The sequence below is a fragment of the Megamonas sp. Calf98-2 genome, assembly GCF_900110235.1.
GTDB lineage: Bacteria > Bacillota > Negativicutes > Selenomonadales > Selenomonadaceae > Megamonas > Megamonas funiformis.
In genome coordinates this window covers 1-57,671 of the sequence record NZ_FOCY01000004.1, presented here as the reverse complement: position 1 = coordinate 57,671, position 57,671 = coordinate 1, and the positions used below count along the sequence as shown (strand labels likewise).

Genomic DNA, 57,671 nt, shown 5'->3' with positions numbered 1-57,671 from the left:
TGGTCTATGTATATATCATCAACAATTTTTATTTAAACACTCCTATCGGTATTTGGCCTGTAGTTTTATATTGTTTCTTATTAGCTGTTCCTGGCGATATAGTTCTTTGCATTCTCGCTGCCATATTAGGTAAAAAATTAATACCTAATTTAAAACATTATAAATAAATTATTTAGAAAAGAGATGTCTTATGAGTAAAGGTATTTTTATTACTGCAACTGGTACTGATATCGGCAAAACTTATGTTACTGCCTTATTAGTAAAAAAACTTCGCGAAGCTAATTTCAATGCTGGATATTATAAAGCAGCTTTAAGTGGTGCTGATAATATCGCTGAAAGTGATGCTGGCTTTGTCAATCGCATTGCCAATATCCATCAAGATGAGCAAACTTTATTATCTTATCTATATAAAAATGCTGTATCTCCTCATCTAGCTGCTAAAATCGAAGGCAATCCTGTAGAAAAAGATACTGTAATTTCTGATTATGCTACTGTACAAAAAAATTATGATTATGTAACAGTTGAAGGCAGTGGTGGTATAATCTGCCCTATTCGCTATGATGATAAAGCTAAATATTTTCTCACAGATATCATAAAATGGCTACATCTTCCAACATTGATTATCGCTGATGCTGGTCTTGGTACGATAAATTCTGTAGTGTTAACAGTGGAATATTTAAAACATCAAAATATTAAAGTACAGGGAATTATTTTAAATAATTACACTGGTGGTATTATGCAAGAAGATAATATCAAAATGATTGAAGATTTAACTGATATTCCTGTCATAGCTTTAGTAAAACCAAATGATAAAGATATCGATATTGACGCTAAATTTTTAGCAAGTTTATATTTATAATTAAAAACTAACTACAATTGAATATTAAATTCAAAAGAAATGGATTGATTTTATGTGTAATATTAATTGGATAGATGAAGATTTAAAATATATCTGGCACCCTTGCTCACAGATGAAAGATTATGAAGAATTAAAACCTATCGTTATCGACCATGGAAAAGGTTCTTATCTTTATGATATCAATGGTAAAGAATATATCGACATCATCAGCTCATGGTGGTGCAATCTCTTAGGACATGCCAATCCTAAAATCAATGAAGCTATCAAAAATCAATTAGATAATCTAGAACATGTTATTTTTGCCAATCTTTCACATAAGCCAGCTATCAAACTTTGTCAGGAATTGATTAAAGTCGTGCCTAAAGGTTTATGCAAATTCAATTTCAGTGATAATGGCTCTGCTTCTGTAGAATGTGCTTTAAAGATGGCTTTCCAATACCACTATCAAACAGGCAATCCGCAAAAACAGCGTTTTATGTGTTTATCCGAAGGTTATCACGGTGAAACAATCGGTGCTTTATCCGTAGGTAGCATGGATTTATATGCCAAAATCTACAAACCAATGCTCATGAATGCTGTACATACATCAGCACCAGATTGTTATCGTTGCCCTTATCATCAAAATCGTGAAACTTGCAAATGTGAATGTTTCGTGCATGCTGAAGAAGATTTCGCTAAATATGGTAATGAATTAGCAGCTGTCATCGTTGAACCACTCATTCAAGGCAGTGCTGGTATGCGAATTTATCCTCCACTTTATTTAGAAAAACTTCGCAAACTCTGTGATGAATATAATGTATTATTAATCGCTGATGAAATTGCAACTGGCTTTGGTCGCACAGGTAAGATGTTCGCATTTGATTATACAAATGTTTCACCTGATATCATGACTATTTCCAAAGGTTTGACAGGTGGCTATATGCCAATGGCGATAACTATAACTACACAAAAAATCTATGATGCTTTTTATGCAGATTATAATGAAGGCAAAGCGTTTATGCACAGCCATACTTATAGTGGCAATCCATTAGGCTGTAGTGCTGCTTTAGCCGTACAAAAAATCTTGCGTGAAGAAAATATTTTAGCCAAAGCTCAAGATACGGCAAAATATCTCCATGAAAAATTACAAGCAACTTTCTTAAATCATCAAAATGTCGGTGAAATCCGCCATTTAGGCTTGATAAATGCCATTGAACTTGTAAAAGATAAAGATACAAAAGAAGCTTTCGACAGCAAAAAACGTCTTGGCTATCAAATATATAAAAATGCCCTCCAAAAAGGTTTATTACTTCGCCCATTAGGTGATGTATTATATTTCAATCCTCCATTAAATATCGATAAACAAACATTAGACAAAGCTATTTCTATTTGCCATACTTCCATAAATGAAGTTTTAAATTCTTAAAATTAAAGACTATATTTAGACTAAAAATTTCTCTTAGTTTAAATATAGTCTTTTTTTTATATATCTTTCCCTATAATTCCTTGATAATCTAGTTCTAAAAATTATATACTATAAAAAAACACATTTTTAGGGTATCTATATGATTTTACGCAAACAACAAAAAAAATTTAAATTACGCTTTCGTGCCTTTAAACGAAAACCATTTTTATTTTTACGTCATTTTTTACTCATCATTATTTTTCGTTTTTTCGGTGTCATTATTTGTTTGTTTTTCACAGTCTTACCTTTACCACTCAGCAACTTCATTCAACATTTGATGAATTTAAATCTATCGCTTAATTCACTAAAAGATATCCTCTCATCTGTAAAACAACTCGCTACCAATTTTTATACCATAATACCTTCAACCAATGATATTATGCGTTTTATCAAATCATTTTTGTTGAATTTTTCACCTAGCAATTTTTATAATATCTTACGCAGTTTGCCACATGATTTACGCCAATTATTTTTACAGATATTTGATTACTTACGTCAACGCTTAAAAGATATACGCTTATTTATCAGGTCTTTATTCCCCTTGCGACAAGCTTTCTCGCGATTTCATAAATTCATCATTACTCATGCTAGATTAGCTAAACGTCTATTTCGCAATCTATTAATGGTATTTTTTAACGTATTATTGATAAAAATATTATTCTTAATCATTATCCCATTACTTGGTATCAGTACTATTTATTTTATCGGTATAGACATCAGCTTGATTATCATTGCTACATTGAGTTTATTGACTTCACAGCTAGGTACTTTAATCGGTAAATCAGTTACTAATATTCTCATTCGTCTATATGATATAATCCAACAACGAACAACTAAAATGAATATATTTTTATTTCTTATCGCTTTGCTTTACAATAAAATATCTTTATTTATCAAAAAAATTCGCCTACGTTTAATTTTTCTTTTTAGTTGTCTTTTGCAAAAAATATGTTTATATTTTATTGCCCTTTATCTTTATTACAAAATCCAACGACAAAAATTCTAATTAAGGAGCATAACTTATGTATTCTAAAAAATCTCTTTCTCTTTTACTAGCACTTGGTGCATTTGGCTGTTTTATGCCTACTACATTTGCCAATGAAACACCTAATGCTCATAGCTTAGTTGAAAATAATAATCTCATTGCTTCACCTAATTACACTACAATTATCACTAAAGAACAAATACACGATAATCACTATAAAAATCTAGCAGAAGCTCTTTCTTATGCTAATGGTGTAACTGTAAATTCAGGCTCACTGAATACTTCTCATATGGTAGTGCGTATTGATGGAGATGATAGAGTAGCTATTTTCGTTGATGGTCGTCGCATGAATATGAATAAAGGTATCATGAGCGGTCGTGCATCTTATGATTTAGATTTATTGCCATCTATAATGAATGTAGAACGCATCGAAATTCTTCATGGTGCAGTTGGTTCTACATATTTAAATTATGATACTCCTGCTGGAGCTATCAATATCGTTACTAAAAAAGGCGATAAACGTGAAACAACTGTTGACTTAGCTGCTGGTGAACACGGCTCTTGGAAAGTTAAAGCCATAACAAGTGGTAGCTTAGATGATTGGTCATGGGTAGCTACTGGTGGCTTTGATAATGTCGATTATATGAAATACAAAGGTACAGATGACCACACTCATGAAATGCCAAATTCCGACAATAATCGCCGTGAAATGGCTTATCGCATTGATAAGAAATTGACCGATAACACTTCTTTAACTTTTGACTATGGTCATCTAAGCAACGATACAGGCACTTGGATATCCAAAAGTTATCCACAGGATTATAATTATGAAAAATTAATCAATCATTTCGCACTCACTTATAATTATAAAGAAAATACTGAGACTCCAGCATTTTTAGCAATTTATCACTATTATACTCAAGGAGATAGCTATATCCCTACTGGGCTAAGTGATCAAGAAAATGAAAAGACTTATAGTCGCTGGGAAAATACTACTCAAGGTATTGATTGGCATGATGCTTGGAAAATCAGTAAAGACCACACCATTTCTGCGGGACTTACTTATCGTAAAGATGAAGTTGATAATATCAACAATGATTACAATAATATTTTCAGTGGCAATTATAATAAATCTATGGATAATTTTTCCGTTTATTTACAAAGCACTCGCCGTTTTGATAAATTAACACTAACTGGAACATCTGCTTACAATAATAATAGTGAATTCGGTGGAAAATACGTTTCTAATGGTGCTTTAGATTATAAAGCTGATGAAAATACTGTTATCTATGCTTCTTTGAGTCAAATTTATGCTACACCATTTTTAGATGATTTATATTTTAATAATGCTCATATTCAAGGAAATCCTAATTTGCGACCAGAAACAGGTTATAAAGGCAGTCTAGGTGTACGCTATAAATTAAATCCTACAAGCAATATCAATTTCAATGCTTTCCTAGAAAATATAGATGATCCATTGGGCTGGAGATATGAAAATAATAAATTTCATGCTGTAAATTTTGAAAATCAGAAAAAACGCGGTTTCCAATTAGAATATAATAAAATTTTCAGTCCAAAATACGATATGTCTCTTGCTTATACTCGTACAATCACACATACTGATTTTGCTGATGGTAACGGCAATCAAACTGATGTCAATGCAATAGCTCCAAGTAGCTATAAACTTCGCTTTAGTTATCATGACGATACATGGCATAATAATATTCTACTAAATGCTATATCTGGTAGAGATACAAATTATTATAGCGATAGCAATTATTATATACTTGACGCTAATCTCAATTATAAAATCAATGACCAATGGTCAACATACCTGAAATTAGCCAATATCACCAATGTATCTTATGAAACTATCGGCTCTTTCTTAGACGGAGATTGCCCTGCTCCTGGTAGAACTGTACTCATGGGTATGGAATATACTTTCTAATTAAATCTAAAATATAAATAATAAAAAACAAAAAGGTAGATTAATTCATATATTTAATCTACCTTTTATTTTTTTGCTCGTTTATTTTGCGATATTTAATTTTTAAATCATTTAATAATATTATTAAGTGTTTTTAGCAATGATAGCACCGATTACACCGCCAATTAATACTGCAGCTGTGATATCGCCTTTATCATAATCTTTGTCGCTATCATCATCGCGGTCATCTCTATCGTCACGGTCATGACGTGGAGGTCTATCTCTATCCCAATCATCGTCATCATCATCATGACGTGGAGGTCTATCTCTATCCCAATCATCGTCATCATCATCATGACGAGGTGGTGGTGGAGTCCAATCATCATCATCATCATCATCATGACGAGGTGGTGGTGGAGTCCAATCATCATCATCATCATGACGAGGTGGTTTTTTCCAATCCTTATCCTCATCAGAGCGACCCCTATTCCAATGATCATCTTTATCAAAGCCGACTGTATTGAATTGCTGTTCATAAGCAACATTTGTATTCAAAGCTCCTGCTAAAGCTTGATTCATACTACAAACATAACTCACTGGACTGCATAAGAAACAAGATAATGATACAGTTGTTATAATTTTTTTCGCTCGCTTAGAAAATAATTCTTTCATTTTGCTATCCTCCCTATCTAAAAGTTATATACATATTAAATTAAACATCAAGTATTTTTAGCAATTACTGCACCAATTACGCCACCGATTAACACGGCAGTTGTGATATCTCCTTTATCATTATCATCATCTTTATCGTGTCTATCATGTTTTGGTGGAGGAGGTGGTGGATCATGTCTTTCTTCATGACGAGGAGCTACACTTACTGTAGATAGTTGTACAGCATAACTCACAGGGCTACACAAAAACATGCTAGGGCTATTATTCCTATAAAATTTTTCAAACGTCCTTTAATTAATTTTAACATATTTACACAACCTTTTATACATCTTTTTTTATTTATGTACATCTTATATATTAAATATATCATGAGAAAATTAAATTATACTTAAAATATTATTTAAAATTAATTAAAAAATTCTAGCTTATCCTTGCCAATAAAAAAGCCATTATCTATAATGAAAAAATGTATTAAATATTTTTAAAGGAGTATTTTTTATTTATGATAAATTTAAACAATCTCTTAACTGAAAAACGCAATCCTTATACATTAAATATTGATAATGTATCCACTTTAGAAATGTGTATGCTTCTAAATGAAGAAGACAAATGCGTAGCTATCGCTATCCGTAATGTATTGCCACAGATTGCCATGGCTGTTGATGAAATCACATCTCGCCTCAAAGACGGCGGACGCTTATTTTATATCGGTGCTGGCACATCAGGCAGACTTGGCATCTTAGACGCTGTGGAATGTCCACCAACTTACAGCACTGACCCTGAAATGGTACAGGGAATTATCGCAGGTGGTTATAATGCAATCTTCAAAGCTCAAGAAGGTGCAGAAGATTCTTTGACTCTTGCTCAAGAAGATTTACAAGCAAAAAATTTATCCGCCAAAGACTGTGTTGTCGGTATCGCAGCCAGCGGTAGAACTCCTTATGTAATCGGCGGATTAGATTTTGCCAATAGCATAAATGCCTTGACTATCGCCATCAGTTGTACTAGTAATAGTGAAATCAGCTCCCATGCAAAAATCGCCATTGAAGCTTTGACTGGCCCAGAAGCAATCACAGGTAGCACACGCATGAAAGCAGGTACTGCCCAAAAAATGATTTTAAATATGCTCTCTACTTGCACCATGATAAAATTGGGCAAAGTCTATAGCAATTTAATGGTTGATGTAAAATCATCTAATAAAAAACTCGAAGAAAGAGCTAGACGTATATTAATGGAAGCTACTAATTGCGACCGACAAACTGCTATTGATACTTTAGCCATCACCCAAGGCAAAGTAAAACCTGCAATTTTAATGCTACTTGCCAATATTTCCTATGAAGAAGCACTCTCTAGCTTAAATAATAATGAAGGTTTTATCTCCAAATCATTAAATAGTATGAAAAAATAATTGCGAGGTTTCTATGAATTTACAACAAACAGCTTTTGCTATCTATGAACTTATGAAGTCATTTTCTATCTTAAAAATAACTAATTGTATGACTAGACTTCGCTTACAATTAAACACAGAAGATATCGCTAATTTACCGTTAAAAGAATTAAAAAATATTCCCAATGTCTTAGGCGTAAACTTAAATGATAATGAACTACAAATCATCTTAGGCCCTGGAAAAGTAAATGAAGTAACTTCTGAATTCAAAAAATTATATGCAAATAAAAATCTTGAAACTAATACTCAAAATACAAATCAAGATACAAATAATAATCAAAAACAATTTGGCAATGCCGAAGAACTTCATCAACAAATCCGCAAAAAAAATGCTACACCTTTTAAATTATTATTAAAACGCATTTCTAATATCTTCATGCCACTTATACCTGCATTTATTGCTTGCGGTCTAATCACAGGATTATTAAATATTGCCTTCAAAATCGATCCTACACTTACAAACTACCCTGCAATCCAAGTTTTACAAATAGCAGGAAATGCTGTATTTTTCGGCTTAAATATCTTTGTCGGCATCAACACCGCCAAAGAATTCCACGCTTCTCCTATGCTCGGTGGTACTATGGCAGCCATCATTACACACCCAATGCTCAACAATATCAGCCTATTTAATATAGATTTACTCGCAGGTCGTGGTGGTATCGTTGCCGTCTTATTAGTAGTAGCTTTCTCTTCATGGTTAGAAAATAAATTGCACAAAATCGTGCCAAAAATTTTAGATTTATTCTTAACACCACTACTTGTAATTTTAATCGCCACTTTCCCTGCTCTATTCATCTTACAACCTATCGGCGGTATAATCGCTGAGACTATCGGCGTACTTGTAACATCTGCAATTAATTCCGGTGGTGCTATTACTGGCTTTATCATCGGCGGTATCTTCTTGCCACTCGTTATGACTGGTCTTCACCAAGGACTCACACCCATTCACGCTGAACTACTCAATCAATACGGCGTTACTATCCTTCTGCCTATCTTAGCTATGGCAGGAGCAGGGCAAGTCGGTGCTTCTATCGCTGTATATCTCAAAACTAAAAATCAAAAATTAAAACAAACCATAGCTTCTGCCCTTCCTGTCGGCTTCATGGGCATTGGCGAACCTTTGATTTACGGCGTAACCTTACCACTTGGCAAACCATTCATCTCCGCTTGTATCGGCGGTGCTTTTGGTGGTGCAGTGCAAGCATTTTTCCATGTAGGTGCTACCTCCATTGGTTTATCTGGTCTACCACTCACAGCTAGTACAGATAAAATGCTTTGCTATTTAATCGGACTTTTCACAGCCTATATTTTCGGCTTTATCGCCACATTAATAATCGGCTTTAACGATCCTATTGAGGAGTGATATTTTGCAAAACGGCATTTCCATTTATCTTGGCTTAGATAATACATTAGCAGAAAATTTAAATCTAATTCATCTAGCCCATAAATATAATCTCAATCGCATTTTTACCTCATTTCATATACCCGAAACAGATATTTCCCATTTTCAACAAGATTTACAGACAATTTTAAAACTCACACAGAAATATAATATGGAAGTAATCTGTGATGTATCGCCAAACACTTTAGCTCTATTAAATTTAGATACATTAAATATCCAAGAATTAGCCACTCTTGGCATAACCACACTTCGCTTAGACTTTGGCTACAGTGCCGAGCAAATAGCCAAATTAAGTCATCAAAATATAAAATTACAATTCAATGCCTCAACTATCACCCAAGAATTTCTTGATGAATTAAATCATTACCAAACAGATTTCCAACATATTGATGCACTCCATAACTTTTATCCTCGTGAAGGTACAGGTCTAAACGTAAAAAAATTACAGCAACAAAACGAATTACTTCATAAATATAATATTTCCGTAGGTGCTTTCATACCTAGCTATAACAAAGCTCGCTCACCAATCAAAAAAGGCTTGCCAACATTAGAAATACACCGCTATCAAACAGCCAACCTTGCCATGCGACATCTAAAATTACTCGGTATCGACTCCATTTTTATCGGCGATAGCCTACCTACAGAAGACGAAATCCAAGAATTAGCCAATTTAACAGATGAATATATCTTATTAAAAGCAAAAAAATTAACACAAAATAAAGATATACTAAAAGTCTTACAACAAAGCACTTTCACCGCTCGCCTAGATGAAGCAGACGGAGCCATTCGCACCCAAGAAAGCAGAGCATTATTCAAACAAATATATATCTGCCCTGAATATATCGCCCCTAGAGAAGTAGGCTCTATCACCTTAGATAACGCCCTTTATGCACGCTATGCAGGAGAAATGCAAATCATCACCCAGGCACAAAAAAAAGATAATAAAATCAATACCATTGCTAAATTATTAGACAGCGAATTAATTTTATTACCTTATATAAAACCAAATAGCAAATTTAAAATAAAAGTTTAAGTTAAATTTCTAGCTAAAAATAACAAATTCCAAAGATTGGAGGTTAATATATTGAATATACCAAAATTAAGATTTAAAGAATTTACTGATGAATGGCAAATAAAAAAATTAGATAAAAACACATATATAAAAGCTAGAGTTGGTTGGAAAAATTTAAAAGCCTCTGAATATGTTTCTTCTGGTATTCCTATGATAGCTGGACAACATATAAAACAAGGTAAAATTTTATGGGATAAGGTTGATTTTATTACAAATGAACGATATGATGAATCTCCTGAAATTCAATTAAAAAACAATGACATAATATTTTCAAAAGATGGTTCTTTAGGTAATCCTGCTATAATAAAAAATATGCCTAAAAAAGCTACTATAAATGGAACAATGATGTTAATTCGATTAAATTACATTAATGATAATGTTTCTCCTAATTATTTTTATCAAATATGCAACTCTCAATATTTCAAAAAAATGGTATCACTTATAAAGTCTGGTGGAACAGTACCTCATATTTTTCAAAGAGATATTATTAATTTTACATTCCCTATTCCTAAAACTTTAGAAGAACAAGAAAAAATTGCTAATTTCCTTTCTATAGTAGATAAAAAAGTAGAAAACCTAAAAAATACTATCACTAGCTTAGAAAATCAGAAAAAAGGATTGCTACAACAAATCTTTAGCCAAAAACTACGCTTTAAAGATAAAAACGGCAATAATTATCCTAATTGGGAAAAGAAAAAATTAGAAGATATTGCTATTTTTTTAGATAATAAAAGAAAACCATTAGAACAAAGTGAACGCATACATGGTAAATATCCTTATTATGGAGCTTCCGGTATTATTGACTATGTAAATAATTATATTTTTGATGAAGAACTTATTTTATTAAGTGAGGACGGAGCAAATATTATAGATAGAAATTATCCTATTTGTTATATAGCTACTGGAAAATATTGGGTAAATAATCATGCTCATGTTTTAAAAACAAAATCACAATATTTAAATAAATTTCTTTGTGAAGCCTTAGAACGTTTAAATTATAATAAATATAATACAGGTACTGCTCAACCAAAATTAAATCAAGATGTTTGCAGAAAAATAATTTTATCTATTCCTTGTTTAGAAGAACAAACAAAAATAGCAGATTTCCTTTCAGCATTTGACCGCAAACTTGATAACCAAAAAGCCCAGCTAGAACACTGGCAACAAATAAAAAAAGGACTATTACAACAAATGTTCGTATAGTCCGATTGCTTTTCTTTCATGACCAAGAAAAACACCAAAAGAACAACAATAAATAATACCAAACTTTTTCCGCATTTTAAAATTTTAATGGTAACATTAGTTATTAAAAATCTTCAATAATACCTAACCATTTCTCGCATTTTAGCATCTTTTTATGGTAGCTATTAGCTATTGGCAAAGATAAAAATATAGCTACGTTTTTAGTTCTACTGTTTGATCGTAGCAAGTTTTAAGCATTGTATGAAATGATATTTTTTCAAAGCTAAAATTTTATCTGCGGTGATTTTAACATAGTTCTTAGTGCTTTAGCACTAAGAACTATGTTATGCAACTTGTTGTGATTTGATTCGTTTCTTTACCACTAAAGAAATGAACATATCTATTTTTTTATCTCATTTATTTTTTCAATGCTTAAACCTGTTACATCAGCAATAAAATTAACATCACTGCCATTTTCTAACATTTTCAATGCAATTTCTATTGCTTTATCTTCTGCACCTTTTTTTAACCCTTTTTCCAATCCTTCTTTTAATCCCTTTTGGCGATTATATAAGATTGTAGAGTTATAATCTCTTATCGCTTTTTCTTGTATTTCATATTGACGTCTTTTTATCTCATCTTGTGAAAATACCATCTCATAATTTAAAGCTTCTTTTATTACAGGATTATTCATAGCTATCGCCTCTCTTTGTTCATCTGTACACTACGGTTTTAGTCTGAATGCTTGTGTAAAGTTAGTTTCTAAACCTTATATGAAGCAATAATTATTTTCAAAATTAAAATTTTATCTGCGGTGGCTTTCTTTGGTTCGTTTCTTTGCCACCAAAGAAATGAACAAACACCCTATTTTATATTTACTTTTCTTTCATGAACAAGAAAAGTAACAAAAGAACTCTACCTCCCGATACCAATTTTTCTTTGTCAATTATAAAACCATGACTATAACACTCTAAACTCGCTTTGCTCAAACAGTAGAGCTAAATTCATAGTCATGGTTTTATTCTTGCCAATAGCCTACGGCTACCGCAAAATTCGCTAACGTGAGGGATATTTGGTTATTATTTTTATCATTTTATAGTTTTTTCGCTTTTTAAATTTTAATGATAACACCAGTTATTAAAAATCTTCAATAATACCTAACCATTTCCCGCATTTTAGCATCTTTTTACGGTAGCTATTAGCTATTGGCAAAGATAAAAATATAGCTACGCTTTTAGTTCTATTGTTTGAGCCTTGCGAGTTTAGAACGTTGTTGATATATTTTTATCCTTGACAAAGTAAAAAGTGCGTGAGCGGGTGATTTCTTTGGTTCGTTTCTTTGTCACCAAAGAAATGAATAAATATATACTTAGTATAAGGAGTAATATATGTGTTATATTAAACAATTAAGAATTATTGGTTTCAAAAAATTTAAAGATTTAACTGTTACCTTTAATCCTAATAAAAATATTATTATTGGAGAAAATGAAGCAGGTAAAAGTACTATATTAGAAGCACTTAACATTGTTTTAAATCAACAATATAGAAATTCTGATAAATCTATATTACATGATTTAATGAATAAAGATAACATAAAAAATTTTGAAGATGACCCTTCTTTTGAAAATCTTCCTTCTATAAAAATAGAAGTTATATTTGAATTAGATTCTACTGATCTTAAAAGCAGTGAATTTCATGGAGAAAACTCTTTAAATCCTAAAGAAGCATCTTATGGTATCTTATTTAAATGCGAATTTAATAAAGATTTATTTCCAGATAATATGTTATCAAATACAATTAAAGAAATACCTTATGAATATTACGAAATGAGTTGGTCTACATTTCAAGGTAAAAAATATTCTATATTAAAACAACCATTAAAATCTATTTTAATTGATACAAGCTCTATAGACACCAACAATACTTTTAATTATTTTAATAAAACAATTTTTCATTCTAGATATTCTTTACAAGAACAAATACATGCTAAAAATTCTTTTAGAGCTAATTTATCTTTATTATTTAAAGAATTATCATTGCCAAAATTAAACAATAATAGAACTTTTGATATTAATTATAAAAAAATTATATTAGAAAACATCATTTCTATATTGGAAAATGATATTCCTTTGGAAAATAAAGGAAGCGGTATGGAAAACCTTATAAAAACACAAATTGCTCTTGATAAATCTAATAGTAAATTAGATGTTATTATGATTGAAGAACCTGAAAATCATTTATGTTACACAAATTTACAACAAATGTTATCTACAATAAATAGTTATTCTAAAGATTCTCAACTGATTATTACTACGCATAATAGTATGATTGCCAGTCGATTAGATTTACGAAATATTTTATGGATAGAAACAAATACTAATCAAACTTCAAAACTAGATAATATAGACGAAGAAACTGCCCAATTTTTTATAAAATTGGATAATAATAATTTACTTCATTTATTATTATCAAAAAAAGCTATCTTAGTAGAGGGTCCTACAGAATATTTATTACTTCCTTATTTCTATAAAAAAATATATAAAAGAACTTTAGCACAAGATGGTATTACTCTTATAACCTGTGGTGGCATCTCATATAAAAGATACTTTGATATAACAAAAAATACAAATATAAAAATAGCTGTAATTACAGATAATGATGAAAAAGATACCAACCTTTCTTACATGAAAGAACATAATTCCCAATCTATTTCTCAAAAAATTTTTATGGATAATGATTTAAAAAATTTCACTTGGGAAGTAGCTCTTTATAATTGTAATGAACAAAATCCAGATTTAGAAAAATGTGCAGGAAAAATTGATCCTACTGCTGATTATAAATTTAATAAAGTTATTTATGGAAAAAATGGAGAAAATAAACCAATATTAGGAAAAATGCTTAATAATAAAGTTGATGTAGCTTATAAAATTTTACAATATGAAGCTGATTTACAAGTACCTAAATATGTAAAGGAAGCGTTTAAATGGATAAACGAATAATATTAGCTGTTGCTGGTGCAGGGAAAACATATACATTATGTAATTGTTTAAATCCTAATGAAAGAAATATGATTTTAGCTTTTACAAATAGAAATATTTACAATATCCAAAGAGAATTAATAAAAAATTATGGCACACTTCCTAAATATACCAAAATAATGACCTTTCATAGTTTCATTTATCAATTTTGTATACAACCATTTTTACCTAGTATTTTTAAAATTTTTCAAACTGAGCCTTTTAATATTGAGGGTGTTTCTATGAAAGACCCTCCGGAAAATAAAAAATTTAATCCTTACTATATAAAACAAGATTACTTAGGTCATTATATTGATAAAAATAATAAATTTTTCTGTGGTCGGCTTTCTGAACTAATTTTATATTTAAATAAAAAATCAAAAAAAAATGAAAAATTTATTCATAAAATAACATCTAGATTTCTAATATTTTTTGATAATATCCTTATAGATGAATTCCAAGATTTTAGAAAGAATGATTACAACTTTTTAATATTATTTTTAAAACAAATTAATAATGTAACACTTGTAGGAGATTACTACCAACATTCTGTTAATGGACAAAATAATTTTGGAAAACCCTTTACTGATAAAATAAATTCATATGAAAAATATATCCAATTATTACAAGACAACAAATTTTATACAGATACTTCTAGTCTAATAAATTCGCGTAGATGTTCTATTAATATTTGCGATTTTGTTAATTCTAAGTTAAATATTCCTATAAAATCCGCTGACATTAATACTGGAAATATTATTAAAGTTTCTGCTAAAAATATAGATGATATTTTATCAAACAATTCTATAAAAAAATTAATATTACAAAAGCCTTCTAATGGTAATTACTCTTTTAATTATATAAGTTGGGGAAATTCCAAAGGAGACACTTACGATAAGACCTGTGTTATTCTAACAGATAAAACAGATAATATTTTAGAAGATAACTTCGAAGTAAAAAATATTTCTCAAATTATTAGAAATAAATTATATGTAGCTCTTACTAGAAGTAAAGGAGATGTCTATATTATACAAAAAAAATTATTTGATTCTGTAAAAAATAACTATATCATTAAACAGTAATTTTAATTTATTATTTCTTTCATATTATAAAATTTTGAGCTCGTTTTCTTCATTACTAGAAAATAAAACAAACATACTTATTTATAAAAAATCCTCATAATATAAATACCTTATACTATGAGGATTTTTCAATAATACCTAACTTCTCCCGCATTTTAGCATCTTTGACAAAGTAAAAAGTGCGTGAGCGGGTGATTTCTTTGGTTCGTTTCTTTGTCATCAAAGAAATGAACAAATATCTATTTTAAGACTAAAAAAGAACTATCTTTTAGTATAGATAGTTCTTTTTCTTATTATAAACTCTTAAATTATAATTTTAACTGTGTTTTAATACGTTCTACAGCTTTTAATGTGTTTTCACGGCTACCAAATGCAGTGAGACGGAAATAATTTTCGCCAGATGGACCAAAACCAGAACCTGGAGTACCTACGATATTTGCTTCATGAAGAAGTTTATCGAAGAAATCCCAAGAAGTCATGCCTGCTGGAACTTTGAGCCATACATATGGGGAGTTTACACCACCGAAAACAGTAAGACCAAGGCTTGCTAAACCTTCACGAATAATTTTTGCATTTTCCATGTAATAGCCAACCATTTCTTTTACTTGTTTTTGTCCTTCTTCAGTAAGTACAGCTTCTGCACCACGCTGAATAATATAAGGTGTACCATTGAATTTAGTTGTATGACGGCGATTCCAAAGAGGATTTAAAGCTTGTTCTTTACCATCTTTTGTATAACCTTTAACAGCTTTTGGTAATACGATATAACCACAACGAGTACCAGTGAAACCTGCTGTTTTGGAGAAGGAACGGAATTCAATAGCTACTTCTTTTGCTCCTTCAATTTCATAAATTGTATGAGGTACATCTTCTTCTGTAATATAGTAAGAATATGCTGCATCATATAAAATGATAGATTTATTTTCTTTAGCATATTTAACCCATTTAGCTAATTCATCACGGGATAAAGTAGTACCAGTTGGGTTATTAGGGCTACATAAATAAATCATGTCTACATGCTGTTTTGGAAGTTCTGGAGTGAAGTTATTTTCAGCAGTACATGGCATATATACTACACCTTCAAAAGTTCCATCTTCTTTTACAAGACCTGTACGACCAGCCATGATATTTGTATCGAGATATACAGGATATACAGGGTCAGTAATAGCAATAGTATTATCTACGCCAAAAATTTCTTGGATATTACCGCAGTCAGATTTTGCACCATCGCTGACAAAAATTTCATCAGTTTCGATATCTACACCACGAGATTTATAAATTACATCACGAATTTTTTCACGTAAAAATGCATAACCTTGTTCAGGGCCATAACCGCGGAAAGTTTCTTTATTAGCCATTTCATCAACAGCTTTATGCATAGCTTCGATACTAACTTGTGGTAATGGTAATGTAACGTCACCGATACCTAAGCTAATAACTTCAGCTTTTGGATTTTCAGCTTTGAATTTCTGCACACGATGTGCAATTTCAGCAAAAAGGTAACTACCTTGTAATTTTAGATAATTTTCATTAACTAATGCCATTTATAATCCTCCTAAATACTTTTATTTATCTCTAAATAAAATTCATTCTTATTTATTATACAGTATTTGACATATTTAAACAATGTATACTTGTTTAGTCAGTTTCATACAAATTTAAACAAACAAAAAAAGCTGTCTCTAATCTGAAATTAGAAACAGCTTTTATTTTTTATATTAGAGATTGCTTTTTGCAACTTCAACAAGTTTAGCAAATGCAGCTGCATCGTTGATAGCAACGTCAGCTAACATTTTACGGTTAACCTGAACACCTGCTTTTGTTAAACCGCAGATGAAACGGCTGTAGGACATACCGTTTGCACGAGTAGCAGCATTGATACGAGCGATCCAAAGTTTACGGAATTCACCTTTTTTCGCACGACGGTCTCTACGTGCATAGTAAAGAGCTTTCATAACGAGTTCGTTAGCTTTTTTGAACTGTTTGCTTCTAGCTCCTCTATAACCTTTAGCTAATTTTAAGATTTTTTTATGACGTGCATGAGCGGTTACGCCACTTTTTACTCTTGGCATTATTTACCCTCCTAAATTTCAACAATAAATGATTAATTAAGCGTATGGAAGCATTTTGCTTACACGTTTATGATCAGCAGCAGTGATGATAGCTGCTTTACGTAAATTACGTTTACGTTTTGGTGATTTCTTTTCTAAAATGTGGCTTTTGAAAGCTTTATTACGTTTGAATTCACCAGAACCAGTAGCTGTAAAACGTTTAGCTGCAGCTCTGCGAGTTTTAATTTTTGGCATTAGTGTTTCCTCCTTTAGTTTGCACTTTAGGTGCTAAAATCATAATCATATTTTTACCTTCAAGTTTAGGTTCGCGTTCAACAGTAACAGCTTCTTGCATTGCTTCAGCGACCTTTAATAAAAGCTCTTTACCCATTTCTGGATGAGAAAGCTCACGGCCACGGAACATGATTGTAGCTTTTACTTTATTGCCTTCAGCAATAAAACGCATAGCATTTTTAACTTTGAAGTTAAAATCGTGTGTTTCAATACCAGGACGAAGTTTTACTTCTTTTACACTGATAACCTTCTGTTTTTTCTTCGCTTCTTTTTCACGTTTTTGTTGTTCATAGCGATATTTTCCGAAATCCATGATTCGGCAAACAGGTGGTTTTGCTTTTGGAGCAACTTCTACTAAGTCTAAATGAGCTTCTTCTGCTTTACGAAGAGCATCTCTTGTAGACATAATACCAAGCTGTTCTCCCTGAGCATCTGTCACACGAACTTCTCTAGCGCGGATTTCGCCATTAATTCTTAAAGTTTCTTTACTAATAGAAAACACCTCATTATTTATATATTATTTTTATTATATACACAAAAAAGAGGATGACGCACGTCACCCTCTGATATTACAAATTAAAATATACGTTAAACGTTTTTGTTTTAATTAGTAACCCTAGTGACTAGCACGCCATAAGGTGAGAAGCGGTGACTTCTTCTTGTGCAATACGTTGCATCTCAGATACAACATATGTTAATATATCACAAACTTTATATACTGTCAATAAGTTTTTTTATAAATACAAATCTCTTTATAATTTTTTTCTAATATCTATTGTATAACCTATAGAATCTAACAAGTCTACCAACATGTTAAATTTTATATTATTATTTGATAATGTTTTTGTAAAAGTTTGTTCCAATAAATTTTTATTATATTTTTTATTGTATACCGCTATTAAATCCCTTCTTGTAATTCCCTCCTGATAACATATATCAATAATAACTTTCTTTATATCTTTTACATTTTCCACAACTATTTATCTCTCCTAATTCATTAAAATACAATTCTTGTTTCTATTAATCATAAAAATGCTATCAATATGCTAAGACTTCTAATCTATTCAAATACAACTCTTGTTTCTATTAATCTAGACCGAAGCGTAAATAATTTTATCCTTCAGGTCGATTCAAATACAACTCTTGTTTCTATTAATCCGCAAAAGGATGCTTCAAAATGAGGCATCTTAACATATTCAAATACAACTCTTGTTTCTATTAATCTTAATGGTGAACTTAGACAAAAAGGGAAAATAGCATTCAAATACAACTCTTGTTTCTATTAATCACGTATGAGATAATTTTTATCATTTTGCCGAATACGAATTCAAATACAACTCTTGTTTCTATTAATCTGAAACAGCTACAGCAGATAAAGTAAAACCATATCTATTCAAATACAACTCTTGTTTCTATTAATCAACTCAATTTCTTTTTTATAAGCTTTAATAACATCTATTCAAATACAACTCTTGTTTCTATTAATCATGCTAACGTTTGATGAACACGATCCTGAAAAATAATTCAAATACAACTCTTGTTTCTATTAATCCCTATATTTATTAGCATTTCTTTTTTTATTATAGCTTCTAAAATCTTGTTATTCAAGGATATAAAAAAATTTTACCGGCTGATTTTGATTTTTATTAGTTATATAAAAAAATAGCCTATAAAGCTTATATTGCTTAGCTTTATAGACTATTTAGTAAAAATTCACTTGGTAATTTTTTATTTAAGCTTGTAATGCTCCTACAAGTTCATTTACATCTTCAATATTATGTTTTTGCATATATTCAGAGATACCATCTGCAATTACTTTTAATGCTGATGGGTCAATGAAGTTATGTGCTCCTACTGCGACTGCTGTTGCACCTGCAAGCAAGAATTCAATAGCATCTTCAGCACTTGCAATACCGCCCATACCAATGATTGGAATGTTTACAGCTTTTGCTACTTGCCATACCATACGAAGTGCTACAGGTTTTACAGCAGGGCCAGAAAGACCACCTGTAATATTGCCAAGTAATGGTTTTCTTGTATTGATATCTATTGCCATACCAGTCAATGTATTAATCATAGAAATAGCATCTGCACCAGCTTCTTCTACTGCTTTTGCCATCTGCACAATATCTGTTACATTTGGAGAAAGTTTTACAATTACAGTTTTTTTAGTATGAGTTTTTACTGCATGAGTTACAGCAGCTGCTGCTTTTGGGTCTGTACCAAAAACGATACCGCCTTCTTTTACATTTGGACAAGAAATATTTACTTCTACAGCATCTACGCCGTCAATATCCAAACGCCATGCCATTTCAGCATATTCTTCTACAGAACCTGCGGAAATATTTACGATAACAGCAGTATTATATTTTTTAATTTTGGGTAAGATATCATAAATAAAAGCATCTACCCCTGGATTTTCAAGACCGATACAGTTGAGCATACCAGAAGGAGTTTCTGCAATTCTAACACCTGGATTACCAGCACGAGGTTTTGGTGTAACGCCTTTAGTAACGATTGCACCGATTTCATTTACATCAAGAAAATCTTCATATTCTCTACCAAATCCGAATGTTCCTGAAGCTCCCATTACAGGATTTTTTAATTCAAGATTACCAATCTTTACAGATAAATTCATTAAAATACCTCCTTAGCTTCAAAAACTGGGCCTTCTGTGCAAACTTTACGACGTTTTTTAGTGAGTTTACCTTCAAAAGTACAGCCAAGACATACGCCAATACCACAAGCCATGCGTTTTTCTAATGATACTTGGCAATCAATATCATGTTCATAAGCGAGTTTTGCCACGCCTTCCATCATGATATTTGGACCACAAGTATAAATAGCGTCAATATTATTTTCTTTTAAGATTTCAGGCATTAATTGAATAGTGAAACCTTTAAATCCTACAGAACCATCATCTGTTGTGATATAAATTTTATCAGCATATTCTTTTAAATATTCTTCCCAGAATACTTCATCTTTATTTTTACCACCGATAAGTAAAATAGGTTTTTGGTCTTTGAGCAAGCGAGATAAATAGATAAGTGGAGCAATACCTACACCACCGCCTACAAGCAATGGACGACCTTCTTTTAATTTGAAGCCATTACCGATAGGGCCTAAAATACTAAATTCTTCGCCTTCTTTTAATCTAGAATATTCAGCTGTGCCTTTACCGACAATACGATAAATTAAAGTGATTGTACCTTCGTTTTTATCTACATCTGCAATACTGAATGGACGACGCAAAAAGTTTTCACTATGCAAAGTCTTCACATGAACAAACTGACCAGGTTCAGCAAGATTTGCAATTTCTGGAGCTTTGATAACCATGTGTTTTACATTTTCATTTACTGCTTTGTTGAGCAAAATTGTTCCTGTTATTACAAGCTTTTTCAAAAGAAACCCTCCTACTTTTTACACATTATATTTTATAATCATAATACTATATAACTAATTTTTTCGCAAAATTTCTCAGCTAAAAATAATTTTATTTTCATTAATCTATTTTAAATTTATTTTACTTTTTCCAATTTAATTTTTCTAAAATTTGCTTTGTATGTGTTGTTATATATACACCTAATAAAATAACTACTGCGCCTAAACATTCTTCCATAGTAATTATTTCATTTAATGTTATTGAAGCTGTAACAATCCCCACAATAGGCATGATATTTAAAAATATGGAAGCTGTACTTGCACCTACATTTTTTACACCAATATTCCAAAATATCATTGCGCCTACACCACCGAGCCATACAATATATGCAAATGAAGCCATAGCTTTCATAGATAAATCTGGTATATACAAACCACAGGTAAAATGACCATAGATTGCAATAAAAATCGCACCAAATACTCCTGCCCATGCTGTAACAGATAATACAGACATTTTCTTCATCACGCGAATGCTGATTAAACAATAAATTGCCCAACTTAATTGAGCTACAAAAAATAATATATCTCCCAAATTAAATGAAATATGTAAAATAATATCTAAATTTCCATTGCTGATTAAATACAATGTTCCTGATATCGAAATTATAATTCCAATCCATTGCAATAAAGCCAATCTTTCACGCAAAAATACAAAAGCTAATAAAGATGTAACAGCTGGCGTCATAGCAGCAATCAAAGTGGCATTAGCTACTGTAGAATATTGTAGCCCTGTAAATTGTGAACCATTATTCAAACTAACGCCTGTTATTCCCATAATTATAAGTGGCAACCAACAACTTTTGGGCGGTATAAAATCTTTTTTATGTGTAATTTTCATCAATAAAAATAAAGTAGCACTGAGTAATAAATATCGGAAAGATACTAAAGTAGGTGGGTTCATCTCCGCTACAATGAATTTCACCACTACAGGCTGAAAACCCCATAAAATTCCAGCCAAAGACAACAACACATAAGCTTTATTTTTCAAAATAACATCTCCATTTAACTAAAACCTAAGTCATCATTATAACATATCCCTATAACGAGATTAAACATAAAATATATTCTAATACTTGCCACTATGCTATAATAAATTATTATTACTTTTCTTTTATACAAAAGAAAAACGAAGCAAAAATAAAAATCCCACGATATTGATTTTACTTTAATAAATATAAAATAATATGTAATATTTATTTTCCACATTCTAAAATCTTATCTGTAATACTTTTAATATAGTTCTTAGGATTTTTAACACTTTAATTTGTTGTTATTTAATTTGTTTTTTATACAAAGGAAAAATAGATTTTATAATTCTTAGGAGGGATAATTTTTTTATGTATGATTTAGCTTTAAAAAATGGTTTTATTGTTAATGAAAATGAAATCTATCTAGGAAATATTTATATACAAGATGAAAAGATTGTTGAAATTTCTTTAGCGGATAAGCCTGCCACTGAGATTTATGATGTTTCTGGTAAGTATCTTTTACCTGGCTGTATTGATACGCATTGTCATTTTCGTGACCCTGGAGCTACTGCTAAAGAAGATTTTACAACTGGCACACAAGCTGCTATTGCCGGTGGTGTAACTACTGTATTTGATATGCCCAATACAAATCCTTCTGTTTTAAATGAGCAAGATTTATTGCAAAAAGCAAATTATTTTGCTCCTAAAGCTTTTGCTGATTATGGTATTTGGGGTCTTTCTTTAGGTGAAATCAACTTTGGCGATTTACCTAGACTTTGTGAAGCTGGTGCTAGTGCTGTAAAATTTTTCTGGGGATATGCTATAAATGCCAAAACAAAAGCTTTAATTTATAATTACAATCCTAAAGATGAAGATATTATCCCACCTCTTGGCGACGGTGAAGTCTATGAAATTTTTGAACAAATGGCAAAAACAGGAAAAATAATCGCCATTCATGCTGAAAATATTGAATTAATTCAAACTTTAACTAAACGTCTTCAACAATCTGGTAAAAAAGATTACGAAGCTTTAATCCAATCTCGACCAGCTCTAGCAGAAGCTTTGACTATCCAAACAGCTAGTCTACTTGCTAAAGCCACTGGTGCTAGACTTCATATTCTTCATTTGACTTCTAAAATGGGAATGGAAGCAGTCGCTCAAGCAAAGGCTAATGGTGTAAATATAACTGCTGAAACTTGCCCACAATATCTATTTTTATCTGCTAAAGATTATGATAGTGTAGGACCAATGATGAAAGTATATCCTGTCATCAAACATGAAGAAGATAGACTTGCACTTTGGCAAGGATTGAAAAATGGCACTATAGATTTTATCGCCTCTGACCATGCACCACATATCATCAGTGAAAAACAAGGTGATTTATTCTCTATTCCTGCTGGCATGTGCGGGGTAGAAACTATGCTTCCATTAATGCTCAATGAAGTAAATAATGGTCATATCACTTTACCTTTCTTGGTGAAAGTCATGGCTAAAAATGTAGCTACTATCTATAATTTACCAAATAAAGGTAATTTAGAAATTGGTAAAGATGCCGATATTGTGGTTGTCGATATGAATAAAATCGATACTATTGAAAATGAAAAACTTCACAGTAAACAACCTCTCACTGCTTTTGCTGGTAGAAAAATCAAAGGCTGGCCAATAAAAACATTTTTACGCGGTCAATTAGTTGTAGATAATAATAAAATCTGCCAAGATAAAGCTTGCGGAAAATGGATAAAATAATTAAATTTTAAAACAAAAAGCTCTTAATAGTTAAAAACTATTAAGAGCTTTTATTTTTATTGATTACTGAGCTTTTGTTTTGATTTCTTCAAGAAGATTATTGATGAATGTATCAGTATCCATAGTAACAGTATCTTTTTCACGACGTTTACGAACAGAAATATTTTTATTTTCTAATTCGGATTCACCTACGATAATGCTGTATGGAACTTTTTTAACTTGAGCTTCACGGATTTTATAACCGATTTTTTCATTGCGGTCATCAACTTCTACGCGAATGCCGAGGTCAAACATTTTGCGTTTGATTTCATAAGCATAATCAACATATTTATCGCTGATAGGTAAGATTTTAACCTGTACAGGAGCAAGCCAAGCAGGGAATGCACCAGCATAGTTTTCAATCAAGATACCGATGAAACGTTCGATACTTCCGTATACTACACGGTGAATCATTACTGGGCGATGTTTCTGACCATCTTCACCGATATAAGTGAGATCGAATTTTTCAGGCATTAACATATCAAGCTGAATTGTACCGCACTGCCAAGTACGACCGATAGAGTCAGTTAAATGGAAGTCGATTTTTGGACCATAGAAAGCTCCATCGCCTTCGTTGATAACATATTTAAGACCACGATGTTCAAGTGCATTTCTAAGTGCATTAGTTGCAGTTTCCCAAACTTCATCAGAACCCATGGAATCTTCAGGACGTGTGCTGAGTTCTGCATGATAAGTCAAACCAAATGTACTATAAACTTTATCGAATAAGTCAATAACTTTTTGAATTTCGCCTTCAATTTGGCTAGGTAACATGAAGATATGAGCATCATCTTGTGTAAAGTTACGTACACGCATTAAACCATGTAATGCACCAGATAATTCATGACGATGTACAAGACCAAGTTCACCGAGACGAAGTGGTAAATCACGATAGCTGTGTTGCTGTGTTAAATATACAAGCATACCACCTGGGCAGTTCATTGGTTTAATCGCATAATCTTCACCATCAATTTTTGTGAAGTACATATTTTCTTTATAATGATCCCAGTGACCAGAAGTTTCCCAAAGTTTACGGTTCATAATCATTGGAGTTTTGATTTCCTGATAACCAAATTGACGATGAACTTCACGCCAGTAGTTGATGAGTTCATTTCTGATTACCATACCATTTGGATGGAAGAATGGGAAGCCTGGACCTTCTTCATGTAAGCTGAATAAATCGAGTTCTTTACCGAGTTTGCGGTGATCACGTTTAGCAGCTTCTTCAAGCATTTTTAAGTAAGCATCTAAATCAGCTTGTTTTTCAAATGCTGTACCATATACACGTTGAAGCATTTTATTTTTTTCGCTACCACGCCAATAAGCACCAGCAACAGATTGTAATTTAATAGCTTTTACTTTACCTGTAGATACTACGTGTGGACCTGCACAAAGATCAGTGAATTCACCTTGGCTGTACATAGTGATCATTGCATCTTCTGGTAAATCATTGATTAATTCTACTTTATAGCTTTCGCCTTCAGAATTGAAGAAATCAAGTGCTTCCTGACGAGTAACTTCTTTACGTACAATTGCTAAATTTTCTTTAACAATTTTTTTCATTTCTTTTTCGATTTTTGCTAAATCTTCAGTGCTAAGCTGATGATCCATATCAAAATCATAGTAAAAACCATTGTCAATTGCAGGACCAATTGCAAGTTTTACATTTTTGTCGCCATAAAGACGTTTTACAGCTTGAGCTAAAATATGAGAAGCACTATGACGAAGTGCCCAACGACCATCTTCATCTTCAAAAGTTAAAATTTCTACTTGATGATCTCCATCTATAACAGTCATTAAATCTTTAGTTTCTCCATCAATTTTACAAGCTAAAGCTTTTTTTGCTAAAGAATTACTAAAGGATTTTACAAAATCAAGAACAGTAGTGCCTTCAGCTACTTCACGAACAGCACCATCTTTTAATGTGATATTTGCCATTTTATTAACCTCCTAAAAAAATAAAAAGCCTCCATCCCAAAACTAGGGACGAGGCTTGTAGTTCGCGGTTCCACCCTGTTTGCCATAAAATATGACCAACTCAAAAATGATAACGGAATTTCTCCGGCAAAACTTAATAAATAAATCTAAATCTATAGTTCAGCTTTGCAGTTTGAAAGTGGTAATCAAAGAGTATGCTTAAGAAGTTTCCAGCCTCGACTTCTCTCTCTGTAAACATATAATTCTTCAATCATGTCTTTCGCATTACTTTTACATATATCTTTATGATGTCTTCATTATAATAAAGCAATATCTCAATGTCAAGAGTTATTCTTTTTTCTCATTTCTAAAATTCCTATCAAAATAATATACTTATAAGATATCATCTATTTATTATAATATTTATTTTAATTTAAATTTAATCTATTTTTAATCTGTACTTTAATCATATTTTAATCTAATCAGATTATACTATATACATAACTCAATAAAGTTATATAAGTTTTTGCTCTCCGATAGGTTTCTCTCCCTATCGGTTTTTTTTTGCCTTCACAAGATACATATATAAAATTAAAATAATATATATACACCAAAATAAAGGAGATGTTACTATGTTTTTTGATGTAGATAAGCTACATTGGACTCGTAAACCTTTATCATTTAGTATAACTAAAGATAAAATCGAAATCATAACTTCACCTCATACTGATTTATGGCAAAGAACATATTATCACTTCAGAAATGATAATGCTCCTGTGCTACAGATGAATACAAGTGAAGAATTCTTTTCATTTACTGTTAAGACAGATTTTGATAGCAAAGTTCGATTTGACCAATGCGGTATCGTCTTATATTTAGATAGTGAAAACTGGCTCAAAGCTTCTGTTGAATATGAAAATGAAGATATTCAACATTTGGGTAGTGTTGTTACTAATAAAGGATATTCTGATTGGGCGACAACTGTTATTGATAGTTCTATAAAATCCATTTGGTATAGATTAAGTCGCCGAAAAGATGATTTTCGCATAGAATATTCTCTTGATGGCATAAATTATAATCAAATGCGCATATGTCATCTTTGGGAAGCTTCTGGTGATATCCAATTTGGCATTTATGCTTGTAGCCCAGAAAATTCTTCATTTAAAGCTACATTTACTGATTTCAAAATGACAGAATGTGTTTGGCAAGCTCACGACGGTCAACAACCTGACGAAGATATTACTTATTAAAGGAATGTTATTTTATGAATACACTTATCGCCCAAAATTTAAATATTCTCATTGATTTTTTAGCTAAAAGAGATTTAACGGCACTATCACCCGATGAATTGCAAGCAAAATACAAAATAAATCAAGCCGATTTGTTGATTTTATTCGGTGGTTCTATTCCTGAAGGTGCTGGTGTATTTGCTAAAGCTCATCAACAAAATATAGCTAAAAATTATCTTTTAGTCGGCGGTGCTGGTCATACTACAGAAGCACTCCGTCAAAAAATGCAATTATCTCTAGCCGATATAGATATCTCTAGTAAATCTGAAGCAGAAATTTTTGCCCTTTATCTGAAAAATAAATACAATATCACAGATTGTTTACTAGAAACTAAATCCACTAACTGCGGTAATAATATCACTAATGTTCTAGAACTTTTAAAAAATCTAGATTTAAAGCCAAAATCCATCATTTTTATGCAAGATGCTACTATGCAAAATCGCATGGACGCAGGTTTTCGAAAATATTGTCCTTGTGATACTACTTTAATCAATTATGCCACATATAAAGTTCATTTCACTGTTCAAAATGATAAATTATGTTTAGAACAAAATAATATCTGGCAAATGTGGAATATTGATAAATATATTGAGCTACTCATGGGAGAAATTCCTCGTCTTACAGATAATATCAATGGTTATGGCCCTCAAGGTAAAGATTTTATCGCCCATGTAGATATACCACAAGAAGTCCATAGTGCTTATCAATATCTCTATCAACATTTAAATATCAAAACACGCCAGGCAAATTCGCTTTATGCTACAAAATAAAGAAAGTGTCTACTTATTATATTTTATCTTCACAGCAAAATATAATTTAGTAGACACTTTTTTTAAGCTAAAATCTCTGTTAAAGCATCAATTAATTCATCATTTTCTTCACGAGTTCGCACCGCAAAACGCACGAAATACTCATTTAATCCTGGATAGTTTTCACAATTGCGAATAGCTATACCATATTCTAATAATTTTGCTTTTAACTCATTAGCTATCATCTTTGTTTTTTCTATATTCACTAAAATAAAATTAACAGTTGGCTCATATACTTTCAATTTATCAAAAGTTTCTAGTTCTTCATAAAGATAATTTATCTCTGTTCTTGTATATGTTCTACTGCGACGCTGATATACTTTATCCTCTAAAGCTACCATACCTGCAATCTGTGCTAAAGCATTCACATTCCATGGGTCTTTCGCCTGATAAAGTGGGTCTAAAACTTCATGGTCTGTAGCTGCAAAACCTAAGCGAAGTCCTGGTAATGCATAAAATTTAGTCAAAGAATGCAATACAAATAAATTATGATATTTTTCCACTAAAGGAAGCACGGAAAAAGCTTCACTTGTTTTGATAAAATCCATAAAAGACTCATCAACAACTACAAAACAGCCATTATTTTCAGCATGTTCAATCAAAAGCTCCATATCTTCTACAGTAAATAATGTACCTGTTGGATTATTAGGATTGCCGATAAATAAAATATCGTTGCCTTTTATATTCACGATTAAATCTCGCATAGGAGAATTAAATTCCTGTTTTTCAGATAACATCACATAATTTATATTCGCTCCAGAAGCTTTAGCTGCTCTTTCATATTCACTAAAACCTGGAGATACAATCAACGCATTTTTTGGCTTTAATATATGGCAAAGTATATATAATAATTCTACTGCGCCATTACCTACGATAATTTTATCTGCACTGATACCATAATTTTCGGCGATTTTACCACAAAGCTCTCTTGCATCTGGCTCTGGATAATGAATTATATCATCAATATGGTCAACAATCGCTTTTTTTATATTTTTAGATAATCCATATGGATTTATATTAGCACTGAAATCTATAATTTTATCTAAATTTTCTTGTGCCATTATTTTTTTTAAATCTCCGCCATGCTCAAACTTTTGCATAATTTACTCTCTTTCTATGATAATTCCACCAGAAATCATTTTTACTAAATTTAAATAATGTAAATCAAAACATTCACTTAATATTTTCTGTTTACATTCTTCAATTAAACTTTCCTCACAATTATCATCAAATAATACACCAATGACAGTGCCACTGTGAGCAACATTTACACCTATTGCCTGATAATCTTCGGATATTATCATGATATCTTCTAATTGCTTTTTATATAATATTTTTTGATTTGCATATGCACTCATAACACAAGCTTTGCCGATATATTTATTATTTTTCTCTTTAAAGCCTAAACGCAAATAATCTAAAGCTTCTTTAATTGTATTTTCATTTTCTTGATACAATCGTTTTAAATCCTTGCGACGATTAAAAGATAAAGTATCGACCTTGCCACCACAATCAAACATCAATATCTTAATCTTTGGCGCTAAACCTAAATGTTCTAAAACTTGACCATTCAAATGATTATATCTGACAATGCCTTTACAAAAAATACCATCAGTTGGCTCAATGCTTGTTGCAATCTTTGATATTTCATCTTGCGATAATATCCGTTTACAAGAAAGAGCTGTCAGCTGACAAATACTTGCAATATCTGCACTACTTGAAGCCATGCCCTTTCCTGTCAATAATTCTGTAGTCAAACAAAATTTTGCATAAGATTTAGTGCCCAGATAATCAAGCGTTTTATTGCGTGCCAAACGAGCTTTATATGGTAAATAAGAAAAATATTTTGTTATACTCGCCTTGGTATACATTGAAATAGGACAAGTAACTAAAAAAGGTATATCATCAATCATGCCTTGTACTAACTCGCCACAAGAACCTGGTATTTTAACACTAAGACCCATGCAAAAATTCTCCTTAACCAATAATAAATTTATCTTCAGGATAGCGAATTTTATTTTTCTTCTTGCGAATAACAAGTGCCATCGCAAAAGAAATAATACCAATTCGTCCCATCAACATTACAAAAATAATTACAATTCTACTAGAAGCGTCCATTTCATTTATCGTACCTGTAGGCAGACCTACAGTAGCGAACATAGATACAGACTCAAATAAGATTTTAGACAAAGCAATATCTTCTGTCAAACATAAAAACATTGACATCAAAAATACGACAATCGCACTGACAAAGAAAATACTCATCGCACGGAAAATGACAATCGGTGGTACAGTACGCTCAAAGATAACAACATCTTCACGACCACGAATGAGTGACCAAATAGCTGCAAAGATAACAGCTATAGTAGTAGTTTTAATACCGCCACCTGTTGAAGCTGGCGAACCGCCAATAAACATCAAAAACATAATCAACAATAAACTAGGTTCTGTCAATGAGCCTATATCGAGCATTGAAAATCCTGATGTTCTAGCCATCGAAGCCATGAATGTACTTACCATCACTTTATCAAATAAACCTAAATCGCCTAAAGTATTTTTATTTCCATATTCTAAAATAAAAATAAGTACACTGCCGATAAGAATTAAAAAACCAGTAGTAACAAGTACAAGCTTACTATTAATACTCAATTTTTGCCATTTGCGTTTTTGATAGATATCTAGTAAAACAGCAAAACCCAATCCGCCACAAACAACTTCTATCAATAATATTAGATTAAAAAATGGGTGAAAAATATAATCTGCAAAATTACTTCCACCTAAAATATCAAAACCTGCATTACAAAAAGCCGATACAGAATGCCAAAAACCAAAATAAATAGCTGTGCCTACACTATAATCTTGACAGAAAATAATTGTTAAAATAACTCCACCAATAAATTCAAAAGCAACAGTCATTTTCACAATACTGATTACAAGTCGCACTACTCCAGCCACTGACCATCTTTGCAATGACTCTTGAATTAATAATCTATCTCGAAGTTGAATGCGTTTACCCATCACCACTGCCAAAATAGTAGTGATAGTCATAATTCCTAAAGCTCCAATTTGCACCAAAATAATAATTATTATTTGCCCAAATACAGAAAAATTATCACCTAAACTAAATATAGAAACACCCGATACACATACTGCTGACGCTGACATAAATAATGCATCAACAAAACTCAAAGGCTCGATATCTACCACTGTAATCGGCAACATCAACAACATAGTACCAGTCAATATTATTATCCCATAACTACATAAAACAATCTGGTATGGATTTAATTTTCTAATATATTTCATCATTTTATCTAAACCTAAAACTTATTAATCAACCTACCCCAATACGCTCTGAAGGATATCCGATTTTAGCTGTTTTTCGATTGCGCATAGCAATAGCCATCAAAAATGTAAGTACGCCTAGACGACCAATAAACATTATTAAAACCAATATGGACTTACCATAAACAGTCAAACTAGAAGTAATCCCTGTGGATAAACCTACAGTGGCCAATGCCGATGTAACTTCAAATAATATTTTTATAAATGGAAAATCTTCTGTTAAACATAAAAACATTGTTCCTAAAACTACTAAAGCTGCTGCTATATAAAAAATAGCCAAAGATTTTACAATCAAATCATGTTCAATACGTCTTTTAAACAATGTAACTTCTTCATTGCCACGAATTATAGAGGTAACTGTCGCAAAAATTATCGCAAAAGTTGTAGTTTTTATCCCGCCACCAGTAGAACCAGGAGATGCTCCTAAGAACATCAAGATGATGATAAAAAATAATGAAGCTTCATGTAATGCTCCTGTATCCATCAAAGTATATCCTGCTGTACGTGAAGTTGTAGATAAAAAGAAAGTCCCTATTAACTTATGCCACCAATCCCAATTACCAATCGTATTTTCATTATTATATTCTAAAAAGAATAATACTATTGTACCAATTACCAATAAAATCAAAGTCGTCAATAAAGCAACTTTAGCATGCAAAGAAAACATCTTCCAATTATGTTTTTGGTAAAGTTCTACCGTTACACCATAACCAATACCGCCTAATATAATCAAAAAAGCGATGACTAAACAAAATAAAGGGTCAGTATTATATTTAAAAATATTAGTACCGCCAAAAATATCAAAACCAGCATTACAAAATGCTGATATAGAATGCCAAAACGCCATATATATCCCATGTAATCCATAATCAGGATATAGACGAAAAGATAGTAGTACGCCACCTATAAATTCAATACATAAAGTGGTCTTTACCAATAATTTAATTAATTTTACAACGCCCCCAACAGTCAACCTGTTCAATGATTCTTGAGCTATTAACCTACTTCTAAGCTGAATACGCTTTCCCAAAATCAAGGCAAATACTGTCGTCATTGTCATTACACCAAAACCGCCAATTTGAATCAACATAATAATTACTAATTGCCCAAATATAGAAAAATATTGACCAGTATCCACCACAATTAAACCAGTAACACATACAGCTGATGTTGCAGTAAATAAAGCATCTATAAATGATAGACTGCTACCATCATTAGATGCTATAGGTAACATCAATAAAAATGCACCTACTAATATTAAGCCTAAAAAAGAAAAAACTAAAACTTGATAAGGACTTAACATCAATAGCCAATTATTAATACTCTTGGGAATTTCTGCCTGTTGCAAAATTAATTCCTCCTAATTGTTCACTAATTGCAATAACCAAAAAGCAAAAAAGCCTATGATACCGCCAACGATAGAGCCGTTTAAACGTATCCATATCATATCTGTTTCGACTTTATCGTACACTAACTCATTTAATTGCTTATCTGTTAATCCTTCTAAAAATTTACGTGCTAATTCTAAGATTACATCTTCACCTTTTAAAGCACTACGATGAACAACATCTAATACAAAACGATTTATTTTTGATTTAAATTCATTATTTGTATTTAATTTTTCGATACATCTATCTATTTCTTCACTTAAAATCTGTTCTATTGTCTGATAAAGCTTATTTTCTCTATTATTATTAGCTAATAGATATTCACAAAAATTACGCAAAGAATTTTGTAGAATTTTTTCCACAATGCCCATTTCCACAAAACTATCACGCAAAGTATTCAAGCTATCAACCCAATTTTCGTCATCGCGAATATTCATCAAAGCTTCTTCATATAAATTTATAAGATTTGCATATAATTCGCCATCTTTATCGCTGACATCATCTAATAAATCTAAAATACGTTCATGAATTATTAAAGACAATTCATCTGGATCTAAAGTATTTGTCGCTAAAGCCAAAGATAACATCAGACCGCCTAGACCGCTTTCATATTGCTTTTGATAATTTTCAAGAAAAGCATCTATTCTTGCCTTTCCTTCTCTTCCTGAAAAATATCCTTTCAAGAAATTTATACCTTTATCTACAGCAAGCTGACTATTTTCACTTTTAAGTAATACACCCATTAAATTATGAGATAATTCGCCCATAGACTCTTTTAAAATAATCTGAGCTATCTTCTCACTATTTTTTTGTGCTACTTTAGCAGTATCTATTTCAGTGATTTTTTTCACCAAAAACTGCATAACTTCATTTAATATATATTTCTTATTATCAGGATTTTTAACCCAATTTAAACCCCATGATAATAAATCAGCATTACATATACGTCTATAAATTTTACGTTTAGATAAAAATTCTGTCTGCAACATTCTCACGCAAGAATTTATAAAGGCATCTCTACGTCTTGGCAATATAGCTGTATGAAAAGGAAATCCTAGTGGCTTTTTAAATAAAGCTGTAACTGCAAACCAGTCCGCAATCCCACCAACTAAACTCGCTTCACTGCAAAATAATAACAATTCGAAAATAATATATTGTGGATATAAAGTTCTTAAAGCTAAAATTACTAAAAAACAAATAAATAATACACATAATGTTTTATCTGCTCTATTAAATCTATCCATTATCCGCACATCCTTTCCACAACAAAGGATATTACATATAATCCCATACCAGCAATAGCACCAACTACAGAACCGTTTATACGTATCATTTGAAGGTCATCACCAACACGTTTTTCTACTAAATCGACAAATTCTTGCTGTGAATACTTCATCAATTCATCTTTAATATAATCTAAGCCCCATTGTGAATTATTTTGAATTATCTTCGTTATTGTATTAATGAAAAACTTATTTAATTTAGCCTGCATTTCATCATCTACAGCTAATTTAGCAATAAGATTATCTAGATAATCTTCAATCTGCTTCCATAATTGTTCTCTATTTTCGCTATTTTGACAGAAATTATCAATTAAAGACACTAAATTATCGCTAAAATCAAATTTCTTAACGAAAAAGTAATGTTCTAATTGAGCAACTTTTTGCTTATAGCCATTTCTACTGCCTAGAATTTCTATTTTTTCTGCAAATAAAGTTTTTAAATGCTCACGTTCTTTACTATCATAATCCAGTAATAAATTAGTATATTCATCTAATTTTTTATTTAACTTTTGCGTCAAATTTTCACTAGATAAATCCATCATTTCAAACATAAAACTACGTTTTTGACTATCTTTTATATATTTTTCTTTGATAATGCTTACATTATCGTCAATTAATTTATGCATGAAATCCTTTGCCAACAATTCAGGCACTGTAGCTCTAACCATTTTTATGATATAGTCTATGCATTTATCCCCTGCTGGTGTCTTAATAAAATCTAGTAAAAATTGAATGATAATCCTTGCTATATTAAAATTCTTACGACGACTCTTCAAGGCGCTTGCCAATGAATAACCTACTTTTTTCGTATCAAGTGAATTAATTACCTGCATGACTAATTCTTTTAATGCTACTTTGGCTTTTTCTTTGCCACCTCTTTGAGCATACTCTACTACCATCATTGCCATATTATAATTTTTAATATTATTAATGATGTATTCTGGATTTAATAAATCTCTACCGATAAATTTTACTATCTCGTCCATGATACGTTCACGATTACGAGGTAATATCTCCGTACGATAAGAGATAAAGCCCAGTGGTTTTCTAAATAGAGCTGTAACTGCAAACCAATCCGCTAGACCACCGATTAAGGCAGCCAAAAATCCATGATTTAGCAACAAGCCCCAAAAAGAATCTAATTTATATGTAGCAATAAATCCCAAAAACATGATGACTAAAACCAATGTAGCCTGTGTTTTTTTCGACATAATAACCCTCCCTTATTCAAATAATATAAAGATATTATACCGCAAAAGCCATGTTTATAAAATATTGTTGCCAAATTAACTGCCATATTAAACTATAAATCAAACAAAAATAAAGATTATTTAAGCCAAATAAATCAACTTAAATAATCTTTATTTCATTAAATATCATAAGATATAACTAAATTTATGATTAATAATTTAGGACAATCTCATTTTAAAATCTTCATAGCCAAAAGATTTTACTACTTCAATAGTATCATCTTCATGTAAAACGGCAATATCTGGAAGTGGCATACCATTGAAAGTATTATTTTTTACCATGGAATAAATAGCCATATCGCAGAAGATAATTTTATCGCCAACTTTTAAAGGTTTATCAAAAGAATATTCCCCTATGATATCACCTGCAAGACAAGTAGGGCCACCAAAACGGTAAGTATATGCTTTTTCATTTGGTTTTCCTGAATTAATTACATTTGGTCTATATGGCATTTCCAATACATCAGGCATATGACAAGCAGCAGAAGTATCTAAAATTGCAATATCTATGTCATTGTGAATAAGCTCTAAGACTTCACTGACTAAATAACCAGCATTTAATGCCACAGCTTCACCAGGTTCTAAATAAATTTCTAAATCATATTTTTCCTTCATATGATTGATGCAATTTATCAAAAGTTCAATATCATAATCTTCGCGAGTAATATGATGACCACCACCAAAATTGAGCCATTTTAAATCATATAGATATTTGCCAAATTTTGCTTCAATAGCATCTAATGTAGTTTTTAAATCATCAGAGTTTTGTTCACAAAGCGTATGGAAATGAAGCCCTTTCAATCCTTCTAATTTTTCTGGTTCAAAATTATCAAGTGTAACACCTAAGCGAGAACCTTTAGCACATGGGTCATAAATATCATGTCCTTCTTGTGTAGAACATTCTGGATTAATGCGAATACCACACTCCTTGCCTTTAGCTAAAGCTATATCTTTATATTTTTCCCATTGATTAAAAGAATTAAAAATTATATGGTCGCAAATCTCCACGATTTCAGCAAAATCTTTTTCTTTATATGCTGGAGAAAATATATGATTTTCCTTATCCTTCATAAATTCATGAGCTAATTTAGCTTCAAAAATACCACTTGCTGTAGCACCTTTTAGATATTTGCCAATCATGGGATAAAAATAAAACATGGAAAAAGCTTTTTGTGCAAGTAAAATATGACAACCTGTTCTATCTTGTACCATTTTTAAAACTTCAAGATTTTCACGAAGTTTTTTCTCGTCCATGACATAACTAGGAGTTGCTACATTTTGTAACTTTTCTTCTAATTTCACTAAATCACTTCCTTAAAATTATTTTTAATTAAATATTATAATATTCTAAATCAAAATCTCAATTTATTTAAATAAGACAGTACACCAACGGCATACTGTCTTATTTTTATTAAAAATATATTTTATTCTACTAAATCAGGATTGAAGCTTTCTTTCCATGGAAGACCCCATTTATTAAGAGCGTCCATAAATGGATCTGGATCAAATTCTTCAATATTATATACACCTGGTTTTTTCCATGTGCCGTTCATGATGAGCATTGCACCAATCATTGCTGGAACGCCAGTTGTATAAGAGATTGCTTGAGAACCAACTTCTTTATAGCATTCTTGATGGTCGCAAACATTGTATAAATAATATATTTTATCTTTGCCATCTTTTTTACCTTGGAAAATACAGCCGATATTTGTTTTGCCTACTGTGCGAGGGCCAAGGCTAGCTGGATCTGGAAGTACAGCTTTTAAGAATTGAAGTGGCACGATTTTATGACCTTCAAATTCGATAGGTTCGATAGAAGTCATGCCTACATTTTCTAAACATTTTAAATGAGTTAAATAAGACTGACCAAAAGTCATGAAGAAACGAATACGTTTGATACCTTTGATATTTAAGCCCAAAGATTCAAGTTCTTCATGGTGAAGTAAATACATGTCTTTTTCGCCAATTTCTGGGAAATTGTACACGCGTTTTATTTCCATAGGTTTAGTTTCTACCCATTTACCATCTTCCCAGTAGCTACCATTAGCAGAAACTTCACGGATATTGATTTCAGGATTGAAGTTTGTAGCAAATGGATAACCATGATCACCTGCATTACAATCCAAGATATCAATATAGTTAATTTCATCAAAATGATGTTTCATTGCATAAGCAGAGAATACGCCTGTTACACCTGGGTCAAAACCACTACCTAAAAGTGCAGTAATTCCAGCTTTTTCAAAGCGTTCACGATAAGCCCACTGCCATTTATATTCAAATTTAGCAGTATCTAATGGTTCATAATTTGCAGTATCCACATAATGAACTTTAGTAGCAAGACAAGCGTCCATGATTGTTAAATCTTGATATGGAAGAGCTAAATTGATTACTACATCTGGTTTGAATTCATTGATTAAGTTAATAAGTTGATTTACATCATCAGCATCTACTTGAGCTGTAGTAATTTTTGTTTTGCCACCGCTTAATTTTTCTTTTAAAGCATCGCATTTGCTTTTTGTACGGCTAGCAATACAGATTTCTTCGAATACATCACTATTTTGACAACATTTATGGATAGTAACACTTGCTACACCACCACAACCAATAATTAGAGCTTTACCCATTTGGCAAATTCCCCCTTTTATAAAAATTTATTTATTATTTATATTATAATCTAAAGCTAATAAATATTCACGTAGTAATTTTAAAGCAGTAGCTGTAGAGATACCACTTTGGTCATATGGTGGAGATAATTCTACCATATCACAGCCTACTACATTGCATTTATTAGCTACTAAATTCATTGCACGACGAAGTTCATCAAAAGATACTCCACCTGCTTCTGGTGTACCAGTTCCAGGGAATACAGCTGCATCTAATACATCTAAATCCACTGTAAAGTAAACAGGTTTTCCTTTTAATTTTTCTACAACATCTTCCAAACCTACAAAATCAAAACGTCTAGTCTGTACATGCTCTTTGCTCCAAGCAAATTCAGCACGTTCACCACTTCTGATACCAAATTGATAAATTTTATTATCGCCAACGATATCCCATACACGATGAAGCACTGTAGCATGAGATAATTTAGCTCCTAAATAATCATCACGAAGGTCAGCATGTGCATCAAAATGAATAATATGCAAATCATCATATTTTTCGGCTACAGCACGTACACTGCCTAAAGTAACTAGATGTTCACCACCAATCATAAGTGGAATTTTATCATCATTTACAATCTGACGAGTAAAATCTTCAATATCTTTTAGTGCATTTTCCACACTGCCAAAAGGAAGTTCTAAATCTCCGCCATCAAAAACATAGGCATCTTCTAAATCTAAATCAAGATATGGGCTAAAAGTTTCAAGACCATATGATTCTGCTCTCATAGTACGACTAGCAAAACGAGTCCCTGGTCTATATGAAGTTGTAGAGTCAAACGGTGCGCCAAATAAAACTATTTTCGCTTCATCATATTCTCTATCACAACCTAAAAATGTCTCAATGTTTTTCTTCAACATCTTCCATTAATTCCTCCACATAATTTGGTAATGCAAATGATGCATTGTGTAAGTTCGCATTATAATAGCGAGTTTTCAACCCTAAAGCATTCCATCTTTTAGCATCAAAATCTAAAACTGGGTGATACTTTTTGGACGCAAAGCCAAATAACCAATGACCTGATGGATAAGTAGGGATATGCGCTTGATATACTCTACTTATAGGGAAAGATTTTACAATACGTTGATGTGCGCGTTGCATAGCAAAAGCATCTTCATCATAAAATGGACTTTCATGCTGATTTACCATAATGCCATCTTCTTTTAATGCTTTATAGCAATTTCCATAAAATTCCTTAGTGAATAAACCTTCCCCAGGGCCAAATGGGTCTGTAGAATCAACGATGATTAAATCATATTCATTATTACAATGGCGAATGAATTTCAAACCATCTTCAAAATAACAATGCAAACGTTCATCATCAAAACTACAAGCTGTCTGTGGTAAATATTTGCGGGAAATATCCACAACACGCTCATCAATTTCTACTAAATCCACTGACTCTACATTTTTATAACGCAATAATTCACGAGCTGTACCACCATCGCCACCACCAATGATAAGTACTCTCTTTGGATTAGGATGTACTGCCATAGGTACATGCACTATCATTTCATGATAAATGAATTCATCTTTTTCAGTTAGCATTACATAGCCATCTAATACCATCATGCGACCAAATTCTTTAGACTCAAAAATATCTATACGCTGAAACTCAGTCTGTTCAGAATGAAGTTGTTTATCAATCTGAATAGAAAACTTTACATACGGTGTATGTAATTCACTGAACCATAAATCCATTTATCTATCACTCCTTAATTACATTTAAACGTTTTATTTCCATATCTTCAGGGCCTGTCATGGAACAGCCTTTATCTTTAGCATAGTGAATATATTCCAAAATTTCTGGTGTAATTAATTCCCCTGGTGCCAAAATCGGTATTCCAGGAGGATAACACATTACAAATTCACTGCATACTTTACCACAGCTTTCATCTAATGGTAAAGATACTTTTTCACTATAAAAGGCATCTTGTGGTCCACACATTACTTTAGGGCTGATATATTCAGCTTCTAACATGCCTTTATGGTCTTTTTTATAATTTCTGCGAATTTCTGCTAACGCACTTACTAAGCGTTCAATATCTTTTGCTCTATCGCCAACAGATACATAAGCAAGTAAATTGCCGATATCTCCAAATTCTGCTTGAATATCGTATTCATCACGCAATAAATCATATACTTCAATACCAGCAAGACCTACAGGTAATGTATAAATAGCTAATTTAGTAGTATCAAAATCAAAAACACTATCGCCATTTATCTTTTCATCTGCATAAGCATAATAATCACCGATATTATTGATTTCTTGTCGTGCATAATCTACTAAATCTATAACAAAATCAAAGATTTCGCTGCCATGTACGGCTAAATTAGAACGAGAAATATCAAGGCTAGACATCAATAAATATGAACCACTTGTAGTTTGTGTTAAATTTATAATCTGATGAACATAACCTGCTTTTACATTTTTACCAGTGAGCAAAAATGAACTTTGTGTAAGTGAGCCACCTGATTTATGCATACTTACTGCTGCCATATCAGCTCCCGCATGAATAGCTGCTATAGGTAATCGTTTATTAAAATAAAAATGTGTTCCATGTGCTTCATCAGCCAAAACTAACATATTATGTTCATGGGCTACTTTTATAATTTCTTTTAAATTAGAACAAATACCATAATATGTTGGATTATTTACTAAAACTGCTTTAGCATCTGGATTTTCTCTTATAGCTTTTTTTACTTCCTCAACTGACATACCGAGCGATATACCAAGTTGTTTATCCATCTGCGGATTAATATATATTGGAATAGCTCCACACAAAATCATCGCATTTATAGCACTGCGGTGGACATTTCGCGGTAAAATAATCTTATCGCCACGCTTACAAGCTGTTAAAATCATCGTTTGTACAGCTGACGTAGTTCCACCTACCATAAAAAAGGCATGCTCTGCTCCAAAAGCATCTGCTGCTAATTCCTCAGCTTCTTTGATTACAGAAACTGGGTGACATAAATTGTCTAATGGTTTCATTGAATTTACATCTACAGATAAACATTTTTCGCCTAAAAAATTTAATAAAGCTTTATTTCCTCTACCTCTTTTATGTCCTGGAACATCAAAAGGTACTACACGCATTTTTTTAAATCTTTCTAAAGCTTCCAAAACAGGCATTTTCTTTTGTGCTTGTCTATCCAATAATTTCACCAACCTTCTTTAATCAATCATTTAAGATTTATCAAAAAACATTTGTACCACTAAAAATCTCTAACATCTCACGACGCAAACGATTGCTTATTTCCAATCTAGTTTTTGGTGGTATTTCATAAATATCAGTATTAAATAAGTAATTACTTAATTCTGGTTCTTTAATCAACATTCTTGTATGAAATAAATTAGCCTGATACACATTTATATCCATTGCATCATAATTCAATAAAGTATCTGGCATAATATAATCTTGAATAGATGTTATTTTATGGTCCATAAATAACTTTCTACCACTGACATCACGAGTAAAACCTCGTACACGATAATCCATCGTTATGATATCAGAATCAAAATTTCCAATTAAATAATCAAGTGTACTAAGCGGAGTAATCTCTCCACAAGTAGAAACATCTATATCTACTCTAAATGTAGCAATACTCGTTTCTGGATGATATTCTGGATACGTATGCACAGTGATATGACTTTTATCCAAATGACCTAAAACAGTCTTACTACTCACACAATCTTCCACTTCATCATTTTTTGCCAAACGCATATTTTCATCTGCCAAGAGAATAGTTACACTGGCTCCTTGCGGATCATAATCTTGACTAGAAACATTAAGCACTCTAGCTCCTATCATTTCTGCTACATTTGTTAAAATCTTTGTCAAACGCTCTGAATTATATTGTTCATCTATATATTTTATATAATCACGCTGTTCCCTTGGTGTTTTGGCATAGCAAACATCGTAAATATTAAAGCTTAAAGACTTTGTCAAATTATTAAATCCATATAGTTTTAATTTTTCGGACACCTAATATCTATCCCTCTTCTAATATATATTTAGGTTAATAAAGGCAAACCTATAAACCTTTTTATTCAGTTAAATCCTTGCTCGAATGTTTTTCCGGCATCTTTATAGTAAAACCTCGTCCAGCAACTTCTGACGTATCTGTAATAATCATAAAAGCTGTCGGGTCTATAGCATTCACTATGAGTTTTACCTTGCTTACCTGTGTCAAATTCACCACTGCAAAAATTACCTTTTGATTTTTATGACTATATGCGCCTTCCCCATTTAAAAATGTAACGCCACGTCCAATATGTTGAATAATAGTCCAACCAATAATTTCTGAAAATGGTGATATGATTATTACTAATTTTTTGCGATTGAAACCAGCTACTACTTTATTAGTGATTTCACCAACAATATACATATTAATTAAAGTATATAAACCAATAGAAACATTGAACAATACTATACCTACTAAAATAATAATCAAGTTAAAACCAAATACTACTGTTCCTAAATCAAGGGAATAATATTTTTTGATAACAGCACCCAATACATCAAAGCCACCACCATTAGAGTTGGCTCTAAATACAATACCACAACCTATACCTACAAGTACACCACCAAAAACAGAATTAAGTATAGGGTCTTCTACCAGATGATAGTTTCCGATAAAACTTGTAGCATCAATAGCTACGGATAACATTACTGTTCCAATAATCGTATCAATCGCATATAATTTACCAAAAACTCTATATGCTAAATATACAATTGGGATATTATATACTATTAATTGTAAACCAATCGGTAAATCAATCATATAGTAAACAATAACAGCAATACCACTGAGTCCACTAGCAAGCAACTTAGCAGGAATAATAAACGTACTATAACCTAAACCTGCAATTAACGATCCAATTAAGATTTTCAAGTAACGCCAAATATGTGTGTTTGCTAATTCTGAAATATGTCTCATCTTTCTCCTCCTATAAAATTTCAAAGTTATGTAAATCTCAGCAAGATGTATTTTAACATATTTAAATTATTATTTGTACCATTTTCACATATTCTTAACAATTCAAAAATAATACTATAAATAAGATTATTTTTCTACTAAAAAATATTTCTTTTATTAAAATTTACTTTTTTATTATTCCGTTTATCAATCTCTCTATTATTTATTTTAACTTATCTAATTATATAAAGCTATTCTAAAAAAAATTTATTTTTATTTATATATTGAAATTGATTATCATTTATGTTATATTATATATAAGCTTTTCCTTGACTCTCCAATTATGATATATATACAAGCAAAAAAAGGCACGAAACAACGTGTCTTTTTTTTGTTATACACAAATATTTAACCAACAAAAAATTTTATGATTTAATTTATTTTAGGTATTGAAAATCATTATCATTTATGTTATATTAAATACAAGCTTTTCCTTAGCTCTCCAATATAATATATACACACAAAAAAAGACACGAAATAACGTGTCTTTTTTTGTATTTATTTTACTTTATTACTAAAATTATTTATTTAAATCTTCTACTGCTTGACCTGCACCCATAATAGCAACTAAAGAATGCTCAAAAGTCAATGCACCTTGAAGATATACATTATATGGTTCACGAATAGGACCATCTGCACTAAGTTCAATAGAAGCTCCTTGTACAAAAGTACCAGCTGCCATGATAACTTGATCTTCATAGCCTGGCATATCCCATGGTTCTGGAGCTGCATAAGAATCAACTGGAGAATATTTTTGAATACCTTGACAAAAAGCAACTAATTTTTCTTTGCTACCCATTTCAATAGCTTGAATAATATCATTTCTTTTTGTATCTGGTGCAGGTAACGTCTTAAATCCTAATAAATCAAAAAATGCAGCAGCAAAAATCGCAGATTTTACAGCTTGAGCGACAACATGTGGTGCTAAGAATAATCCTTGGAATAACAAGCGATTATTTGCAAGAGAAGCACCAAGTTCTGCTCCCATACCAGGAGAAGTCATGCGATAAGAAGCAAGTTCTACTAAATCTTTTCTACCTACAATATATCCACCTGTTGGAGCAATACCGCCACCTGGATTTTTAATTAAAGAACCAGCAATAATATCAGCGCCTACTTCAATAGGTTCTTTTGTATCTGTAAATTCACCATAGCAATTATCTACATAACAAATACAATTAGGATTGATTTCTTTGACAAATTTACAAATTTCGCCAATTTCATCTACGCTTAAACTTGGACGCATCATATAGCCACAAGAACGCTGAATAACTACCATTTTGGTTTTCGTAGTAATTTTTTCTTTAGCTACATCAAAATCAACACGACCATCTTTTAATGGCACTTCATCATATAAAATACCAAATTCTTTTAATGAACCTGGGCTATCTGTTGCATAACCAATTACTGTTTGCATAGTATCATATGGTGTTCCTGTAATATATATCAACTGATCACCAGGGCGCAATATACCAAATAAAACAGTAGCTAAAGCATGTGTACCAGATACAAATTGTGTACGCACTAAAGCCGCTTCTGCTTTGAAGACTTCTGCATATAATTCTTCAATTTTATTTCTACCAATATCATCATAAGCATATCCAGATGTTGTATTAAAATGCGCTTCAGACACTTTTACTTTTCTCATAGCATCAAGAATTTTTAAAGTATTAAATTCTGCTATTTCATCAGGACGAGCAAAATATTCTTTACATAAAGCTAAAGCTTTTTGTCTAGTTTCAATAATTTTTTCAGAAAATGCCATTTTTTTCTCCTATTATTTTTCCTTAAAATTTAATCATGATATTTGATTTATCCTAGCAATAAAAAATAAGCTGCTTAATACTAAGCAGCTTATTTTTTATAATGTCCGTTAAGACCATTAAGCACGCTGGATTTTACCAGAACGCATGCAGCTAGTGCAAACATTAACACGTTTAACTTCACCGTCAACTACAGCACGTACACGCTGAATGTTTGGTTTCCAAGTGCGTTTAGTTTTTAAATGAGAATGGCTTACATTCATTCCTGCTCTTTCACCTTTAGCGCAGATTTCGCAAACATTTGCCATTTAGCACACCTCCTTAAGGAATGGAAGATAGAAAATAATTACTAAGTCATGAACTGCCTTCTATAATAATAGAAATAATTTACATATTATAATAGTTGACTTCTTGCTTCATCAAATTCGTTACCTACTATCTCCACAAGCTTAAATTCGGGTTGTTCTTGCCCTATTGTCTTGACGACTACATATTTATTATATCTAATAAAAATCATGTCGTACTTTTAAAAAACACAGTGCTAACATTATATCACAGAAAGAATTTAAATTGCAAGCTTTTTATTTATATATATCTCTATTTATCTGCTCATTTACTTGTAAATCAATACAATTCGTGCTATTGTAGTAACATAATTAATTAATAATAAAGGCGGTTGTTTTATGGTAAAAATCTGTTTCAGCCAAATTGATGTTGAACCAAGTCATCCTGACCTAAATGTAGAGCGTATGCTTCAAGCTATTGATGAAGCTAAACAAAATAATACAGATATTATAATTTTCCCTGAAATGTGTATTCCAGGTTATCTCTTAGGTGATACTTGGGAACAAACAGCATTTTTAAAAGATTGTTTAAGCTATGGCGAAGATATTATCGCAGCTTCTCAAGATATTTGTATCATTTTTGGTAATATTGCTGTTGACTGGGATAAGAAAAATACTGATGGTCGCGTTCGTAAATACAATGCTTTATATACAGCTTATAATGGCAAATTAATCAAACCTGAAAAATCTCCATATCCATTTGTCATCAAAACTCTATTTCCAAATTATCGTGAATTTGATGATAGTCGTTATTTCTTCAGCTTACAAAGCTTAGCAACTGAACTAAAACTCAATTTAAATGATATTCTTTCTCCTGTAAAAGTCAATATCAAAGGTCAAGAATTAAATTTAGGTTGTATTTTATGTGAAGATGGTTGGAGTGATGATTATGCTTTTGCTCCGATTGATATTCTTTGTCAAAATTATAAATTAGATATGTTAATCAATATATCTGCTTCTCCTTATACTTTCGGCAAAAATAATAAACGCCATCGCGTATTTGCAAAACAAGCAAAAGATAATAACATTCCTTTAATATATGTAAATAATATTGGTATTCAAAATAATGGTAAGACTATCTATACTTTTGATGGTTCTAGCACAGTTTATGATAAAAATGGAAATATCATTGCAACTTGCCCTGCTTATAAAGCTCAAAATAATTATATAAACTTGCTTGGCAATGATGAATATACTCCACTTCCAATTCCTCAAAATGATGATATTTCTAATATTTACCAAGCACTTCATTATGGTATCAAAAAATTCCTCAAAAATATTCGTATGCAAAAAGTAATCATCGGTATTTCTGGTGGTATTGACTCTGCTGTTGCTTCTGCTCTTTATGCAGATATTTTAGGTGCTGAAAATATTACCTTAATTAATATGCCTAGTAAATTCAATTCTGCTACAACAAAAGGTCTTTCTAGCCAATTGGCTCATAACTTAGGCTGTAATTATGCTATTGTGCCAATTCAGGAAGTTGTTGATTTCACTGTAAATCAATTTGAAAATACTGATATTACTCATTTAGCTACTAATGATATTCATAAAGTACAAGTATCTTCTTTTGTCAAAGAAAATATCCAAGCTCGCGACCGTTCAGCTCGCATTTTAGCTGGTATGGCAGCTAGCATTGGTGGGGGCTTTACTTGTAATGCCAATAAAGCAGAAACTACAGTCGGTTATTCCACATTATACGGTGACCAATCTGGATTTTTAGCTGGTCTTGCTGATTTATGGAAATATCAAGTATATGAATTAGCTCATTATCTAAATGAACATGTATATAAATGTGAAGTAATTCCTCAAGGTATTATTGATATTGTACCTAGTGCCGAACTTTCTAGTGAACAAGATGTTGATGCTGGTAAGGGCGACCCTATTAAATATCCATATCACGATTATTTATTCCGCGCTTTTGTCGAAAGCTGGCAAAAAGTTACTCCAGAAGATATTCTTCTTTGGTATAGTGAAAAAACTTTAGAAGAACATATTGGTTGCAAGGCTGGTCTTGTAGATAAATACTTTGCTACAGCTAAAGACTTTATCTGCGACTTAGAACGTTGGTGGAATTTATTCACAGGTATGGCAGTAGCTAAACGCATTCAAGCACCACCTATCTTGGCTATAAGTAGACGTGCTTATGGTTTTGACCATCGTGAATCTCAAAATGGTCCATACTATACAAAAGCTTATAAACAATTAAAAGCTAAATTATTAGGTGATAATTTATGAGAATAATCACAGGTTCAGCTCGCGGGGCAAAATTAAAAGCCCCTAAAGGGCAAAATACTCGACCTACTGCTGACAGAATAAAAGAATCTTTATTTAATATATTAGGTTCTTTTATCTATGATAAAAATGTCTTAGATTTATTTTCAGGAACTGGTAATTTATCCTTAGAAGCACTCAGTCGAGGAGCCAATCATGCCATCATGGTAGATTGCTCTTTAGATAGTATTTCAACTATTAAATTTAATGCTACGCATACAAAACTTATTGATAAATCTACTATCTTAAAAGCTGATGTCTTTGCTACCATAAAAAAATTACATCTAAAACAAACAAAATTTGATATAATATTTTGTGACCCGCCATATCATCAAGATTTATGCTTAAAAGTTTTGCAAATGCTCCATGAATATCCATTATTAACTGAAGATGGTATAATTATTATGGAACATGCTATTGAAGATAAACTACCTTCAGATTTTCATCAATATACTTTATTGCGTAATCAAAAATATGGTTCTACTACACAAATAAGTATTTATGAATTAAAATCAAATAAAAGTGAGGATTAATATATGACTATTGCTATCTGTCCTGGAAGTTTTGACCCTGTAACTAATGGGCATACTGATATTTTTGAACGAGCTTCTAAAATGTTTGATGAAGTAATTGTTGGTGTTTTCAATAATATAAATAAAAAACCTTTATTTACTGTTGAAGAGCGCGTAGCTTTATTAAAACAAGCTACTGCTCATATTCCTAATGTAAAAGTTGATTGTTTTGCTGGTCTACTTGCTGACTATGCTCATCAAAAAAATGCTCATGTAATCGTTCGCGGTTTACGTGATGCCAACGATTTTCTCTATGAATTTCCACGCGCTATGCTCATCAAAAACATGGCTCCAGATATTGAAAATATCTTTTTAACTGCTGATAATAAATATTATCATGTATCTTCATCTGCAATTCGAGAATTAGCTCAGTTCGGTGGAGATATCACTCATTTAGTTCCTCATTGTGTAGAACTTGCTATACATGAAAAAATTAAACGAGTACCTACATCAAAATAATTATAAATTATAGAGGTAATATCACTATGGATTTATTAGACTCCCTTCACGAATTAGAAAATCTTGTGGCTAGTTCTTCTCGTTTCCTTTTAACTAACAAATGTTTGGTAAACGAAGAAGAACTCATTCGCCTCATAAGTAATATTCGCAAAGAATGGCCTTCTGCTTTAAAAGAAGCTGAAGAAATCAATGCAAATAGAGATAAAATAATCGAAGATGCTCGCATAGAAGCCAAAAATATCATAGAACAAGCAAAAGTATATGCTCAAAAGAAAGCTTCTGAAAATGAAATCACTTTAGCTGCTGAAGCTAAGGCAAACGAAATTTTAGAAAAAACATATAAACATTCTGAAGCTATGCGCAATGATTCTGTTCAATATGCTGAACAAGTATTCGACCATATGAGTGTTTACATCCAAAACATTTTAAATACAGTTCAAGTAGCTAAAAATGGTCTTCAACATGTTGGTCTTCCTGAAAAAGATGAAACTGAAGAAAAACAAAAGTCTACTGAACAAAAAGATTAATTATTATTTGGTATATATTATATTTAAAAGCTACTGTATGAAAAATAAAAATTTCCTATACAGCAGCTTTTTTCATGAAGAAAGGATATTAAATTGATTAAACTAGACCCTTCTATTTTACAAACTGTTACCAAACCTGCTCGCTATACTGGTGGCGAATTAAACGCTGTACACAAAAATCATGAAGATGTTGATTGTCGCTTTGCTTTATCCATGCCTGACGTTTATGAAGTAGGTATGTCCAATCTTGGTTTAAAAATTCTCTATGAAGTATTAAATGAAAGACAAGATACTGTAGCTGAACGTGTTTATGCTCCTTGGCTTGATATGGAAGACAAAATGCGTGAACATAATATACCACTTTATGCTTTAGAATCTTTCACACCAATCAAAGAATTTGATTTTGTTGGCTTTTCACTTCAATATGAAATGATTTACACTAATGTTTTAAATATGTTAGACTTAGCCAACATTCCTCTTTGGCAAAAAGACCGCACAGAAAATGACCCATTTATCGTTGGTGGTGGCCCTTGCGTATATAATGTTGAACCTGTAGCTGATTTCTTTGATTTCTTTGTTATCGGTGAAGGCGAAGAAGTTTTAAATGAAATCGTAGATACTTTCATCACTTGGAAAAAACAAGGTAAAGTAGGTGGCAGACAAGGATTTTTAAAAGAACTTGCTAAATTAGATGGCATCTATGTTCCTTCATTATATGAAGTTCATTACAATGAAGATAATACTTTTAAAGAAATTTTACCGCTTTGCCCAGAAGCTAAACCTGTAATTAATAAACGTGTAATCAAAAATTTCCGCGACTCTTTCGCTATCAAAAAACCTGTATTACCTTATATTGATATCGTTCATGACCGTGTAATGCTCGAATTATTCCGCGGTTGTACTCGTGGTTGTCGTTTCTGTCAAGCTGGTATATCTTATCGTCCTGTACGCGAACGCACTGCTGACCGCTTACGCACTATCGCTAAAGAAATGCTCGATAACACTGGTTATAATGAAATGAGTCTTACATCTTTAAGCTCTGCTGATTATACTTGCCTTGGTGAAATCGTAGATGACCTCATGGAAGATTATAAAAACGAACGTGTATCTTTCTCTTTACCATCTCTACGCATTGATAGTTTCTCCATTGATCTTGCTCATAAAATGCAACAAGTCCGTAAAAGTGGTTTGACTTTTGCTCCTGAAGCTGGTACACAAAGATTACGCGATGTAATCAATAAAGGTGTAACTGAAGAAAATCTCATGGAAGCAACAGGTGCTGCTTTCCGTCATGGTTGGAAAACTGTAAAACTTTACTTCATGATGGGTCTACCAACTGAAACTGATGAGGATATCATCGGCATTGCTGAACTCGGTGCAAAAGTTGCTAAATTATATCGTTATATCACTAAACGCCGTGATATCCGCGTTACTGTTAGCGTATCTTGTTTTGTACCAAAACCATTTACACCATTCCAATGGTTCCCACAAAATACTTTAGAAGAATTCCAACGTAAACAACAATTATTAAAATCTCATATCACTGACCGCTCTATCCAGTTTAACTATCATACTGCTACAACTAGTATCCTAGAAGGTACTATTTCTCGTGGCGATAGACGCCTTAGCAAAGTAATCTATCAAGCATGGTTAGATGGAGCAAAATTTGATGGTTGGAGCGAAGAATTTAAATATGATGTTTGGATGAACGCTTTTGATAAATGCAATATTGACCCATATTTTTATAATATGCGTGAATATAAATTTGATGAAAAACTCCCTTGGGAACATACTACTCCAGGTGTTAGCAAAAAATTCTTATTGCGTGAATACGAAAAAGCTACAAAAGGCGAGTTAACAAGAGATTGCCGTCATGGTAATTGCAACGCTTGCGGAATTTGCCCTACACTTGATACTGATATGGATACTATTAAATAATTATCTATTATGTTTATGGAGGTTTTTATTAAATGATAAAATATCGCTTAGAAATCACAAAAGGCGAACCTATAAGATATATTTCCCATCTTGATTTTGCATCTTTAATGCAACGTGCAATTTGTCGCGCTCATCTTCCAGCAGCTTACTCCGAAGGTTTCAATCCTCATATGAAAATTTCTTTTGCTTCTGCTTTATCTGTAGGTGTAACAAGCGATGCTGAATATATGGATTTAGAATTAAAAAAAGATATTTGTCAACCTGAATTATTTGATAAATTATCTAAAGCACTACCACCAGGAGTGAGACTTTTAAAAGCTAGACAAATTGATATGCGTGCTAAAGCTTTGATGTCCATTGTTGATGAAGCTTCCTATTCTATTGTTTTACCTTGTCAAGATGACTTAAACACTGTAACAGAAGCTATCAATAAATTTAATCAAACTAAAGAAATTGTCGTTGTTCGTGAAACACCAAAAAAACGCAAAGAAATAGAAATCAAACAATATCTTCCTAAAGCTATGCAATATAATTTAGAAGATAATACTTTAAATATTTCTTTAAATATAAAAATCACATCTACTGGTACCACTAAACCAAATGAAATTTTAGATGTATTAAAAAATGAATATAAATTAAATATTTCCGTAGAAAATGCCCTAGTTTGTCGCACAGGATTGTATCATCAAGGAAAAGCCTTAATAGATATAGACTAATTATAAAAATCTCTTAGTATATTTTGTTAATATATTAAGAGATTTTCTTTTTTCAATTTAATTTATTTCTAAACAAAAAAAGGATTTTTAAAAATTATCACGAAAATTAATAATATAAGAAATATGAAATAAAACTTTATGTCCTATCATAAGGAGGTTTTTTTTATGAGTAAAATTAATAAAATCCTAGTTCCTGTAGATGGTTCTGATAATGCTTGTAAAGCAGTTGACCAGGCAATTTCCTTAGCAGAAAAAGCTGGTGCATCTCTTGAATTCGTTTACGTTTCTAGTCATATCAATGAACATATTCCTAGTGATATCATCTTTGATCGTATCTGGGAAAAACTTCCAAAAGATATTACTGCAACAAAACATGTAGAAACAGGTTCTCGTCCAAAAGCTATTATTCGTGTAGCTCAAGAAACTAATTCTGATATCATCATCATGGGTAGCCGTGGTCTTGGTATCTTCAAAGGAGCTCTCATTGGTAGCGTAAGCCAAAAAGTTATCGAAGATTCTCCTGTTCCTGTAATGGTCGTAAAATAATTATAAATTATTTTTAGTTAGGGGATTTTTTTAATGATTCAAGCTTATAAATCACATACACCTAAAATAGCTAAGACTGCATATGTTCATCCTAGTGCAGTAATCATCGGTGATGTTACTATTGGCGAATACACTAATATTTGGCCAGGTGCTGTACTTCGTGGTGATTTGCAACCTATAGTTGTTGGTGATTATACAAATATTCAAGATAATGTAACTGTTCATGTAATGAGCAATGCACCTACTCATATTGGCAGTTATGTTACTATCGGTCATAATGCTGTTATCCATTGTAGTAAAGTCGGCGATAATACTCTAATCGGTATGGGCGCTATATTACTTGGATATGCTGAAATTGGTCATAATAGTGTAATTGGTGCAGGTTCTCTTGTTACTGAACATAAAAAATTACCAAATAATTCTATGTTATTTGGCTCACCAGTAAAAGTAGTCCGTGCTTTAAGAGAAGATGAAATCGAAGCACTTCATGAATCAGCTTTACATTATAAACTTTTAGCTGATGGATACAAAGAATAAAAATAGGAGTTGTCTTTTATGAGAGAAAGAACGTTGGTATTAATCAAACCTGATGCTGTAGTAAATTATCATATTGGCGATATTATTAGTCGTTATGAAAAAGAAAAATTTGATATTGTAGCTATGCGAATGCTAGAAATGGACGACTGTATAGCCTCTAAACATTATGCTGAACATGTGGGTAAACCTTATTACCAACGTTTAGTGGATTTTATGGCTTCTGATAGAATTGTCGCTTTAGTAGTTGAAGGTGAAAACGCTATTGAAAGAGTTCGTGAACTCCATGGTAAAACAGATCCTAATTTAGCACAACCTGGCACAATCCGCAGTGATTTTGCTCTTTCCAAAACTGTAAATACTGTTCATGCTTCTGATAGCCCTGCTAATGCAGAACGTGAAGTTCATGTATTTTTCAGTGAAACAGAAATCTATATACCTAACCATGATATCGACTTTAGCGTATATAATGGTGATTGATAAAAGGAGAAAATATGTCTATTTGTACAAAAACAGGGGATAAAGGCACTACATCTTTATTTACTGGAGAACGCGTTGCTAAAAATTCTTTACGTGTACAAGCTTATGGTACTGTTGATGAAGTCAGTTCTGCTCTCGGTCTTGCTAGAGCTTTTGCTCAAAAAGAAGAAGTTAAACAACTTTTATTAGAACTTGAGCAAACTAATCTAAAATTAATGGCTGATTTAGCTAGTATCACAGATAAATATTATATAAATAATGAAATCATTTCTAATATAGATCAAAAAATCGTTGAGTTTGAAGCTAAATTACCAGCATTAACTGCTTTTATCATGCCTGGTAATACTCAATCTGGAGCATTTTTAGATTTAGCACGTACTACTACGCGTAGAGCTGAACGTGAAGTTTTAACTTTAGCTGAAAAAGAAGCTATTAATGAAAATGTAAAAATTTATTTAAATCGTTTATCTGACCTTTGCTTCCTCCTCATGCGTGTCGAAGAAGAATTATAAACAAAAAATCCTATTGCCTAAAATTTTAAGCAATAGGATTTTTTATTTTTGTATTAATATAGCTCTACTTTTGAGTAAGTATTGCGTACATAAACCAATAAATAAACCTGTAATCATTGCTGATAATAATAACCATGGTAAATACATCATAATTGCTAAAGTCTTTGTTATAAATATTGCTATAATTATTTGCCCTATATTATGTGCACAAGCTCCTAATATACTAACTATAAAAATATATTTTTCTTCTATTTTATCATGCAGTACACTCATCACAACAAAACAACAAATTCCGCCAGCTAAACTATACATTATAGCCATAAGATTACTACTAAATACACTACCTAAAATAATTCTAGCCATCAGCACCAATAGTGCCTCTTTTGCTCTATATCTATAAATTACATATAAAGTCACTATATTTGCTAAACCTAATTTAATTCTTGGAAGTGGTAGAGGATTTGGTATTTGTAATTCTACAATAAATATACTCAGTGCTATCGCAGTCAATAAAGATAATTGCACTAATTTTTTTGTCTTCATCACTATCACCTAATTTACCGTAGCATCAATTTCTTTATCATCATTTACATATTGAATTACTAAATGATTGGGCAAACACACTATAGGAGTAAATGCTGATTTTAAAATTCCCATATTTACACATGTTTTATCAGGACAATCAGCTTCAATTATACTTATCTGTTTATCTTTTATTTGAATTATATTTTTACAACCTTGGAATTCTACCTCTATTAATTCATCTTTACTCTTATCTAAATCTAAAGTATAAATTATATTTCCCTCTTGAATTATCTCCACTGTATTTGTTTTTTCGGCAAAATTATTTCTTAAACCAATAAAAACGGCAATAAATATAATCACCAAAACAATACATATTACTGATTTATTAATATTGTTCATAAAGTTACCACCACCATATGATAATCTTTATCTTTATCTTGCAAAGTAAAACTATCAACTAAATTCTCAGTTATATATATTTTTTTATCATCTGTAATCAATATCATCTCAAATACATCATTTTCATCTTTACTTTACTTCCAATAATTAATAGCTTCATCTACTCCCATTACAAATAATGCTGTGGATAAAGCATCACCTAATTTTCCTTGTTTTGTTACAATCGTTACGGAATTAATATGTTTATCTGCTGGTTTACCTGTTTTTCCATCTAAAATATGCCAATATCGTTTATTATCTTCGCCGATAAAATATCGCTCATAATTTTCTGAAGTTACAATCGCACAATCCGCTAATCTTAATATACCTATATAATCTTGACTATTAGGTGATTTAAGTCCAATATTCCATAAATCACCATTTGGTTTTGTTCCCAATAATTGAACATTACCACCTAAATTTATTAAAGCAGACGATATATTATTTGCCTTCAAAATTTTTATGATTTCATCACCTATATATCCCTTGGCTACTGCTCCTAAATCAATCTGCATACCATCTGGCAAATATATTTGATTTTCTTTTAAACTAACTTTCCTATAATCCACATAATTTAATAAATCTCTTATTTTTGTTTCATCAGGTATTTGGTATTTTCCTGTAGTAAAGCCCCATTCTCTAAGCACTGGATATATAGTCGGTTCTAAAGCTCCGTTTGTTTTTTCTGCCATCTGTAGTGCAAATAAAACTACATTTTTAGTATCTTCACTTAATTTTATATCTTGTTCTTGATGATGATTTACTTTATAAATTTCACTATTTTCATCAGTAACTGATAATAATTTTACTAATTCATTTATTCTCGTTTTTATTTTCGCATTTAAATCTAATGGATATAGTGAAGGTTTTTCATATATCACCCATGAAATTTGTGTATCCATTGCTAAAATAGTGTCTTTTTCCACTATTGTTTTATTTTCTACAAATATTTTATACGTAGCAAAAATAAGAAAGGACAGATAATAATTTTCTCTTCATTATTATCTGTCCTTTCTTATAAATTTATATTTAAATCAGATATTATAACCTAAATCATTTAACCATTCATTAATTTCATTTTGACTAGACTCTACATCTTCAGCTCTAATTGTTATACCTTCAATTACATTTGCATTTGGCTCTAATTTTTTAATTGTATTTATAGTGTCAGAAAAAGCGCTGCCGCCAGAAGTATTAAACGTAATAATTGTCTTATTACTCAAATCATATTCATCAAAAAAACTATACATTGCCATTGGCATATCATACCACCAATTTGGATAACCCACGAAAATAGTATTATAATCATCTAAATTTGCTATATGATTTGCAAGTTCAGGACGAATATTATTTTCATGCTCTCGTTTTCCTTGATCAACTGTCTCATTATATGTTGATGGATATTTATTTACTGTCTGAACAGAAAACATATCCCCTTTTGTTTTCTCTTGAATAATATGTGCTACTATACCTGTATTGCCAGTATTTTCATCATTCCATTTTTGTATACTAGCACTAGCTGAAGCATCTACATCTTGTGGCAATTCACTATTTTCACCATAAGAAAAATAAACTATTAATGGCTTTTTCGTATTTGCATTGCCTTCTGTTTGTACTTCTTCCATATTTGTTGAAATAACAGGCTGATTATCTTGTGTATCTTTAACTTCTTCATTTGCACAACCTACAGCTACTAAAGACATCAATGCCATTGACGTTAATATCATTGTTTTTTTCATAATTATTTTCCTTTCTTCTATTCCTATAAAAATCAAGAATATTCAAATATTTTTATTTAAAATATTAAAGCATCTGTCTTAGGTACTAAAATATTATCATAATTATTAATTTGATAATTTGCTTTCTCTATCATAGATTGTAAATTCGACATTTTTTCTAATAATATTTGCTTAGATTTTATTAATAAATTTTTGCGTTCTTGATATGTATTATTACCATATTTTGCCAAATTTATATACTCTATAATATCGTTTAAAGACATTCCACTATTTTTTAATGTTTGAATAAATTTTATCCAATTAATAAAATTCTCATCATAATTACGTTTGCCACTATTATCTCTTGGTACATTAGGTAATAATCCTATTTTTTCATAATATCTTAAAGTATCTGCTGATAGACCTATTTCTTGTGATATTTCTCCAATTGTCATTTTTACTTCCTCCTTACCTCTTTTATTTGCACTTATCTTTTTTTAATAAATAATAAATTCATATCTTACTATCACTATATATATCACCTAAAAAATAATGTGAATGTAAATCAAATATTTTTTATATCAACTTACATTCACATTATAGAATAAAAATCAAATCTATGTCTAATACCTATTTTTTATATTATCGCATGCTTAAAAAGCATTGTATATACTCTATAAATTTCGTTGTAGCCAAATTAAATGGCTGATGTCTTTTCCAAACTAAAACACTATTAGCTATCAAAGCTGGATATAGTGGTATGCATTTTATTCTATTTTCATCTAAAAATGGCAATGAGCCTTTAATAATTAAAGCATTTCCTAATCCTTTTTCTACCATAATACTTGCATTTGTACTCATATTACTTGTAAATGAAATATTCAGTTTATCATAATACTTACCAAACCAATGTGCTAATTCATTTTTGGCTTTTGGTCTACGTGCTAATATTATTTGTCTTTTACTCAACTGTTCTGCAGTAACAAATTCTTGCTTAGCTAATTCATCATCAGCTCTCATTACAGCACCCCACACTTCTTTTGTCTGCAATCGAATATATTCATACTTTTCTATATTCACAGGTTCTAATAATAAACCAATATCTATTAATCCTTTATCAATTTTTTCTTTGATCTCATCTGCATTTGCTGTATATAAATCATAAACAATAAGTGGGTGCTTCTTTTTAAAACCAGCTAATATATCTGCTAGTGTTGATACAGAACTTAATTCTCCACATCCCAAAGAAATCACACCATCTAACATTTCATCTTGTTCATTTAATTCTTGTTCTGTTTTGTCCACTAAAGAAATTATTTCTTCTGCCCTACGTCTTAATAACATTCCTTCATTTGTTAAACTTATCTTTCTAGTTCCACGATTAAATAATTTTACTCCAATATCTTCTTCTAATTGAGCTAATTGTCGACTCAATGTTGGCTGGGTAATATGTAATACATTCGCTGCTTTTGTTATATTTTCTTCCCTTACAACAGTTAAAAAATATTTTAATACTCTAAATTCCATAAAATTCACCTCACAATATAATTATATAAAAAAATGCACTAGAAAAAATTCTAATGCATTTTTTATTTAAAAAGCTTTGTTAAAATTCCATTTTCCATATCATTTATATTATATATATTATCCAATATATTGAAAGTTTCTTTTGACATACTCCCCATGCCTAAAGGCAGGGGATTTTTGGATACAAACGATACTTGCCTACTAAAATAGCAGGTCTTACTATATCTCTCCAAAGAAGGTTGATG

The 57,671-nt window shown here is 31.3% G+C and carries 56 protein-coding genes, 1 pseudogene, 1 CRISPR repeat array and 1 other annotated feature (1 of these 59 running past the window's edge); of the genes and pseudogenes, 23 read left to right on the top strand and 34 right to left on the bottom strand.

The annotated features are described in order from the left end of the window. The 5 genes from BMX03_RS02140 to BMX03_RS02125 all read left to right on the top strand — a co-directional run. Window positions 1–167, top strand: partial view of a biotin transporter BioY gene (locus BMX03_RS02140; RefSeq protein ID WP_008538446.1) — the 3' end only. Its footprint begins 403 nt before the window's first position; the window shows 167 of its 570 coding nt (coding positions 404–570); its start codon lies off the left edge, out of view; the stop codon is at window positions 165–167. Window positions 168–190: 23 nt separating this feature from the next. Beyond that, entirely contained in the window at window positions 191–859 is a 669-nt protein-coding gene (gene bioD, locus BMX03_RS02135; protein ID WP_015562626.1) for a dethiobiotin synthase, read from the top strand. A 52-nt stretch (window positions 860–911) separates the two neighbouring features. Further along, window positions 912–2,264 carry an adenosylmethionine--8-amino-7-oxononanoate transaminase gene (bioA, locus tag BMX03_RS02130; protein ID WP_018999247.1) on the top strand — a complete coding sequence of 451 codons (1,353 nt, stop codon included), beginning with the start codon at window positions 912–914 and terminating at the stop codon, window positions 2,262–2,264. A 139-nt stretch (window positions 2,265–2,403) separates the two neighbouring features. Then, window positions 2,404–3,309, top strand: coding sequence for a hypothetical protein (locus BMX03_RS11045; RefSeq protein WP_143052055.1), 906 nt, complete (start codon window positions 2,404–2,406; stop codon window positions 3,307–3,309). A 16-nt stretch (window positions 3,310–3,325) separates the two neighbouring features. Continuing rightward, complete coding sequence (locus tag BMX03_RS02125) at window positions 3,326–5,236, top strand: TonB-dependent receptor plug domain-containing protein (protein WP_091693458.1); 1,911 nt, start codon at window positions 3,326–3,328, stop codon at window positions 5,234–5,236. A 123-nt stretch (window positions 5,237–5,359) separates the two neighbouring features. Here the strand turns inward: BMX03_RS02125 and BMX03_RS02120 are convergent, their stop codons facing one another. Together BMX03_RS02120 and BMX03_RS02115 are read right to left on the bottom strand one after the other, a co-directional pair. Beyond that, window positions 5,360–5,887 (bottom strand): hypothetical protein, encoded by a 528-nt coding sequence (locus BMX03_RS02120; RefSeq protein ID WP_091693455.1) that lies wholly within the window; start codon window positions 5,885–5,887, stop codon window positions 5,360–5,362. Between the two features lie 47 nt (window positions 5,888–5,934). Next, the gene (locus BMX03_RS02115; RefSeq protein ID WP_255361389.1) at window positions 5,935–6,138 is read right to left on the bottom strand and encodes a hypothetical protein; all 204 of its coding nucleotides are present in this window, start codon (window positions 6,136–6,138) and stop codon (window positions 5,935–5,937) included. Between the two features lie 251 nt (window positions 6,139–6,389). Between BMX03_RS02115 and murQ the strand changes: the two genes are divergently transcribed. From murQ to BMX03_RS02095, 4 genes are read left to right on the top strand one after another with little or no spacing between them, the layout of a single operon-like run. Then, window positions 6,390–7,295: an N-acetylmuramic acid 6-phosphate etherase gene (murQ, locus tag BMX03_RS02110; RefSeq protein ID WP_091693452.1), complete on the top strand. Its 906-nt coding sequence runs from the start codon at window positions 6,390–6,392 to the stop codon at window positions 7,293–7,295. A 13-nt stretch (window positions 7,296–7,308) separates the two neighbouring features. Continuing rightward, window positions 7,309–8,697, top strand: a complete 1,389-nt coding sequence (locus BMX03_RS02105; RefSeq protein ID WP_015562632.1) for a PTS transporter subunit EIIC — start codon at window positions 7,309–7,311, stop codon at window positions 8,695–8,697. A 4-nt stretch (window positions 8,698–8,701) separates the two neighbouring features. Next, window positions 8,702–9,769, top strand: coding sequence for a DUF871 domain-containing protein (locus tag BMX03_RS02100; protein WP_091693449.1), 1,068 nt, complete (start codon window positions 8,702–8,704; stop codon window positions 9,767–9,769). Window positions 9,770–9,820: 51 nt separating this feature from the next. Then, on the top strand, window positions 9,821–11,011 hold the full coding sequence (locus tag BMX03_RS02095) for a restriction endonuclease subunit S (protein ID WP_091693448.1): 1,191 nt from the start codon (window positions 9,821–9,823) through the stop codon (window positions 11,009–11,011). Window positions 11,012–11,390: 379 nt separating this feature from the next. Here BMX03_RS02095 and BMX03_RS02090 read toward each other — a convergent pair whose 3' ends face one another. Then, window positions 11,391–11,684: an RpnC/YadD family protein gene (locus BMX03_RS02090; RefSeq protein WP_091693445.1), complete on the bottom strand. Its 294-nt coding sequence runs from the start codon at window positions 11,682–11,684 to the stop codon at window positions 11,391–11,393. Between the two features lie 694 nt (window positions 11,685–12,378). Here BMX03_RS02090 and BMX03_RS02085 point away from each other — a divergent pair. Together BMX03_RS02085 and BMX03_RS02080 are read left to right on the top strand one after the other, a co-directional pair. Continuing rightward, window positions 12,379–13,989 carry an ATP-dependent nuclease gene (locus tag BMX03_RS02085; RefSeq protein ID WP_091693443.1) on the top strand — a complete coding sequence of 537 codons (1,611 nt, stop codon included), beginning with the start codon at window positions 12,379–12,381 and terminating at the stop codon, window positions 13,987–13,989. Further along, a complete protein-coding gene (locus BMX03_RS02080) occupies window positions 13,974–15,089 on the top strand; it encodes a UvrD-helicase domain-containing protein (RefSeq protein ID WP_091693440.1) in 1,116 nt (371 codons plus the stop codon). The genes BMX03_RS02085 and BMX03_RS02080 overlap by 16 nt, the downstream gene beginning before the upstream one ends. A 308-nt stretch (window positions 15,090–15,397) precedes the next feature. Here BMX03_RS02080 and BMX03_RS02075 read toward each other — a convergent pair whose 3' ends face one another. From BMX03_RS02075 to BMX03_RS02040, 8 genes are all read right to left on the bottom strand, one after another. Beyond that, window positions 15,398–16,633, bottom strand: coding sequence for an LL-diaminopimelate aminotransferase (locus BMX03_RS02075; RefSeq protein WP_075554683.1), 1,236 nt, complete (start codon window positions 16,631–16,633; stop codon window positions 15,398–15,400). Window positions 16,634–16,807: 174 nt separating this feature from the next. Continuing rightward, window positions 16,808–17,161, bottom strand: a complete 354-nt coding sequence (gene rplT / locus BMX03_RS02070) for a 50S ribosomal protein L20 (protein WP_008538460.1) — start codon at window positions 17,159–17,161, stop codon at window positions 16,808–16,810. Between the two features lie 36 nt (window positions 17,162–17,197). Beyond that, window positions 17,198–17,395 carry a 50S ribosomal protein L35 gene (gene rpmI / locus BMX03_RS02065; protein WP_008538462.1) on the bottom strand — a complete coding sequence of 66 codons (198 nt, stop codon included), beginning with the start codon at window positions 17,393–17,395 and terminating at the stop codon, window positions 17,198–17,200. After that, a complete protein-coding gene (gene infC / locus BMX03_RS02060; protein ID WP_019000059.1) occupies window positions 17,382–17,936 on the bottom strand; it encodes a translation initiation factor IF-3 in 555 nt (184 codons plus the stop codon). Before infC ends, rpmI begins: the two co-directional genes overlap by 14 nt. 26 nt (window positions 17,937–17,962) lie before the next feature. Next, window positions 17,963–18,101, bottom strand: a sequence feature (ribosomal protein L20 leader region). Window positions 18,102–18,186: 85 nt separating this feature from the next. Next, window positions 18,187–18,408, bottom strand: coding sequence for a hypothetical protein (locus BMX03_RS02055; RefSeq protein WP_019000060.1), 222 nt, complete (start codon window positions 18,406–18,408; stop codon window positions 18,187–18,189). A 22-nt stretch (window positions 18,409–18,430) separates the two neighbouring features. Then, window positions 18,431–18,986: a CRISPR direct-repeat array (repeat unit 30 nt; unit sequence ATTCAAATACAACTCTTGTTTCTATTAATC). Window positions 18,987–19,166: 180 nt separating this feature from the next. Continuing rightward, on the bottom strand, window positions 19,167–20,072 hold the full coding sequence (locus BMX03_RS02050) for a dihydroorotate dehydrogenase (protein WP_091693437.1): 906 nt from the start codon (window positions 20,070–20,072) through the stop codon (window positions 19,167–19,169). Continuing rightward, window positions 20,072–20,836: a dihydroorotate dehydrogenase electron transfer subunit gene (locus tag BMX03_RS02045; protein ID WP_091693434.1), complete on the bottom strand. Its 765-nt coding sequence runs from the start codon at window positions 20,834–20,836 to the stop codon at window positions 20,072–20,074. Before BMX03_RS02045 ends, BMX03_RS02050 begins: the two co-directional genes overlap by 1 nt. A 121-nt stretch (window positions 20,837–20,957) precedes the next feature. Next, window positions 20,958–21,863, bottom strand: coding sequence for a DMT family transporter (locus BMX03_RS02040; RefSeq protein WP_091693431.1), 906 nt, complete (start codon window positions 21,861–21,863; stop codon window positions 20,958–20,960). A 349-nt stretch (window positions 21,864–22,212) separates the two neighbouring features. Here BMX03_RS02040 and BMX03_RS02035 point away from each other — a divergent pair, with 349 nt between their 5' ends. Next, complete coding sequence (locus tag BMX03_RS02035) at window positions 22,213–23,589, top strand: dihydroorotase (RefSeq protein ID WP_091693428.1); 1,377 nt, start codon at window positions 22,213–22,215, stop codon at window positions 23,587–23,589. 63 nt (window positions 23,590–23,652) lie between these two features. Here BMX03_RS02035 and thrS read toward each other — a convergent pair whose 3' ends face one another. After that, window positions 23,653–25,566, bottom strand: coding sequence for a threonine--tRNA ligase (gene thrS / locus BMX03_RS02030; protein ID WP_091693425.1), 1,914 nt, complete (start codon window positions 25,564–25,566; stop codon window positions 23,653–23,655). 611 nt (window positions 25,567–26,177) lie between these two features. Here thrS and BMX03_RS02025 point away from each other — a divergent pair. Together BMX03_RS02025 and BMX03_RS02020 are read left to right on the top strand one after the other, a co-directional pair. Further along, complete coding sequence (locus tag BMX03_RS02025; protein WP_015562644.1) at window positions 26,178–26,795, top strand: DUF1349 domain-containing protein; 618 nt, start codon at window positions 26,178–26,180, stop codon at window positions 26,793–26,795. 14 nt (window positions 26,796–26,809) lie between these two features. Continuing rightward, on the top strand, window positions 26,810–27,604 hold the full coding sequence (locus tag BMX03_RS02020) for a YdcF family protein (protein WP_091693422.1): 795 nt from the start codon (window positions 26,810–26,812) through the stop codon (window positions 27,602–27,604). A 62-nt stretch (window positions 27,605–27,666) separates the two neighbouring features. Here the strand turns inward: BMX03_RS02020 and cobD are convergent, their stop codons facing one another. The 15 genes from cobD to rpmB form a co-directional block, all read right to left on the bottom strand. Then, window positions 27,667–28,743 (bottom strand): threonine-phosphate decarboxylase CobD, encoded by a 1,077-nt coding sequence (gene cobD / locus BMX03_RS02015; RefSeq protein WP_091693420.1) that lies wholly within the window; start codon window positions 28,741–28,743, stop codon window positions 27,667–27,669. Between the two features lie 3 nt (window positions 28,744–28,746). Beyond that, entirely contained in the window at window positions 28,747–29,607 is an 861-nt protein-coding gene (locus BMX03_RS02010) for a hypothetical protein (RefSeq protein WP_018999183.1), read from the bottom strand. A gap of 13 nt (window positions 29,608–29,620) precedes the next feature. After that, on the bottom strand, window positions 29,621–30,952 hold the full coding sequence (locus BMX03_RS02005; RefSeq protein ID WP_022228355.1) for a TrkH family potassium uptake protein: 1,332 nt from the start codon (window positions 30,950–30,952) through the stop codon (window positions 29,621–29,623). Between the two features lie 25 nt (window positions 30,953–30,977). Then, window positions 30,978–32,336: a TrkH family potassium uptake protein gene (locus BMX03_RS02000; protein ID WP_091693417.1), complete on the bottom strand. Its 1,359-nt coding sequence runs from the start codon at window positions 32,334–32,336 to the stop codon at window positions 30,978–30,980. 12 nt (window positions 32,337–32,348) lie between these two features. Next, complete coding sequence (locus BMX03_RS01995) at window positions 32,349–33,620, bottom strand: DUF445 domain-containing protein (protein WP_091693414.1); 1,272 nt, start codon at window positions 33,618–33,620, stop codon at window positions 32,349–32,351. Next, on the bottom strand, window positions 33,620–34,870 hold the full coding sequence (locus tag BMX03_RS01990; RefSeq protein ID WP_091693412.1) for a DUF445 domain-containing protein: 1,251 nt from the start codon (window positions 34,868–34,870) through the stop codon (window positions 33,620–33,622). Before BMX03_RS01990 ends, BMX03_RS01995 begins: the two co-directional genes overlap by 1 nt. Window positions 34,871–35,068: 198 nt before the next feature. Then, window positions 35,069–36,211 (bottom strand): carboxynorspermidine decarboxylase, encoded by a 1,143-nt coding sequence (gene nspC / locus BMX03_RS01985; RefSeq protein ID WP_091693408.1) that lies wholly within the window; start codon window positions 36,209–36,211, stop codon window positions 35,069–35,071. Between the two features lie 122 nt (window positions 36,212–36,333). Beyond that, entirely contained in the window at window positions 36,334–37,533 is a 1,200-nt protein-coding gene (locus tag BMX03_RS01980) for a saccharopine dehydrogenase family protein (protein ID WP_015562654.1), read from the bottom strand. Window positions 37,534–37,560: 27 nt separating this feature from the next. Beyond that, complete coding sequence (speB, locus tag BMX03_RS01975) at window positions 37,561–38,430, bottom strand: agmatinase (protein WP_091693406.1); 870 nt, start codon at window positions 38,428–38,430, stop codon at window positions 37,561–37,563. Beyond that, window positions 38,411–39,271 (bottom strand): polyamine aminopropyltransferase, encoded by an 861-nt coding sequence (gene speE, locus BMX03_RS01970; protein WP_018999176.1) that lies wholly within the window; start codon window positions 39,269–39,271, stop codon window positions 38,411–38,413. Before speE ends, speB begins: the two co-directional genes overlap by 20 nt. A gap of 7 nt (window positions 39,272–39,278) precedes the next feature. Next, the gene (locus tag BMX03_RS01965; RefSeq protein ID WP_177159339.1) at window positions 39,279–40,706 is read right to left on the bottom strand and encodes an aminotransferase class I/II-fold pyridoxal phosphate-dependent enzyme; all 1,428 of its coding nucleotides are present in this window, start codon (window positions 40,704–40,706) and stop codon (window positions 39,279–39,281) included. A gap of 64 nt (window positions 40,707–40,770) precedes the next feature. Then, a complete protein-coding gene (speD, locus tag BMX03_RS01960; RefSeq protein ID WP_008538483.1) occupies window positions 40,771–41,559 on the bottom strand; it encodes an adenosylmethionine decarboxylase in 789 nt (262 codons plus the stop codon). Window positions 41,560–41,620: 61 nt separating this feature from the next. Further along, on the bottom strand, window positions 41,621–42,514 hold the full coding sequence (locus BMX03_RS01955; protein WP_018999175.1) for a YitT family protein: 894 nt from the start codon (window positions 42,512–42,514) through the stop codon (window positions 41,621–41,623). A gap of 559 nt (window positions 42,515–43,073) precedes the next feature. Further along, window positions 43,074–44,318 carry a methionine gamma-lyase family protein gene (locus BMX03_RS01950; RefSeq protein ID WP_091693403.1) on the bottom strand — a complete coding sequence of 415 codons (1,245 nt, stop codon included), beginning with the start codon at window positions 44,316–44,318 and terminating at the stop codon, window positions 43,074–43,076. Window positions 44,319–44,435: 117 nt separating this feature from the next. After that, entirely contained in the window at window positions 44,436–44,624 is a 189-nt protein-coding gene (rpmB, locus tag BMX03_RS01945) for a 50S ribosomal protein L28 (protein ID WP_008538486.1), read from the bottom strand. A gap of 375 nt (window positions 44,625–44,999) precedes the next feature. Between rpmB and nadE the strand changes: the two genes are divergently transcribed. From nadE to BMX03_RS01900, 9 genes and pseudogenes are all read left to right on the top strand, one after another. Then, window positions 45,000–46,898 carry an NAD(+) synthase gene (gene nadE, locus BMX03_RS01940; RefSeq protein ID WP_075554694.1) on the top strand — a complete coding sequence of 633 codons (1,899 nt, stop codon included), beginning with the start codon at window positions 45,000–45,002 and terminating at the stop codon, window positions 46,896–46,898. Next, complete coding sequence (gene rsmD / locus BMX03_RS01935) at window positions 46,895–47,467, top strand: 16S rRNA (guanine(966)-N(2))-methyltransferase RsmD (RefSeq protein ID WP_015562663.1); 573 nt, start codon at window positions 46,895–46,897, stop codon at window positions 47,465–47,467. Before nadE ends, rsmD begins: the two co-directional genes overlap by 4 nt. Window positions 47,468–47,470: 3 nt before the next feature. Next, window positions 47,471–47,965 carry a pantetheine-phosphate adenylyltransferase gene (gene coaD / locus BMX03_RS01930; RefSeq protein ID WP_091693400.1) on the top strand — a complete coding sequence of 165 codons (495 nt, stop codon included), beginning with the start codon at window positions 47,471–47,473 and terminating at the stop codon, window positions 47,963–47,965. A gap of 26 nt (window positions 47,966–47,991) precedes the next feature. Then, window positions 47,992–48,492: an ATP synthase subunit B family protein gene (locus tag BMX03_RS01925; protein ID WP_015562665.1), complete on the top strand. Its 501-nt coding sequence runs from the start codon at window positions 47,992–47,994 to the stop codon at window positions 48,490–48,492. Window positions 48,493–48,585: 93 nt separating this feature from the next. Continuing rightward, a pseudogene (locus BMX03_RS01920) lies at window positions 48,586–51,146 on the top strand (TIGR03960 family B12-binding radical SAM protein). Window positions 51,147–51,311: 165 nt separating this feature from the next. Next, window positions 51,312–51,692 carry a universal stress protein gene (locus tag BMX03_RS01915; RefSeq protein ID WP_008538494.1) on the top strand — a complete coding sequence of 127 codons (381 nt, stop codon included), beginning with the start codon at window positions 51,312–51,314 and terminating at the stop codon, window positions 51,690–51,692. A 33-nt stretch (window positions 51,693–51,725) separates the two neighbouring features. Continuing rightward, window positions 51,726–52,229: a gamma carbonic anhydrase family protein gene (locus BMX03_RS01910; RefSeq protein WP_008538495.1), complete on the top strand. Its 504-nt coding sequence runs from the start codon at window positions 51,726–51,728 to the stop codon at window positions 52,227–52,229. A gap of 18 nt (window positions 52,230–52,247) precedes the next feature. Further along, the gene (ndk, locus tag BMX03_RS01905; RefSeq protein ID WP_008538496.1) at window positions 52,248–52,706 is read left to right on the top strand and encodes a nucleoside-diphosphate kinase; all 459 of its coding nucleotides are present in this window, start codon (window positions 52,248–52,250) and stop codon (window positions 52,704–52,706) included. Between the two features lie 14 nt (window positions 52,707–52,720). Further along, window positions 52,721–53,218, top strand: coding sequence for a cob(I)yrinic acid a,c-diamide adenosyltransferase (locus BMX03_RS01900; RefSeq protein ID WP_008538497.1), 498 nt, complete (start codon window positions 52,721–52,723; stop codon window positions 53,216–53,218). A gap of 42 nt (window positions 53,219–53,260) precedes the next feature. Here BMX03_RS01900 and BMX03_RS01895 read toward each other — a convergent pair whose 3' ends face one another. From BMX03_RS01895 to BMX03_RS11305, 7 genes are all read right to left on the bottom strand, one after another. Continuing rightward, on the bottom strand, window positions 53,261–53,761 hold the full coding sequence (locus BMX03_RS01895; protein WP_091693397.1) for a Gx transporter family protein: 501 nt from the start codon (window positions 53,759–53,761) through the stop codon (window positions 53,261–53,263). 9 nt (window positions 53,762–53,770) lie between these two features. Beyond that, entirely contained in the window at window positions 53,771–54,142 is a 372-nt protein-coding gene (locus tag BMX03_RS01890) for a NusG domain II-containing protein (RefSeq protein WP_091693394.1), read from the bottom strand. A 134-nt stretch (window positions 54,143–54,276) separates the two neighbouring features. Next, window positions 54,277–55,083 (bottom strand): FAD:protein FMN transferase, encoded by an 807-nt coding sequence (locus BMX03_RS01885; RefSeq protein WP_255361388.1) that lies wholly within the window; start codon window positions 55,081–55,083, stop codon window positions 54,277–54,279. 132 nt (window positions 55,084–55,215) lie between these two features. Further along, on the bottom strand, window positions 55,216–55,908 hold the full coding sequence (locus BMX03_RS01880) for a flavodoxin (protein WP_255361387.1): 693 nt from the start codon (window positions 55,906–55,908) through the stop codon (window positions 55,216–55,218). Window positions 55,909–55,976: 68 nt separating this feature from the next. Next, entirely contained in the window at window positions 55,977–56,354 is a 378-nt protein-coding gene (locus BMX03_RS01875) for a MerR family transcriptional regulator (protein WP_091693391.1), read from the bottom strand. A gap of 187 nt (window positions 56,355–56,541) precedes the next feature. Further along, entirely contained in the window at window positions 56,542–57,426 is an 885-nt protein-coding gene (locus tag BMX03_RS01870) for a LysR family transcriptional regulator (RefSeq protein WP_075554697.1), read from the bottom strand. A gap of 62 nt (window positions 57,427–57,488) precedes the next feature. Continuing rightward, window positions 57,489–57,671: hypothetical protein (locus tag BMX03_RS11305; protein WP_143052054.1), on the bottom strand; the 183-nt coding region annotated here is incomplete at its 5' end.

What these genes read in the sequence shown, in the direction of transcription:
- bioD (WP_015562626.1), top strand. Translation starts at nt 191, where the DNA reads ATGAGTAAAGGTATTTTTATTACTGCAACTGGTACTGATATCGGCAAA.
- bioA (WP_018999247.1), top strand. Translation starts at nt 912, where the DNA reads ATGTGTAATATTAATTGGATAGATGAAGATTTAAAATATATCTGGCAC.
- BMX03_RS11045 (WP_143052055.1), top strand. Translation starts at nt 2,404, where the DNA reads ATGATTTTACGCAAACAACAAAAAAAATTTAAATTACGCTTTCGTGCC.
- BMX03_RS02125 (WP_091693458.1), top strand. Translation starts at nt 3,326, where the DNA reads ATGTATTCTAAAAAATCTCTTTCTCTTTTACTAGCACTTGGTGCATTT.
- BMX03_RS02120 (WP_091693455.1), bottom strand. Translation starts at nt 5,887, where the DNA reads ATGAAAGAATTATTTTCTAAGCGAGCGAAAAAAATTATAACAACTGTA.
- BMX03_RS02115 (WP_255361389.1), bottom strand. Translation starts at nt 6,138, where the DNA reads ATGTTTTTGTGTAGCCCTGTGAGTTATGCTGTACAACTATCTACAGTA.
- murQ (WP_091693452.1), top strand. Translation starts at nt 6,390, where the DNA reads ATGATAAATTTAAACAATCTCTTAACTGAAAAACGCAATCCTTATACA.
- BMX03_RS02105 (WP_015562632.1), top strand. Translation starts at nt 7,309, where the DNA reads ATGAATTTACAACAAACAGCTTTTGCTATCTATGAACTTATGAAGTCA.
- BMX03_RS02090 (WP_091693445.1), bottom strand. Translation starts at nt 11,684, where the DNA reads ATGAATAATCCTGTAATAAAAGAAGCTTTAAATTATGAGATGGTATTT.
- BMX03_RS02085 (WP_091693443.1), top strand. Translation starts at nt 12,379, where the DNA reads ATGTGTTATATTAAACAATTAAGAATTATTGGTTTCAAAAAATTTAAA.
- BMX03_RS02080 (WP_091693440.1), top strand. Translation starts at nt 13,974, where the DNA reads ATGGATAAACGAATAATATTAGCTGTTGCTGGTGCAGGGAAAACATAT.
- BMX03_RS02075 (WP_075554683.1), bottom strand. Translation starts at nt 16,633, where the DNA reads ATGGCATTAGTTAATGAAAATTATCTAAAATTACAAGGTAGTTACCTT.
- rplT (WP_008538460.1), bottom strand. Translation starts at nt 17,161, where the DNA reads ATGCCAAGAGTAAAAAGTGGCGTAACCGCTCATGCACGTCATAAAAAA.
- rpmI (WP_008538462.1), bottom strand. Translation starts at nt 17,395, where the DNA reads ATGCCAAAAATTAAAACTCGCAGAGCTGCAGCTAAACGTTTTACAGCT.
- BMX03_RS02050 (WP_091693437.1), bottom strand. Translation starts at nt 20,072, where the DNA reads ATGAATTTATCTGTAAAGATTGGTAATCTTGAATTAAAAAATCCTGTA.
- BMX03_RS02035 (WP_091693428.1), top strand. Translation starts at nt 22,213, where the DNA reads ATGTATGATTTAGCTTTAAAAAATGGTTTTATTGTTAATGAAAATGAA.
- thrS (WP_091693425.1), bottom strand. Translation starts at nt 25,566, where the DNA reads ATGGCAAATATCACATTAAAAGATGGTGCTGTTCGTGAAGTAGCTGAA.
- BMX03_RS02025 (WP_015562644.1), top strand. Translation starts at nt 26,178, where the DNA reads ATGTTTTTTGATGTAGATAAGCTACATTGGACTCGTAAACCTTTATCA.
- BMX03_RS02020 (WP_091693422.1), top strand. Translation starts at nt 26,810, where the DNA reads ATGAATACACTTATCGCCCAAAATTTAAATATTCTCATTGATTTTTTA.
- cobD (WP_091693420.1), bottom strand. Translation starts at nt 28,743, where the DNA reads ATGCAAAAGTTTGAGCATGGCGGAGATTTAAAAAAAATAATGGCACAA.
- BMX03_RS02010 (WP_018999183.1), bottom strand. Translation starts at nt 29,607, where the DNA reads ATGGGTCTTAGTGTTAAAATACCAGGTTCTTGTGGCGAGTTAGTACAA.
- BMX03_RS02005 (WP_022228355.1), bottom strand. Translation starts at nt 30,952, where the DNA reads ATGATGAAATATATTAGAAAATTAAATCCATACCAGATTGTTTTATGT.
- BMX03_RS01995 (WP_091693414.1), bottom strand. Translation starts at nt 33,620, where the DNA reads ATGGATAGATTTAATAGAGCAGATAAAACATTATGTGTATTATTTATT.
- BMX03_RS01990 (WP_091693412.1), bottom strand. Translation starts at nt 34,870, where the DNA reads ATGTCGAAAAAAACACAGGCTACATTGGTTTTAGTCATCATGTTTTTG.
- BMX03_RS01980 (WP_015562654.1), bottom strand. Translation starts at nt 37,533, where the DNA reads ATGGGTAAAGCTCTAATTATTGGTTGTGGTGGTGTAGCAAGTGTTACT.
- speB (WP_091693406.1), bottom strand. Translation starts at nt 38,430, where the DNA reads ATGTTGAAGAAAAACATTGAGACATTTTTAGGTTGTGATAGAGAATAT.
- speE (WP_018999176.1), bottom strand. Translation starts at nt 39,271, where the DNA reads ATGGATTTATGGTTCAGTGAATTACATACACCGTATGTAAAGTTTTCT.
- BMX03_RS01965 (WP_177159339.1), bottom strand. Translation starts at nt 40,706, where the DNA reads ATGCCTGTTTTGGAAGCTTTAGAAAGATTTAAAAAAATGCGTGTAGTA.
- BMX03_RS01955 (WP_018999175.1), bottom strand. Translation starts at nt 42,514, where the DNA reads ATGAGACATATTTCAGAATTAGCAAACACACATATTTGGCGTTACTTG.
- BMX03_RS01950 (WP_091693403.1), bottom strand. Translation starts at nt 44,318, where the DNA reads ATGGCATTTTCTGAAAAAATTATTGAAACTAGACAAAAAGCTTTAGCT.
- rpmB (WP_008538486.1), bottom strand. Translation starts at nt 44,624, where the DNA reads ATGGCAAATGTTTGCGAAATCTGCGCTAAAGGTGAAAGAGCAGGAATG.
- nadE (WP_075554694.1), top strand. Translation starts at nt 45,000, where the DNA reads ATGGTAAAAATCTGTTTCAGCCAAATTGATGTTGAACCAAGTCATCCT.
- rsmD (WP_015562663.1), top strand. Translation starts at nt 46,895, where the DNA reads ATGAGAATAATCACAGGTTCAGCTCGCGGGGCAAAATTAAAAGCCCCT.
- coaD (WP_091693400.1), top strand. Translation starts at nt 47,471, where the DNA reads ATGACTATTGCTATCTGTCCTGGAAGTTTTGACCCTGTAACTAATGGG.
- BMX03_RS01925 (WP_015562665.1), top strand. Translation starts at nt 47,992, where the DNA reads ATGGATTTATTAGACTCCCTTCACGAATTAGAAAATCTTGTGGCTAGT.
- BMX03_RS01915 (WP_008538494.1), top strand. Translation starts at nt 51,312, where the DNA reads ATGAGTAAAATTAATAAAATCCTAGTTCCTGTAGATGGTTCTGATAAT.
- BMX03_RS01910 (WP_008538495.1), top strand. Translation starts at nt 51,726, where the DNA reads ATGATTCAAGCTTATAAATCACATACACCTAAAATAGCTAAGACTGCA.
- ndk (WP_008538496.1), top strand. Translation starts at nt 52,248, where the DNA reads ATGAGAGAAAGAACGTTGGTATTAATCAAACCTGATGCTGTAGTAAAT.
- BMX03_RS01900 (WP_008538497.1), top strand. Translation starts at nt 52,721, where the DNA reads ATGTCTATTTGTACAAAAACAGGGGATAAAGGCACTACATCTTTATTT.
- BMX03_RS01895 (WP_091693397.1), bottom strand. Translation starts at nt 53,761, where the DNA reads ATGAAGACAAAAAAATTAGTGCAATTATCTTTATTGACTGCGATAGCA.
- BMX03_RS01890 (WP_091693394.1), bottom strand. Translation starts at nt 54,142, where the DNA reads ATGAACAATATTAATAAATCAGTAATATGTATTGTTTTGGTGATTATA.
- BMX03_RS01885 (WP_255361388.1), bottom strand. Translation starts at nt 55,083, where the DNA reads ATGGATACACAAATTTCATGGGTGATATATGAAAAACCTTCACTATAT.
- BMX03_RS01880 (WP_255361387.1), bottom strand. Translation starts at nt 55,908, where the DNA reads ATGATATTAACGTCAATGGCATTGATGTCTTTAGTAGCTGTAGGTTGT.
- BMX03_RS01875 (WP_091693391.1), bottom strand. Translation starts at nt 56,354, where the DNA reads ATGACAATTGGAGAAATATCACAAGAAATAGGTCTATCAGCAGATACT.
- BMX03_RS01870 (WP_075554697.1), bottom strand. Translation starts at nt 57,426, where the DNA reads ATGGAATTTAGAGTATTAAAATATTTTTTAACTGTTGTAAGGGAAGAA.